Annotated in this window: 50 protein-coding genes (1 of these 50 running past the window's edge); 21 read left to right on the top strand and 29 right to left on the bottom strand. The window is 54.1% G+C overall.

Annotated elements, in window-relative coordinates:
• The 6 genes from C173_RS34465 to C173_RS11295 all read right to left on the bottom strand — a co-directional run.
• Nucleotides 1–883, bottom strand: the 5' portion of a protein-coding gene (locus tag C173_RS34465; RefSeq protein ID WP_081751118.1) for a BclA C-terminal domain-containing protein. Its footprint begins 98 nt before the window's first position; the window shows 883 of its 981 coding nt (coding positions 1–883); it begins with the start codon at nucleotides 881–883; its stop codon lies beyond the left edge, outside the window.
• Between the two features lie 225 nt (nucleotides 884–1,108).
• A complete protein-coding gene (locus tag C173_RS11315) occupies nucleotides 1,109–2,203 on the bottom strand; it encodes an NADH:flavin oxidoreductase (RefSeq protein WP_036724848.1) in 1,095 nt (364 codons plus the stop codon).
• Nucleotides 2,204–2,324: 121 nt separating this feature from the next.
• Nucleotides 2,325–3,170, bottom strand: coding sequence for a rhamnulose-1-phosphate aldolase (gene rhaD / locus C173_RS11310; protein WP_036724847.1), 846 nt, complete (start codon nucleotides 3,168–3,170; stop codon nucleotides 2,325–2,327).
• 87 nt (nucleotides 3,171–3,257) lie between these two features.
• Nucleotides 3,258–4,514, bottom strand: coding sequence for an L-rhamnose isomerase (rhaA, locus tag C173_RS11305; protein ID WP_036724846.1), 1,257 nt, complete (start codon nucleotides 4,512–4,514; stop codon nucleotides 3,258–3,260).
• A gap of 11 nt (nucleotides 4,515–4,525) precedes the next feature.
• A complete protein-coding gene (gene rhaB, locus C173_RS11300; protein WP_036724844.1) occupies nucleotides 4,526–6,001 on the bottom strand; it encodes a rhamnulokinase in 1,476 nt (491 codons plus the stop codon).
• A gap of 29 nt (nucleotides 6,002–6,030) precedes the next feature.
• Nucleotides 6,031–7,182 (bottom strand): iron-containing alcohol dehydrogenase, encoded by a 1,152-nt coding sequence (locus C173_RS11295; protein WP_036724842.1) that lies wholly within the window; start codon nucleotides 7,180–7,182, stop codon nucleotides 6,031–6,033.
• 264 nt (nucleotides 7,183–7,446) lie between these two features.
• Between C173_RS11295 and C173_RS11290 the strand changes: the two genes are divergently transcribed.
• Nucleotides 7,447–8,202: a DeoR/GlpR family DNA-binding transcription regulator gene (locus tag C173_RS11290; protein WP_036724867.1), complete on the top strand. Its 756-nt coding sequence runs from the start codon at nucleotides 7,447–7,449 to the stop codon at nucleotides 8,200–8,202.
• Between the two features lie 38 nt (nucleotides 8,203–8,240).
• Nucleotides 8,241–9,296, top strand: coding sequence for an ankyrin repeat domain-containing protein (locus tag C173_RS11285; RefSeq protein WP_036724841.1), 1,056 nt, complete (start codon nucleotides 8,241–8,243; stop codon nucleotides 9,294–9,296).
• Nucleotides 9,297–9,327: 31 nt separating this feature from the next.
• On the opposite strand, the gene C173_RS11280 is transcribed toward C173_RS11285, so the two are convergent.
• The 7 genes from C173_RS11280 to C173_RS11250 all read right to left on the bottom strand — a co-directional run bounded on the left by C173_RS11280 (nucleotide 9,328) and on the right by C173_RS11250 (nucleotide 16,788).
• Nucleotides 9,328–10,620: an L-cysteine desulfidase family protein gene (locus C173_RS11280; RefSeq protein ID WP_036724840.1), complete on the bottom strand. Its 1,293-nt coding sequence runs from the start codon at nucleotides 10,618–10,620 to the stop codon at nucleotides 9,328–9,330.
• A gap of 99 nt (nucleotides 10,621–10,719) precedes the next feature.
• Complete coding sequence (locus C173_RS11275; RefSeq protein WP_036724838.1) at nucleotides 10,720–10,914, bottom strand: hypothetical protein; 195 nt, start codon at nucleotides 10,912–10,914, stop codon at nucleotides 10,720–10,722.
• A gap of 216 nt (nucleotides 10,915–11,130) precedes the next feature.
• Nucleotides 11,131–12,024, bottom strand: coding sequence for a phosphogluconate dehydrogenase (NAD(+)-dependent, decarboxylating) (gene gnd, locus C173_RS11270; RefSeq protein ID WP_036724835.1), 894 nt, complete (start codon nucleotides 12,022–12,024; stop codon nucleotides 11,131–11,133).
• A 68-nt stretch (nucleotides 12,025–12,092) separates the two neighbouring features.
• A complete protein-coding gene (gene zwf / locus C173_RS11265; protein ID WP_051477972.1) occupies nucleotides 12,093–13,631 on the bottom strand; it encodes a glucose-6-phosphate dehydrogenase in 1,539 nt (512 codons plus the stop codon).
• A 186-nt stretch (nucleotides 13,632–13,817) separates the two neighbouring features.
• A complete protein-coding gene (locus tag C173_RS11260; RefSeq protein WP_235191856.1) occupies nucleotides 13,818–14,048 on the bottom strand; it encodes a hypothetical protein in 231 nt (76 codons plus the stop codon).
• Nucleotides 14,049–14,054: 6 nt separating this feature from the next.
• Nucleotides 14,055–15,278 carry a Ger(x)C family spore germination protein gene (locus tag C173_RS11255; RefSeq protein WP_036724833.1) on the bottom strand — a complete coding sequence of 408 codons (1,224 nt, stop codon included), beginning with the start codon at nucleotides 15,276–15,278 and terminating at the stop codon, nucleotides 14,055–14,057.
• Between the two features lies 1 nt (nucleotide 15,279).
• Nucleotides 15,280–16,788: a spore germination protein gene (locus C173_RS11250; RefSeq protein WP_036724831.1), complete on the bottom strand. Its 1,509-nt coding sequence runs from the start codon at nucleotides 16,786–16,788 to the stop codon at nucleotides 15,280–15,282.
• A 177-nt stretch (nucleotides 16,789–16,965) separates the two neighbouring features.
• On the opposite strand from C173_RS11250, the gene C173_RS11245 reads away from it, so the two are divergent.
• The 3 genes from C173_RS11245 (at nucleotide 16,966) to C173_RS11235 (ending at nucleotide 20,262) form a co-directional block, all read left to right on the top strand.
• Entirely contained in the window at nucleotides 16,966–18,066 is a 1,101-nt protein-coding gene (locus tag C173_RS11245) for a GerAB/ArcD/ProY family transporter (protein WP_036724830.1), read from the top strand.
• Between the two features lie 112 nt (nucleotides 18,067–18,178).
• A complete protein-coding gene (locus tag C173_RS11240) occupies nucleotides 18,179–19,036 on the top strand; it encodes an AraC family transcriptional regulator (RefSeq protein WP_036724829.1) in 858 nt (285 codons plus the stop codon).
• A gap of 119 nt (nucleotides 19,037–19,155) precedes the next feature.
• Nucleotides 19,156–20,262 (top strand): glycoside hydrolase family 88 protein, encoded by a 1,107-nt coding sequence (locus tag C173_RS11235; RefSeq protein ID WP_036724826.1) that lies wholly within the window; start codon nucleotides 19,156–19,158, stop codon nucleotides 20,260–20,262.
• A 256-nt stretch (nucleotides 20,263–20,518) separates the two neighbouring features.
• Here C173_RS11235 and C173_RS11230 read toward each other — a convergent pair whose 3' ends face one another.
• Complete coding sequence (locus C173_RS11230; RefSeq protein WP_036724824.1) at nucleotides 20,519–22,636, bottom strand: glycoside hydrolase family 52 protein; 2,118 nt, start codon at nucleotides 22,634–22,636, stop codon at nucleotides 20,519–20,521.
• Nucleotides 22,637–22,811: 175 nt separating this feature from the next.
• Between C173_RS11230 and C173_RS11225 the strand changes: the two genes are divergently transcribed.
• From C173_RS11225 to C173_RS11210, 4 genes are all read left to right on the top strand, one after another.
• The gene (locus tag C173_RS11225; RefSeq protein ID WP_051477971.1) at nucleotides 22,812–23,777 is read left to right on the top strand and encodes a helix-turn-helix domain-containing protein; all 966 of its coding nucleotides are present in this window, start codon (nucleotides 22,812–22,814) and stop codon (nucleotides 23,775–23,777) included.
• Nucleotides 23,778–23,790: 13 nt separating this feature from the next.
• Nucleotides 23,791–24,141, top strand: a complete 351-nt coding sequence (locus C173_RS11220) for a cupin (RefSeq protein WP_036724822.1) — start codon at nucleotides 23,791–23,793, stop codon at nucleotides 24,139–24,141.
• Nucleotides 24,142–24,536: 395 nt separating this feature from the next.
• Nucleotides 24,537–25,289 carry a YdcF family protein gene (locus tag C173_RS11215; protein WP_036724820.1) on the top strand — a complete coding sequence of 251 codons (753 nt, stop codon included), beginning with the start codon at nucleotides 24,537–24,539 and terminating at the stop codon, nucleotides 25,287–25,289.
• A gap of 51 nt (nucleotides 25,290–25,340) precedes the next feature.
• Complete coding sequence (locus C173_RS11210; RefSeq protein ID WP_036724819.1) at nucleotides 25,341–26,156, top strand: phosphotransferase; 816 nt, start codon at nucleotides 25,341–25,343, stop codon at nucleotides 26,154–26,156.
• Nucleotides 26,157–26,208: 52 nt separating this feature from the next.
• On the opposite strand, the gene ybaK is transcribed toward C173_RS11210, so the two are convergent.
• From ybaK to C173_RS11190, 4 genes are all read right to left on the bottom strand, one after another.
• The gene (gene ybaK, locus C173_RS11205) at nucleotides 26,209–26,679 is read right to left on the bottom strand and encodes a Cys-tRNA(Pro) deacylase (RefSeq protein ID WP_036724816.1); all 471 of its coding nucleotides are present in this window, start codon (nucleotides 26,677–26,679) and stop codon (nucleotides 26,209–26,211) included.
• A gap of 12 nt (nucleotides 26,680–26,691) precedes the next feature.
• Nucleotides 26,692–26,964 (bottom strand): YolD-like family protein, encoded by a 273-nt coding sequence (locus C173_RS11200; protein WP_268748447.1) that lies wholly within the window; start codon nucleotides 26,962–26,964, stop codon nucleotides 26,692–26,694.
• An 85-nt stretch (nucleotides 26,965–27,049) separates the two neighbouring features.
• A complete protein-coding gene (gene aspA / locus C173_RS11195; RefSeq protein WP_036724812.1) occupies nucleotides 27,050–28,474 on the bottom strand; it encodes an aspartate ammonia-lyase in 1,425 nt (474 codons plus the stop codon).
• 239 nt (nucleotides 28,475–28,713) lie between these two features.
• A complete protein-coding gene (locus C173_RS11190; RefSeq protein WP_051477970.1) occupies nucleotides 28,714–30,387 on the bottom strand; it encodes a hypothetical protein in 1,674 nt (557 codons plus the stop codon).
• Between the two features lie 225 nt (nucleotides 30,388–30,612).
• On the opposite strand from C173_RS11190, the gene kduI reads away from it, so the two are divergent.
• The 3 genes from kduI to kduD are packed head-to-tail and all read left to right on the top strand — an operon-like array spanning nucleotide 30,613 to nucleotide 33,030.
• Nucleotides 30,613–31,446 (top strand): 5-dehydro-4-deoxy-D-glucuronate isomerase, encoded by an 834-nt coding sequence (gene kduI / locus C173_RS11185; RefSeq protein WP_036724811.1) that lies wholly within the window; start codon nucleotides 30,613–30,615, stop codon nucleotides 31,444–31,446.
• A 34-nt stretch (nucleotides 31,447–31,480) separates the two neighbouring features.
• Nucleotides 31,481–32,236 carry a DeoR/GlpR family DNA-binding transcription regulator gene (locus C173_RS11180; RefSeq protein ID WP_036724810.1) on the top strand — a complete coding sequence of 252 codons (756 nt, stop codon included), beginning with the start codon at nucleotides 31,481–31,483 and terminating at the stop codon, nucleotides 32,234–32,236.
• Nucleotides 32,237–32,274: 38 nt separating this feature from the next.
• A complete protein-coding gene (gene kduD, locus C173_RS11175) occupies nucleotides 32,275–33,030 on the top strand; it encodes a 2-dehydro-3-deoxy-D-gluconate 5-dehydrogenase KduD (protein WP_036724808.1) in 756 nt (251 codons plus the stop codon).
• Nucleotides 33,031–33,196: 166 nt separating this feature from the next.
• Here kduD and C173_RS11170 read toward each other — a convergent pair whose 3' ends face one another.
• Together C173_RS11170 and C173_RS11165 are read right to left on the bottom strand one after the other, a co-directional pair.
• Nucleotides 33,197–34,399 (bottom strand): hypothetical protein, encoded by a 1,203-nt coding sequence (locus C173_RS11170; protein ID WP_155991390.1) that lies wholly within the window; start codon nucleotides 34,397–34,399, stop codon nucleotides 33,197–33,199.
• Nucleotides 34,400–34,617: 218 nt separating this feature from the next.
• On the bottom strand, nucleotides 34,618–35,367 hold the full coding sequence (locus C173_RS11165) for an ABC transporter ATP-binding protein (protein ID WP_036724805.1): 750 nt from the start codon (nucleotides 35,365–35,367) through the stop codon (nucleotides 34,618–34,620).
• Nucleotides 35,368–35,533: 166 nt separating this feature from the next.
• On the opposite strand from C173_RS11165, the gene C173_RS11160 reads away from it, so the two are divergent.
• From C173_RS11160 to C173_RS11150, 3 genes are read left to right on the top strand one after another with little or no spacing between them, the layout of a single operon-like run.
• Nucleotides 35,534–35,755 (top strand): helix-turn-helix transcriptional regulator, encoded by a 222-nt coding sequence (locus tag C173_RS11160; protein WP_036724803.1) that lies wholly within the window; start codon nucleotides 35,534–35,536, stop codon nucleotides 35,753–35,755.
• The gene (locus C173_RS11155) at nucleotides 35,742–36,194 is read left to right on the top strand and encodes a hypothetical protein (RefSeq protein WP_036724801.1); all 453 of its coding nucleotides are present in this window, start codon (nucleotides 35,742–35,744) and stop codon (nucleotides 36,192–36,194) included. The genes C173_RS11160 and C173_RS11155 overlap by 14 nt, the downstream gene beginning before the upstream one ends.
• Before the next feature lie 27 nt (nucleotides 36,195–36,221).
• Entirely contained in the window at nucleotides 36,222–36,857 is a 636-nt protein-coding gene (locus tag C173_RS11150) for an NUDIX hydrolase (RefSeq protein ID WP_036724800.1), read from the top strand.
• Nucleotides 36,858–36,963: 106 nt separating this feature from the next.
• Here C173_RS11150 and C173_RS11145 read toward each other — a convergent pair whose 3' ends face one another.
• On the bottom strand, nucleotides 36,964–39,042 hold the full coding sequence (locus C173_RS11145; protein ID WP_036724798.1) for a beta-galactosidase: 2,079 nt from the start codon (nucleotides 39,040–39,042) through the stop codon (nucleotides 36,964–36,966).
• A gap of 190 nt (nucleotides 39,043–39,232) precedes the next feature.
• On the opposite strand from C173_RS11145, the gene C173_RS11140 reads away from it, so the two are divergent.
• Complete coding sequence (locus C173_RS11140) at nucleotides 39,233–40,105, top strand: AraC family transcriptional regulator (protein WP_063830902.1); 873 nt, start codon at nucleotides 39,233–39,235, stop codon at nucleotides 40,103–40,105.
• Nucleotides 40,106–40,246: 141 nt separating this feature from the next.
• On the opposite strand, the gene C173_RS11135 is transcribed toward C173_RS11140, so the two are convergent.
• Together C173_RS11135 and C173_RS11130 are read right to left on the bottom strand one after the other, a co-directional pair.
• Entirely contained in the window at nucleotides 40,247–41,986 is a 1,740-nt protein-coding gene (locus tag C173_RS11135) for an ABC transporter ATP-binding protein (RefSeq protein ID WP_036724796.1), read from the bottom strand.
• Nucleotides 41,983–43,728 carry an ABC transporter ATP-binding protein gene (locus C173_RS11130; protein ID WP_442792637.1) on the bottom strand — a complete coding sequence of 582 codons (1,746 nt, stop codon included), beginning with the start codon at nucleotides 43,726–43,728 and terminating at the stop codon, nucleotides 41,983–41,985. The genes C173_RS11135 and C173_RS11130 overlap by 4 nt, the downstream gene beginning before the upstream one ends.
• Nucleotides 43,729–43,883: 155 nt before the next feature.
• Here C173_RS11130 and C173_RS11125 point away from each other — a divergent pair, with 155 nt between their 5' ends.
• Nucleotides 43,884–44,753, top strand: a complete 870-nt coding sequence (locus C173_RS11125; RefSeq protein WP_036724794.1) for a LysR family transcriptional regulator — start codon at nucleotides 43,884–43,886, stop codon at nucleotides 44,751–44,753.
• 165 nt (nucleotides 44,754–44,918) lie between these two features.
• Here the strand turns inward: C173_RS11125 and htpG are convergent, their stop codons facing one another.
• Nucleotides 44,919–46,802, bottom strand: a complete 1,884-nt coding sequence (gene htpG / locus C173_RS11120; protein ID WP_036724793.1) for a molecular chaperone HtpG — start codon at nucleotides 46,800–46,802, stop codon at nucleotides 44,919–44,921.
• A 229-nt stretch (nucleotides 46,803–47,031) separates the two neighbouring features.
• On the opposite strand from htpG, the gene C173_RS11115 reads away from it, so the two are divergent.
• Complete coding sequence (locus C173_RS11115) at nucleotides 47,032–47,508, top strand: AraC family transcriptional regulator (protein WP_327196444.1); 477 nt, start codon at nucleotides 47,032–47,034, stop codon at nucleotides 47,506–47,508.
• 905 nt (nucleotides 47,509–48,413) lie between these two features.
• On the opposite strand, the gene C173_RS11110 is transcribed toward C173_RS11115, so the two are convergent.
• The 4 genes from C173_RS11110 to C173_RS11095 are packed head-to-tail and all read right to left on the bottom strand — an operon-like array spanning nucleotide 48,414 to nucleotide 53,583.
• A complete protein-coding gene (locus tag C173_RS11110; RefSeq protein ID WP_036724790.1) occupies nucleotides 48,414–49,784 on the bottom strand; it encodes an MBL fold metallo-hydrolase in 1,371 nt (456 codons plus the stop codon).
• Complete coding sequence (locus C173_RS11105) at nucleotides 49,781–51,466, bottom strand: ABC transporter permease (RefSeq protein ID WP_036724788.1); 1,686 nt, start codon at nucleotides 51,464–51,466, stop codon at nucleotides 49,781–49,783. The genes C173_RS11110 and C173_RS11105 overlap by 4 nt, the downstream gene beginning before the upstream one ends.
• A gap of 24 nt (nucleotides 51,467–51,490) precedes the next feature.
• On the bottom strand, nucleotides 51,491–52,576 hold the full coding sequence (locus C173_RS11100; protein WP_036724787.1) for an ABC transporter substrate-binding protein: 1,086 nt from the start codon (nucleotides 52,574–52,576) through the stop codon (nucleotides 51,491–51,493).
• A gap of 2 nt (nucleotides 52,577–52,578) precedes the next feature.
• Nucleotides 52,579–53,583: an ABC transporter ATP-binding protein gene (locus C173_RS11095; RefSeq protein WP_036724785.1), complete on the bottom strand. Its 1,005-nt coding sequence runs from the start codon at nucleotides 53,581–53,583 to the stop codon at nucleotides 52,579–52,581.
• Nucleotides 53,584–53,752: 169 nt separating this feature from the next.
• On the opposite strand from C173_RS11095, the gene C173_RS11090 reads away from it, so the two are divergent.
• The gene (locus tag C173_RS11090; protein WP_036724784.1) at nucleotides 53,753–54,643 is read left to right on the top strand and encodes a LysR family transcriptional regulator; all 891 of its coding nucleotides are present in this window, start codon (nucleotides 53,753–53,755) and stop codon (nucleotides 54,641–54,643) included.
• 119 nt (nucleotides 54,644–54,762) lie between these two features.
• Nucleotides 54,763–55,632 carry a CYTH domain-containing protein gene (locus tag C173_RS11085; RefSeq protein WP_155991386.1) on the top strand — a complete coding sequence of 290 codons (870 nt, stop codon included), beginning with the start codon at nucleotides 54,763–54,765 and terminating at the stop codon, nucleotides 55,630–55,632.
• Between the two features lie 130 nt (nucleotides 55,633–55,762).
• Here C173_RS11085 and C173_RS11080 read toward each other — a convergent pair whose 3' ends face one another.
• Nucleotides 55,763–56,659, bottom strand: a complete 897-nt coding sequence (locus tag C173_RS11080; protein ID WP_036724783.1) for a LysR family transcriptional regulator — start codon at nucleotides 56,657–56,659, stop codon at nucleotides 55,763–55,765.
• Nucleotides 56,660–56,778: 119 nt separating this feature from the next.
• Between C173_RS11080 and dapA the strand changes: the two genes are divergently transcribed.
• Nucleotides 56,779–57,671: 4-hydroxy-tetrahydrodipicolinate synthase (gene dapA, locus C173_RS11075; protein WP_051477969.1), on the top strand; the 893-nt coding region annotated here is incomplete at its 3' end.

Below are 57,671 nucleotides of genomic sequence, written 5' to 3'. Positions count from 1 at the left end.
TCCTTAAAGTGATTACATCGCCGGGGACTACAGAGATAATCACCATCCCGGGGTTAGGCTGTGTTCCCGCTCCTGAACCATAGACGCTGCCACCTACAGGTGCACCGTTCAGATACAAAGTGAACTGATTCGGTTCCACTGCGGTGACAATGAAGATTACCGCATAATCTCCTGCATTCTCAACATTAATCTGAGCTGTATTAGGGGTATGCGAGAAGCCGACAAGACTCTCATTGCTGTCAAAAGTAACATCCGCTTCGGTAGCCACGGTCTGAGCCGCCGTATTGAAAATATAAGCATAAGATGACGCCAGTACGCCTGTGACTCCCGTTACACCAGTCACACCTGTTGCACCCGTTACTCCAGTGGCACCCGTTACCCCCGTTACCCCCGTCACACCCGTCACACCCATCGCACCCGTCGCACCCGTTACTCCCGTCACACCCGTTGCACCCGTCACACCTGTGGCTCCCGTTACTCCTGTGGCTCCCGTTACTCCTGTGGCTCCGGTGACTCCTGTTGGCTCTTCTCCCAGCAACTCCTGCGAGACCAGCCGGTGTGCTGTCACCAACTGCCCGCTGGCATTTTGGCCCCATAGGGATACCTGCGCTTCGGAGACTGCCGTTCCTGTCGTGTTGAACACGAATTCAAAAGCATCCAGGTCTGCATAGTAAATTTTGGTAACCACTTGGGAGGGGGCCACACTGATCTCCTCCTGCACATATAAGGTGCGTATGCCGTTCAGGGTATAACCCAAAATAAGAATATCGAAGAATCCGGTTATATTACGGCCGTCTATTTTGAGTGTTACCCTTTGAGTCGGCCGGGTCCCCGTATTGCTTGCAATATTATTCTCAATCGGTCCTGTAGATAAAATGGCCATTTTCCAGCTCCCCTCTCAAGCTAAATCCAGCTATATTAATAGCAGTATTCGAGAGGAAACAGAAGAGTGTTGGCATATTGGCATTATTATAAGAAACAGTAACAATCAGTACATCTTCAAAGATTCACCCGCAAAAAAACACCCCATGCAGGCAGCCATGAGCTGATAGACTTGAAGTCTAACCTAATGGCTTGGCACAGGGTGTTACAGATCAAGCTCTATTGATTAATACAATGTCTTGGTAGACTCCGAGGTGAACGGAATAATCTCGTTAATCTTGCCTGCCTGTACCTTGGCAGGCCAAGCCGGATCGCTGATCAAGGCTCTGCCTACCGCCACCAGATCGAACTCTCCCTTATCCAGCCGGAGCAGCAGCCGCTCAAGGTTGTTATCCTCATTCTTCTCCATAACCGCACTGGTGAATGCGCTGTCCAGGCCGACAGAGCCCACTGTAATCGCCGGTTTGCCCGTAATCTTCTTCGTCCAGCCCGCCAGATTCAGCTCAGAGCCTGCAAATTCAGGCTCCCAGAACCGCCGGGTGGAGCAATGGAAGATATCTACCCCGGCATTGCTGAGCGGGGTCAGGAAACGGGCCAGATCCTCCGGCGTCTCCGCCAGCTTAGCGTCATAGGCCCCGCTCTTCCACTGCGAGAAGCGGAGTACGATCGGGAAATCCGGTCCTACCGCACGGCGGCAGGCATCGATCACTTCCACCGCGAAGGTAGTGCGGGCTTCCAGATCGCCGCCGTATTCATCGGTGCGGCGGTTAGTCTTCTCCCAGAAGAACTGGTCGATCAGATAGCCGTGGGCGCCGTGCAGCTCTATGCCGTCGAAGCCGACGGCTTTGGCTGCCTTCGCTGCCTTGGCGAAGGCACTGACGATGGCCTGAATCTCGCTCTTAGTCATCGGCTCTGTGACTTGCTCTCCGGCCAGATTCAGCCCGGACGGACCGATCGGCAGCGCCGAAGCATTAGGCCCCTCACCGATCTTGCGGGCCATGCCGACATGCCAGAGCTGAGGCATAATCTTGCCTCCGGCAGCATGCACCTCACGCACGACCTGCGCCCATCCCGCAAGGGAGGCTTCGCCATGAAAGTTCGGGATATCCTGATCGCTGACTGCCGCCGGATGATCGATGGCCGTGCCTTCGGTAATGATCAGACCCACCCCGCCTTCCGCGCGGCGGCGGTAATACGCCGCCACCTCAGGGCCAGGTACGCCCTCAGGAGAATGCACCCGGGTCATCGGCGCCATCACCACACGGTTACTGAGGGACAAGCCTCCGTATTCAAAAGGTTCAAACAATGCAGCAGCATTCATAATTCACTAGCCTCCATTTCATACGATGATTACTTACTTGATGATTACTTTAAGTAAGCATAGTATGACGGTTCCCGGCGGCAAATGCAAATGACTGCTAGTACAAGAGATTTGGTAAGTCTTATAAGTCCAGCACTCCGGCTTTTGGAGTCACTCGGAAGGCTGCAGCCAGATCTGCCAGCTGCTGATCGGTGATCTTCTGCCGAATCTCTCTTCCGCCGATCAGGTTATAGACAATCGCGGCTTTTTCAATCGTTTCAACCAGTCCGAAGGTGGCATCCATCGTCGCACCAGTAACAAATATCCCATGCTGCGGCCAGATGACCACACGGTATTCCTTCATCCGGTCAGCGGTGGCCCGGCCGATCTCGCTGCTCCCCGGCACCATCCAGGGAATGACGCTGACGCCATCCGGGAAGACCACCAGACATTCTGTGCACATCTCCCACAGCGTCTTGGTGAATTTCAGCTCATCCAGATCATGGGTGAAGGTCATGGCAATTACATTTGTTGCATGGGTATGCAGCACAATCCGGTGCGCCGGATCTACCTTCAGCCGTTCGATATGGCTCATGAAGTGGGAAGCCAGCTCACTGGTCGGAACAGCGTCATTACGCAATCCCCATAACACCTCCACACTCTCGCCGCTGCTGCTGACACGCAGCACACCCAGATTGGCCTCCGGGTCCTTGATCACATTACGGAAATACTTGCCTGATCCGGTAACGATGAAGTATTTGCCCGCCAGCTCGGCTACAGGGAAGGTAAGGCTGATCGTGCGCAGCGGCTCGCGGATATTGATATACTTGGCTACCTCTTCTTCATCCAGGAGGTAACTGACGTTGCCCCCGTTCAGCTCATCCCAGCCCAGCGACCACATGTGATGGGTAATTTCGGACATTTCCTCGATAAAAGGCGCGGTGACGCCGGATATATACCCTTTGGATTCAATTACGGAAGTACTCATATGCTCTCTCCTTCTATATGCACCCTAAGCGTGCGGGTACTTGTTATTTATTATTTCAGCAGTCATTGTGATTTCAGCAGCCTGATCTTATCTTAAAGCCAATACATCCTGCTCATAGCTCTTCACTTCAGCCAGCCATTGCTCGCGGACTGGGGTTCCCTGCGAAGCGCAGTAGTAATCCCAGACTGCACCGAACGGGTAGGACTTGAATTCTTCCACCAGGGCCAGCCGTGAGGTGTAATCTCCGGCCCGCTCAATGGCCCGAAGCTCCTCTACCGGCTCCAGCATAGCGCGCAGCAGCGCCTTGATCGTATTGCGCGTGCCGATTACCCATGCTGCCAGGTGATTGATACTGCCGTCGAAGAAGTCGAGGCCGATATGCGTACGCGGCAGCAGATCCCCGCGAACCAGCTCGCGGGCAATCTCCAGCAGCTCATCGTCCATCGTGACCACATGATCGCTATCCCAGCGGACCGGTCTGCTGACATGCAGCAGCAGCTGCTCGCTGAACATCAGGATAGAGCTGAGCTTGTTCGAGATCACTTCCGTCGGATGGAAATGCCCGGCATCCAGGCAGATGGCCTTACCACGTGTTAGGCCGTAGCCCATGTAGAACTCATGCGAACCGACAACGTAGCTCTCCGAGCCGATACCGAACAGCTTGCTCTCCACGGCATCGATAGTGTACTGCGGATCCAGCTCCTCGCTGAAGATTTCGTCCAGCGATTCCTTCAGTCGCATGCGCGGTGCCAGCCGGTCTACCGGAGTATCCTTGTAGCCGTCAGGCACCCAGAAATTCGTCACACACGGCTGGCCCAGCTCGCGGCCGAAGTGCTCAGCAATGCTGCGGGAAGCCTTGCAATGCTTAATCCAGAAGCTGCGGATCTCTTCGTCCGCATGGCTCAGGGTGAACCCGTCTGCCGCCTTCGGATGCGAGAAGCAGGTCGGATTGAAATCAAGGCCTAAGCCCTGCTCCTTGGCCCATTCCACCCAATTCTTGAAATGGCGCGGCGCCAGCTCATCCAGATCCACCTGCTCCTTCGTATCGGCATAGATCGCATGCAGATTGACCTTATGCTTGCCGGGAATCAGCGAGAGGGCCTTCTCCAGATCCTGACGCAGCTCATCCGGTGTACCGGCCCGTCCGGGGTAGCTGCCGGTCACGGCAATGCCGCCGCTCAGCTCTTTATCCTTGAACAGAAAGCCCCTTACATCATCGCCCTGCCAGCAGTGCAGCGATACTTTGATCTGCGCCAGCTTCTCCAGTACCTCATCCGTTTGAATTCCATGGGCTGCATATAATTTTTTGGCTTCGTTGTAGCTGTTAATGATGCTCTGATCCATGCTGTTGCCTCCTAATACGTATTGTGAACATCCGCTCCCGGATGAAGCTGCTCCCAGCGGACCAGCAGCTCCGCCAGCTGAGGAACCGGCTGTGGAAGATAAGACTGAATCGCGAAGGACTGTGAGATGATCTGCCGGGCTTCATGGATATCTGCCATGCGCCCCGCCTCAATCATCTGCACAGCCAGATTACCCAGGGCTGTGGATTCGGTCGGTCCGGCCAGCACCTCCCTGCCGGTAACATCTGCCGTCAGCTGGCACAGCAGCCCATTGTTAGCGCCGCCGCCAACAATCTGCAGCACTTGGGTTAGCTCCCCGGTGAGTTCTTCCAGCTCAGCCAGATGACTGCGGTAGGATAACGCCAGACTGTCAAAGATACAGCGGGCCAGCTCGCCCGTAGTCTGCGGCACAGGCTGGCCGCTCTCCAGGCAGGCCTGGCGGATCTCCTGAATCATATCGTCCGGGTTCAAAAACCGCGGATGATTGCAGGGAATCAGGCTGCGGAAGCCTGGGCATTCACCGGCCTGCTCTGCGAGTTCCGCGAAGCTAAATCTTCCGCCGTCCAGTCTGCGCACTTCCTGAATCAGCCAGAGGCCCATAATATTCTTCAGGAACCGGTAAGTCCCGTAAGCGCCCCACTCGTTGGTATAATTAGCGGCCATCGCTCTGCTGTTATTGATCGGGTGATCCAGCTCTACTCCCATCAGAGACCAGGTTCCGCTGCTAAGATAGGCTGACGCACGGTCCTTCTGAGCAGGCACACCGAGTACCGCAGATGCTGTGTCATGCGTAGCCACGCAGATCAGGCGGCATTCCGGCAGATCATACTCCGCGCGCAGCTCCTGCGTAATGAAGCCGAGATCTTCCCCAGACTCGGTTAACGGAGCGAACTGTTCACGCCGCAGACCCAGGAATTCCAGCAGCTCGGCATCGAAATCACGGGCCGCAAGATTCAATAGCTGCGTCGTGGATGCGTTGGTAACCTCGTTCATCTTACGTCCGCCGAGCCGGTAGTAGAGATAATCCGGCACCAGCAGAATCTGATCGGCCGCCTTCAGTTCTTCCCGGTCATGCGCATATAGCTGATACAGCGTATTGAAGGGAAGCTGCTGAATGCCCGTTTTGGCGTAGACCTTCTCGGGCGGAAGGAGCCGCCCGACTTCTTCCATCACCCCATCGGTCCGGTGGTCACGGTAGGCGTAGACCTCGTTCATCCGCTTACCATCAGCATCCAGCAACACATAATCTACCGCCCAGGTATCAATACCTAGGGTGCATTCGTGAATTCCTGCGTGCTTCGCTTTACGAAGCCCGTTAATAATCTCATTTAATAAATAATCCATATCCCAGAAGCAGGAGCCTTCCTGCTCTGTGAAGCCATTGCTGAAACGGTGAATCTCCTCCAGTTGGAGGCTCCCGTCCACGAGCTGTCCGAGAACCAGCCGTCCGCTGGAGGCGCCGATATCGACGGCGATATGATAGGTCATAGGGAATCTCCTATTCTATGGGAGGTGATTTACTGAATTTTGCGGAATAACGCGATTACTTCATCTTTGGTAGGAATAAAAGGATTACCGGGCGCGCAGGCATCCTTCATGGCGTTCTCAGCCAGCAGATCGAGATCTACTTCCGCTACACCCAGCTCGGACAGCTTGGCAGGAATGCCAACCTCCTTGGACAAGGCCTTGATCGCCTCAATGACGTAATCCGCACATTCCTTGTCGCTGCGTCCTTCAGTCTGCATACCGGCCGCTCTGGCAATCGCTCTGAACTTCTCCGGCACATGCTTGGCATTCTCTTCTTCCACGTAAGGCAGCAGCATTGCATTGCACACGCCGTGCGGCAGATCATACACCCCGCCAAGCTGATGGGCCATGGCATGCACATAGCCTAAGCCTGCATTATTGAAGGCAAGGCCGCCGAGGAAGATCGCATAGACCATCTGCTCACGCGCTTCAATATCCTGTCCGTTCGTTACCGTCCGCGCCAGATTGCCGAAGATCAGCTCCACCGCAGCCAGTGCCGTAGCATCGGTTACCGGATATGCGCCTGGAGTGACCAGCGCTTCAATCGCATGCGTCAGTGCATCCATGCCCGTAGCCGCCGTCAGCGCAGCAGGCTTATCGACCATCAGCTCCGGATCATTCACCGAGATGGTGGCGATACTGTTCTTGTCTACCATGACCATCTTGATCTTGCGCTCTTCATCTGTAATCACGTAGTTGATCGTCACTTCACTTGAAGTCCCGGCCGTCGTGTTCACCGCGACAATCGGCAGAGATTTATTCTTGGATTTGTGAACGCCTTCATAATCGGCAATATGCCCCCCGTTGGTGGCAACAATGCCGATGGCCTTAGCCGTATCCTGCGGCGAGCCGCCGCCGATGGAGATCAGATAGTCACATTCGTGCTGCTTCAGGAAATCTACGCCGTCATGAACATTTTTGCAGGTAGGGTTCGGTTTCACTTCATCATATACCACATACTGAATCCCCGCCTCCTCCAGCACAGCCAGCAGCCTTCCGGCGATTCCGCTCTTCATCAGGAACTTGTCTGTGACCACAAGCGCCTTGTTCAGCTTCAGCTCTTGAATGTATGGGGCGATGTCCTTCAGACAGCCCTTCCCCATCATGTTAATCGACGGCACATAATAGACATGAGTACTCATTGCTTAACCAGCCTCCCGGGCACGTAAATAGTTAATGAACACTGTAAGCGCACATCTCCCTGTTGACCTTCTCATCGTATCGCCGTTAATCTGTGTTGTCAACACTTTAAACACTAAATAAGTTGTTTTTCTTTGTTTATTGTTTGTTTTACGGGAAATAAGCAATCATTATTGTGGGTTTCAGAGCAAATCAGGTGAATTGTGTTGTACAACACAGAAATAACAGGCTATATTAAGACTATCAACTCTGGAAAGGTGATACGTATGCTCGCTGCCGAAAGACGCAAAAAAATAATCGACCTTGTCCATCAGGACAAGCGTGTGCTGGTGTCCGATCTGAGCCGGATGTTCGAGGTGACAGAGGAGACGATTCGCAGAGATCTGGAGAAGCTGGAGAAGGATGGCATTGTAAGCCGGACCTACGGCGGAGCCATGCTGAACAGGCATACCAATGAGGACCTGCCTTTTCTGACCCGGGGAGCACTCAATACGGATATCAAACGCGCAATAGCGATCCAGGCGCTGGATCTGATTAATGACGGGGATACGCTGATGGTCGACCCCAGCTCGACTTCGTTTGAATTCCTGAAGCTGCTGGGTAATAAAAGTAATCTGACGATCATCACCAATTCGATCAACATTCTCCATGAGTTCGCAAGTTCGAGCCACAGCATTATTTCTACAGGCGGCTCACTCCGCCACCGTTCCCTGTCGCTTGTCGGCCCCGTAGCCCATGAGACCATTCAGCGCTACAATGTGGACACCGCCGTAATCAGCTGCAAGGCCCTCGATATGGACCGCGGGGTCACCGATTCCAATGAACCGGAATGTGAGCTGAAGAAATATATGCTGCGCCAGGCACACAAGGTTGTGCTGCTCGCGGACCATACCAAGTTCGACCAGACGGCCTTCGCGAGGCTCGCAGAGCTAAGCCGGATCGATGTGCTGATTACCGACCGCAAGCCTTCGGAGGCGTGGCTGAAGCTGTTGTCCGAGAAGAATGTGGAAGTGCTGTACTAATATCATGGGAAATCATTTTAGGGAGGAGAAATGGGCAAATGGGCAAAAAGAGAAAAACCTTACCCGCCGACTTCGGCGAGCTGGTTAAATCAGGGGATGTCGATGCACTAAAAGCTATTTTTGAAAAATGTGATTGGGATGCAACCTTGGGATATTACAAAGAACCCGCGCTCAGCATGCGGCAGATTCCGGATGAGCTGGTCCGCTGGCTGGTGGAGCAGGGTGCCGATATTAATGCGAGGGACAAATACCAGCGTACCCCGCTGTATTCCCAGGCTGGAACCTGGTCCGGCAATATTCCATTATTCCTGGAGCTTGGTGCAGAGCTGGAAGCCCTGGATTATCAGAACCAGACCCCGCTGCACGCTGCGGTTAACTATTACCGGACTCAGGCGGTACGGGATCTGGTGGCCCATGGCGCAAATGTCCATGCGGTAAATAAGTCGGGGAACACCCCGCTGTCCAAAGCCTTATTACAATGCCGGAATAGCGATATCGATAGCATGCTGGAAATCTCGCAGATCCTGCTTGATGCCGGAGCGGAGATCACACCGGAGATGCAAGAATCCGTGAGTAAGATCGGCAAAGCATTTGAATTCGCCAGATCCAATTTCAATAAAGAGCGCTTGAGTGAAACCGCAGATGCACTCGAATCCCTGTACAAGCTGTTCGATGTGGAGCCTGTAGCAGCGCGGGTGATGCATGACGGCGTTTCCAAGATCGAGGTAAACAGCACAAGATGGCAGGATCAGCACCAGGAGCTGTGGGAATTACTAATCCCGGCGTCAGGACATGCGCTCACCGTGCAGGGAGAGGTCATTCGCATCACCGGCCGGATCTCACATGAAATCATGAATAACGGCGGAGGCAACTGGGATGCCGATTTCCGTAAAATGCTGAATGCGCTGCTCCGGCACTTCGCCTCGGGCACACCTCTGGACCCTGCGCACCTGAAGGAAGCGGCGGAATTAGCCGGATACCTGCGCCATGGCAACGGCAATGATGAGCCGGCCAGATTATGCGAATTGGCCGTGAATTGGGTACTTGCCAATCCACAGCCCGTTTCGTTGCCGCAGCCGGATTACAAACGCTAAATGCTGAGACATCCAGCACTTGTCCTGCTCCCTATGAAGAAGCGGCTCCCTTGGAGAGCATGATATTCAGAATCGCCTGGTCTGTGGCGGCAAGCCCTTCCTGGACCAGGGTCTCCATATTCTTGATTGTATCCTCCACCTTCTCGAAGATGACACCGTCATTGAGACCCGCGGAGATATTGTTCATGGCGAGAGTGGCAGACTGAATGGCCGCGTTGGTGGCCGTTGAGATTTTGAGCGCACAGGTTGGCTTGGCACCATCGCAGATCATGCCGGAAGTAGAGGCAATCGTATTCTGGATGGAGTGCTTGATCTGCGCCAGCGTCCCGCCCATCAGATAGACAATGCCGCTGCCCGCCCCCACTCCACCGGCAATGCCTGAGCCGCAGAGCGGGGACAGACGGCCAATGTAATGTTTCACATGGATGGTAATCAGATTGCTGAGCGCCATCGCTCTTGCCAGGGTCTCCTCATCCTTGCCGAGTAGCTCGGCCAGGGCAATGACCGGCATGGTACAGGCAATCCCCTGATTGCCGCTGCCCGCCGTCGTCATTACCGGCATGGCACTGCCGTCCATCCGTGCATCGGATGCGGCTGCCGTTGCGGCAATGATCCGGTTCGCCACATCCGCGCCGAACAGATTGAGGGCGGATTGCTGGCTCATTTTCCGGCCCACCTGGAGACCATACTCCCCGCGCAGCCCTTCCTCCGAGATCGCCTTATTCATAACCGCTCCCTCCAGCAGGAAGCGAAGATCCCCGAATGGTGTATTCTGAACGAAGGCATAGATATCTTCGAGTGAGACCGAGTATACCTCGGGGTCCAGACTAAGCGGGTCTCCGCAGTCGGCCTTGTCCATTTTCGGCTCAAGCCGCTGGCCATCCTTCGCCAGATACTGCACATTCGTGTGCTCTTTTACCAGGATCGCTGTGGCGGTATGGTTCTTGCTGTGTACTCTCGCTTCTATATATAGCTTCTCCGGCGTATCCTTCAGCTCAACCTCCAGCAGCTTACGCTCCAGCAGTCCCTCTGCACTTGCCAGCTCCGCCGGGGTCAGCCCGGACAGAATCTCCAGCTTCCGCTCCGAGCGGCGCACCACCGCACCCAGGGCAGCCGCTATCGGCAAGCCCGTCTGGCCTGTACCAGGAATCCCCACACCCATCGCATTCTTGATGATATTGCCGCTGAGGAACAGCTCGATTCCTGTAATCTCTTCCTCAACCAGCTCAGCCGCCAACGAGACGGCATAAGCTACCGCAATCGGTTCAGTGCAGCCTTCTGCCGGCATAATTTCTTTGTGTAATACTTCCAGTAGGTTAACCATCTGTGCATCACCATTCCCTCTGTCTGTCTATCTATGTCTAATCTGTTTCTATATATAGTACATCAGATAGACAATCCGGGGAATCCCCGTTATTACCCATCACCCGCCCAGCTTCACCAGCCGCTTCAGCCCTTCCGTACAGGCCCAGCCGCCCGCCCCCGCCAGAATCGCATTATGACAAAGGTTCAAAGCCAGCTTATACGTCATACTGCCGATAATGATTTCAACCACGACAAACCGTAAAATATCTCTCTTCGTGACCAGATAGACTCTGAATTCCTGATTGCGGGACACCTGCCATCTCCCCCGTCCATTTTCATGTTTCTGTACTTATATGCTTCGGGCGGGTTGTCTGATTCTCTGTGCAGGCACAACAAAGAGCAGTACTTCTCCATTGGCGGGAAAAGCACTGCTCCGCCCAAAGCCGAAATAGTAGAGGCTGCCCAAACAGCCATTTCATGGCTTTGGGACAGCCCCCTGATATCACCGCTTCAGCCTAATTGCCGCTGCTTACTTCGACTCCACCGCATGGCCGCCGAATTCGTTACGCAAGGCGGCGACGACCTTGCCGGTGAAGGTGTCGGTCTCCAGCGACCGGTAGCGCATGAGCAGAGCCATGGCTATGACCGGAGTCGCTGCCTGGAGATCGAAGGCGGTCTCCAGTGTCCAGCGTCCCTCCCCGGAGGAATGCATGACGCCCTTGATGTCTTCCAGCTTGGCATCCTTGGAGAAGGCGCGCTCGATCAGCTCCATGAGCCAGGAGCGTACGACCGAGCCGTTGTTCCAGACGCGGGCCACCTGCTCGAAGTCGAAGTCATATCCGCTTTTCTCCAGCACCTCGAAGCCCTCACCGATCGCAGCCATCATCCCGTATTCAATGCCGTTATGCACCATCTTGAGGAAATGTCCGCTTCCGGATTTGCCGGCGTACAGGTATCCGTTCTCTACCGCAGTGTCACGGAACAGCGGCTCGACCACCGCCCACGCTTCCTCATCGCCTCCAACCATATAGCAGGCCCCATTGCGCGCGCCTTCCATTCCGCCGGAGGTTCCTGCATCCAGGAAGTGAATTCCGTGGGCACCCAGCTCCTCATGACGGCGGATCGACTCTTTATAATGAGAGTTCCCGGCTTCAATAATGATATCTCCCTTGGATAATAGCGGCGTCAGTTCAGCAATTACTGAATCCACAAAAGTATGGGGGACCATGATCCAGAGAACGCGCGGAGAATCAAGCTGGCCCGTAAGCTCCTCCAGGCTTGCTGCCCCGGACGCACCGCGTTCGGCCAGTTCCTGCACCGCAGCAGGATTCACATCATACGCTACCACTTCATGGGCATGCTCCAGCAGGTTCTGGCCCAGATTGAAGCCCATTTTGCCAAGTCCGATTAAACCGACTTTCATTACGAATCCCTCCGAATTGTGTAGTCATATATTAGCTAACTCTGTCCGCTTGCTGTTACCGCCGCCGCTTACGCTCCCGGCCGGATGACTTCCGGCTCTATCCCGGCTGTACGGTGAACGCGTGCAGGCTCTGCATTCTCCGGCTCATCCAGCCACCAGTGGAACTCGCCAAGGAGCTGATCTGCCGCCGCCGGGCCGTTAGATCCGGCAGGATACAGGTGCAGCGGCAGGCTGCCATCTGCTGTTGCTTCGATTATAGGCTGAACCCACTGCCAGGACAACTCTACTTCCTCCCAGTGGGCAAAGAACGTAGCGTCGCCGAGCATAGCATCATAGATCAGATTCTCATAAGCCTCCGGCACATCAGGATTGCCCGGCTCATGCTTAATGCTAACCGGCTCAAGCTTCCCGTGCTGAAGCGGATTCTTGGTATTCAGAGTCAGAGAGATGCCCTCATGCGGGCCAATATCAATCACCAGCAGATTAGGGTCAAGCGGCAGCTTGTTACGGTTCTTGTTATGCACATCATTAAACGGCTCTTTGAATTCTATAACAATCCGCGTGGATTTCTCCTTCATGCGCTTACCTGTACGAATGTAGAACGGCACATCGTTCCACAGCGGATCTTCAATCCATAGGCGTGCTGCAATATACGTCTCATTCTGTGAAGTGGCTGCGATGCCCGGTTCAGCGGTATACGCAGGCACTTGCTGTCCGCGCATCTCCCCCGCTGCATACTGGCCGCGCACTACATGTTGTGATACCTCTTCGGGCAGCAGCGGACGGACGGAACGGATGACATGCCGTTTTTTGCTGCGGACGTCCTCCGGTGTACTGCCCTTCGGAAGCTGCATCGCCATCATCATCAGCAATTGGAGCATATGGTTCTGGAACATGTCACGCAGCGCCCCAGCCTTATCATAGTAACCCGCCCGCTCTTCCACACCCACCGTCTCACTGGCGGTAATCTGGACATTCGCGATATACCGGTTCTGCCACAAGGCCCGCAGCACAGGGTTAGAGTATTTCAGCACCTCCAGGTTCTGTACCATCGGCTTGCCGAGGAAGTGATCAATCCGGAAGATTTCCTCCTCTGCAAAAGCTGCGCTCAAGCTCTCATTCAGCACACGCGCCGACTGCAGATCCCGTCCGAACGGCTTCTCGATGATCAGACGTTTCCAGCCCTTGGTATTCCCGAGTCCGCTGGCATTGATATTACCGGCAATCTCCCCGAAGAATTCGGGACCGACTGACAGGTAGAACATCCGGTTCTGCGGAAGCCCCAGCTCTTCCTCCCGGCGCTGTACATGCCCAAGCAGCTTCACATAATCCTCAGGACGCCCAACATCCAGCACACTATATTCAAAAGCCTGCAGGAAATTCTGCAGCGCCGCTGTATCCTCTACCGAACGGCGCGAGAAGGTGCGCAGGGAGTCCAGCACCTGACGCTGGAACGTCTCATTAGTGAGCTCCCTTCTGCCCAGTCCAATGACTGAGAGAGGACCGGAAAGCTTGCCATCAGTGAACAGGTTGTATAGAGCGGGGAAGATTTTCCGCTTCGCCAAGTCCCCGGTTGCGCCAAAAAGTACAAATGTAGATGATTCCACTTTCATTCCTCCCGTTGTTATTATTTTATTATATAGTTACTTATTAATACTCAGGAACTTTATAACACATCATACGACTATAAAATCAATTCGTCAATCTCAATTCGACATTTACGAAAAACTACCGGTGCATGACAAATAACAGGCCTTCAACGAGAAGGCCTGCCGGGATTTCCGAACTCATGATCAGAACCATGAAGATACCAAATCATTGATCGGCTTGTAGATGAATATAATCAGCAGCAGCGGGCTGGGAACCTGGATTTTGAGCAGCGTGCATATCGTGGCCGCCATTCCGCCGATCCAGAGCAGACCCCACACCACACGATCGCGCTGCTTCTGCCTGCCCTTCAGGGAGGACAGATCCATGGCTGCACAGCCTGCGGCAATCAGAGCAAACATCAACACCAGCAGCATACAGGCTCACTCCTTAATATCTTCATAAAATGAATTATCAATTGTACCGATCCGGTTGATCGTCACACTGGCCTCGTAATGGACAGGCAGGGTCTTAAGATAGCCTTCTCCCTTCCGTTCCTTCAGCCTCTCCCATGCCTTGGGGCTCTTGCGGTAAATGGATTGCCCGAAGCCGAAGATATCCACATTGAACTGCCTGCTGATTCCCTCTACAGCATCTTTCATCCGCTTTACAACCCGTTCCTCTGTCTCCTCTTCCAGTGATATGATTTTGGCCTCCGTATCCAGCTTATCCGCGCCTTCAACCTCCTGCACATTGCATAGTGTTTCGGCGCTCAAATATATATGTGGCTCGCCGTCTATGATTTTCACCTTCCGTTTGGTAACGGAAGTAAGCGCCTCTATAATGATCAGACCTCCGGCTTCGTCTTTGAAGTGTCCCGTATTTTTGGTGACATTATCAGTCACGTAATTGAAGCCAACCGTATAGTCATCATCTATCCAGCCAAGCAACTTGTCCCCTTTGAATACGGCAACACCCTCATAGCGAAGTTTCGTCCTGGGGTCTGTCCGTTCCACGTTGCTTTTCTCGCTGCCTGCCTCGGGATCACCCTCCACCTCCACTCCGGTTAACACCGGACTCTCCCCTTGGAGGAGCAGGTCCTCGATGAATTGATCCAATGTGACCGCGACGGTCTTGGATGAAATCCTGTAGGACTTGTCCAGGGAGCTGAATAATTTAGTGGCCGGCAGCCGGTCCAGCGGGGTCAGCACCTTCAGAACGTTCTCGGCGGTAGTCTTCCGTGCAACCATCACATAGAAGTCCATACGCGGCTCCCGGCTTCTTTTAATCACATCCAGCGTCTCGCCTACCCCTTCCCGTGCCAGCTCTTCTCCGATCACCAGCACACGAATATGGCCCAGATAGGGAGAACGGGAGCTGATCAGATTGAACTTGCGGAGGGATTCATAGACTGTTGGCACTGTGAAATTATAGACAACTACGGGAACCCCGCTCCCCCCTGTTCCTCCCGAATTCTGCGAAGAGATAGAAGAGGGGATGACCACCTGCATCGTTACGTTGTAGCCGTTCTCCGCTTTATCAAGGCCCAGCGCCAGCACAAAAGCCAGTTCATTCAGCTCCTTCCTCTCCCAGCACCCGCTAAGCAATAGCGAAAGCAGCAGCAGGGGAAGGCAAACAGCGACGGCTCTCTTTATACGGCTTGTCATATCAGGAACCTCCGCGTTTGGATCTGTTCTGGCGATACAGATTCTGGATTCTATTCTCTTGCGGTCTTGTTCTCAGGAACGGCCAGGGGAACCTGAAGAACGAATCCTTAAGGTCTGTTGGCCTGAAGGGCCCCAGCGGACTCATATAAGGAACGCCGAAGGAGCGCAGGCTGACGAGATGCAGCACCACTATGAATACTCCGCACAATATTCCGTACAGCCCCATGAACCCGGCCAGTGCAATCAGGAAAAACCGGATTATTCGTGCGGCGATGGACATCCCGGCTTCGGGAATCACAAAGCTTGAGATCGCTGTTATGGATACAATGATAACCATCGCCGAGGAGATGAACCCCGCCGCAACCGCCGCCTGCCCGATAACCAGCGTACCGACGATAGAAACAGCCTGGCCCACGTTCTTAGGAATACGTACGCCTGCTTCCCGCAGAATCTCATAGGTCAATTCCATCATCAGCGCTTCAACAAAAGTCGGAAACGGCACCGTCTCCCGCTGGGCCGCCAGGCTGATCACCAGATTGGTCGGGATCATCTCCTGATGATAGGTTGTGATAGCCACATAGAACGCAGGGGCAAACAAGGTGATAAAAAAAGATAGAAACCGGATGAACCGCAGCAGGGTAGAAATATCCGCCCGCTGATAATAATCCTCCGCCGACTGAAAGAAGGAGACAAATACGGTCGGGGCCAGCAGCACAAAAGGGGTTCCATCGACCAGGATTGCCACCTTCCCTTCCAGGATGCCTGCCGCAATGGTATCCGGCCGGTCACTGTTATAAATCGTGGGAAAGGGGGTCGCCACCTTGTCCTGAATAAATTCCTCGATATAGCCGCTCTCCAGAATACTGTCCGTATCGATGCTGTTCAGGCGCCGCTTCACCTCCTGCACCAGCTCTTTATTCGCAATATGGCTGAGATACATAATCGAGACACTGGTCTGGGTGACGCGGCCGATCTGCATCGTTTCCAGCCACAGCTGACTGTCTTTGATTTTGCGGCGGATTAGCGCGGTGTTGGTCCGCAGATTCTCACTGAACCCCTCCATCGGTCCGCGGACCACAGACTGCGAGCTCGGCTCACTTACACCCCGGTCTTCCCAGCCGGGCAGCCCGATCCGCAGCGCTGATGCCGTCCCCTCCACCATCAGCATCACGTTGCCGGATAACAGGTCGTGTACGAACTTGGCGTAATCCTGAACCACGGTAAGATCACCGGCCATTAGCACACGGCTGGTCAAGATTTCTATTTTCTTATCAGGGTCCTGTTCTTCCAGAAGAGCCGAGGTCCGTCCCTCCTGAAGCGAATACAGAATCGAATTATGCAGCAGCTGATTATCTATCAGGCCATCAATATAAAAAATAGCCAGCTCCGTATGCTCTCCCAGCTTCAGCTGTTTTCTCACCAGGTCAGTGCTCTCGCCCAGCACCTTGTACAGCTGTTCATTATTGACCTCCAGCCGGCTGGATAACTCTCCCTCCACCGTACTCTTCATCCGGGCCACTTCTCCTTCCCGTGAACATTCTATTCAGGTTAGTTTGGTAGCATTGCTTGATAATTATTCCTCAAATTCAGACCTGCACTTGATTCACATAATTCTGGAAGGGGATGCCATACTAAGAGGGTTCCGGGTTCATAGGCCCTGGAGGTCACATATAAAGGGGGGATAGAGATGAGTATTGAAAAAGAGCGGATCAGCACAGCGCAGTTGGTAATCCTCGGTCTTTTCACCTTTATCGGGGATATGGCCCTGGTCTATCCTGCAGCCATGACTTCCGAAGCCCATCAGGATGCCTGGATCGCCGCCTTGTTCAGTATTCCGCCGGGGATTGCACTAGTCTTCCTGTTTGTTGTAGTAGCAAATATCAGTCCGGACCAAAATATTATTGAGATCAGCCGGCAGGTGCTGGGGAAATGGCTAGGCAGCGCGGTAGGCGGGTACTATCTGTTCTTCTTCATCATCGCGGCCTCTACGTATGTCCGGGAAATAGAGGATTTCATGTGTACCCAGATCTACGAGGGAACTCCTGGCGGAGTAATCCGGTTCATGAGCATTGTTCTGCTGGTGTACGGTCTGCGTCTGGGGCTTGAGACGGTTGGCCGGGCAGCGCAGGTGTTCTTTCCGCTGTTTGCCTTATTCCTGGTGGCCCTGATGCTGCTCTTATTTCCGCAGGTCCGGCTGGAGCGTGTTTATCCCATGATGACTACACCCCTGCCGGATATGCTGCATTCGATCATGATCGGCGTGTTCTATCCCTTCGGAGAGATCTGCGTATTCTTCATGGTCTATCCTTACACCCTTAAGAACAGTAAGATTAACCGTGATATCTTCATCGCGCTCTGCATAGGCTCCGTAGGTCTGAACCTGATTCTGTTTCTCTCGCTGACCGTTCTTGGCGTCTATTTCTCGGAGCATAGTTTCTATGCCGCCTATATCCTGGCCCAAAAAATCAATATCGCCAACTTCCTGCAGCGGCTTGAAGCGCTGATGGCTACCGCCTGGATTATCACGACCTATTTCAAAACAGCACTCTACTTCTATGCCTTTGTGCTCGGAACGGCGCAAATATTCAAGCTGAAAAGCCACCGCCCTCTAATCTTCCCTGTCGCGTTCCTGATCTACGGACTTTCACAGCTCATCTCCAAGGACATCATCTTTTATGTCAAAGAAATCCCCCCTTACTGGGTAGACTGGAATTTAACCTATTCGCTCGCACTTCCACTGCTTATTCTCGTAGTACACAAAGTGAGGCAGCGCGCCGCTTCCTCCTAAGCTAATCCATAGAGTGAAGCTCCTGTTTTATTGTAGCGCCCTGGTAGGGTCAACGTTATAATAGAAACCATAAAATGTCTTTATTTTGTCATGACAGGAGCGTAAACCAAGGATGAAACAGCTATTCGAGCCTGTTCTGTTTGCGAACCGGCAGTCGCTGATCTGGGACTACCGCATCTATACCGACGATTATTACAAGGGATATTACCACTGGCATCAGTGCTGTGAGATCATGTTCGTACACGGCGGGCAGGGCAGCATTGTTGTGAATCAGCAGATGTATGATATCCGGCCGGGCATGCTTTTCTTTTTCCAGCCGTATCAGCTGCACCGGATTTCTTCGGACGTCTCACCCGAATGCCCGTTCATACGGACGATCTTCTATCTTGACCCCCTGACAGCAGAGCATCTGCTGCAGGGCTTCGCCAAACGTAAAGCGGTGTTCAATGCGTTATGGCAAGGCAGCAATCCCTATTGCGGCTTCGATCTTGGTGACCGCCTGGAGACTATGGAATGGATCTATGGGAATTACAATCAGTGCCGGAGCAAATCATCCGGGGAAGATACCGAGGATATCACGATGCTGCTTCTGCAGTTGTTAAGCTGCCTGGGAACAGGGGAGCAGTCACTGATTCATACCGGAGAACGGCGGAAGCTCCGCTATTCGGAGCAAATCATGAACTGGATTGAAGCGCATTATCAGGAAGAGGTGAATCTGGAGCAGCTTGCGGAGGAGACTCACCTCTCGAAATCCTATGTCTCGCGGATTTTTCATCAGGAAACAGGCGGCCGCCTGGTCGACTACCTTACCGCCCGTCGTCTCAAGCAGGCCTGCCGGCTGCTCGAGACGACGGACCTGACGGTGGAGCGAATCGGCAGCGCTGTCGGATTCCCGAATCCTTCCTACTTCAACCAGCTGTTCAAGCGGGTACTTGGCCTTTCTCCGCTGCAATACCGCAAGGGAACCTGAAAGCCTACTTGCGAGGAATAGGACAATATAACAACATTTCGTGATATCAAATGACAACTTCCGGTTCGCCAGAGGCGTTATACTGAGGCCATAATCTAATTCAAGTGGAGGCATCAGCGATGACTACAGCTTATTGGCAGGAAGTAATGAACCGTCTGGAACCGAAAGTAAACGGCATGATCAAGGCGCTCGGGAAGCGGAGTCCTCATGCTGCGGGAGCAGACGGCAGATTCGATAATCCCGGGACTGACTGGTGGACCTCCGGCTTCTGGCCGGGAATACTCTGGGTTATGTATGATATGACCGGCAAGGATGCTTATAAGGATACTGCCTGGCCCTGGGACGAAACGATTGGACAGTGGTTCGCGAAGCCGACCGAAGAGCTGCATCACGATGTCGGCTTTCAGTTCCTGGCTACTGCGGTGATCAAGCATACGCTTACAGGTGATGCAGAGGGCTTGCGCCGGGGACTTGAAGCGGCTAACTACCTGGCTGCACGTTATAATCCGGCTGGCCGGTTCATCCGCGCCTGGAACGGGGACAAGCACGGCTGGGTGATCATCGACTGCATGATGAACATCTCGCTGCTCTTCTGGGCCAGCCGGATCACCGGCGATCCGCGCTACAGCCATATTGCTACCCGCCATGCGGAGACAGCAATGACCTATGGTGTGCGCGAGGACGGGTCCACCAGGCATATTCTGTCCTTCGATGCAGAGTCCGGCGCTTATATTGAGAACTTCGGCGGACAGGGATATTCCCCTGAATCCTGCTGGAGCCGGGGTTCAGCCTGGGGGCTGTACGGCTTCACGAACACCTACCGTAACACCGGGGACGTGCGCTTCTTGAATACCGCCAAGCGCATCGCCCATTATTTCATCGCGGCTCTCCCGGAGGATCACGTGCCGCACTGGGACTTCCGGCTTGCAGATGACAAGCGCATGTTCAGAGATAGCTCGGCCGCAGCAATCGCCGCCTCTGGCCTGCTGGAACTGGCAGAGCTTGTACCGCCGGGCGAGAAACGCGTGTATGCGGATGCCGCAGAGCGCATACTGCGTTCACTTACAGAGAATTATGCCACCTGGGACCAGCCGGACCATGAAGCCATTCTGCTGCATGGAGCCGCCAGCGGCGATTCGCTCACAGATGTGTCGCTGATCTATGGCGACTACTACTATGTTGAAGCCGTAGCGAAGCTCAACGGCTGGAAGCACCGTATTTTCTAGTCTGGTAATGGCATAACATTAACAGCGAGTCTTCGTCCCCTTCAGGATCGAGCATAAAATAAACAGCGAACCCCCGCCATGGGAGATTCGCTGTTTGTTTTTTTAAACTTATGCTTCTTGAAAGCTCACCCTAGAATCCTGTGTATCCATATCTGCGCTTCAAAATCCTGCAAAGAATGCAACTTATAATGTTTAACACGTTCCTTCACTTGTGCAACGTTCGATTCTTCCCTTCGCTTATACGGCGTACGAATGCTTACCCCCGCTGCTCATCCAGCCACAGAATAGCCGTCACACCGCGCGGGTAATATTTGCTGCCGGTGATCTCGCCGGAAATAATCTGGTCACTCCAGCTCCAGATCGAGAGCTGCGGATGCGTAAGCCAGGCCGTATGGGCCTGATCTGCCGCGCGTCCCTGCTCATCCCATTTCAAGCCGAGAATTTCTCTGGCGATGAACTGGGAGAGATAGATTTTGCTCAGCCAGCTGTTATTGCTGGTGGAGGAGATTTTCCAGCCGCCGTCCTCGAACAGGCAGACTCCCTCTACAAGCACAGCCTTCAGATGAGTGTCCAGTGCCCCGAGATATTCACCGAACCGTCCTCCGCGTTCCAAGGCTTCCTTGCAGCCGGTGAAGTAAGGGAATACCAGACCCTCGATCGCCGGGATAATCTTCGAATCATTGCCTTCGCCGATGACCGCCGGAATGTAGCCGCCTTCGGTAACACTACCCACGATGGTTGCTGCGCAGAGCTCGGCCTGTCTGCCGGCAGTCTGGGACAGCTCCGTATTGCCGTTATCGCGGAAAATCTTCTCCATCGCCAAATATGCTGCCCAGCACTTACCCGCCAGGTAAATATTGTTGCGCGCCTGGCCCAGGGAGACATCCAGACTGTCATAGGTCGTGATCTCTGCACCGCCCATGGTCCGCGAGCTGTCGAGCGCCATCACGCCATTGCGCTTCGCCGGGTCCGGATGATCCCGGTTGAGCATGCTCTGCAGGCAGCTCTCCAGTACGGTCAGATTGCGCTCCATCCAGCTGCGGTCGCCCGTGTGCTCCACATAGGTTGCCGCAGTGAGAATCCAGTTGACCAATTGCTCGTGGGTCATATGCGAGAAGCAGCCGTCAATGCCGTACAGCTCATAGGAGGAGTACCCCGGACGCGACACGGCGTTGGCTACTCCCATATCATGCGTGAAGCTAAGTCCGCCCGGATACTCGGTGCTATCTCCCGGGAAACGGACAGTGTCCACATAACTGAACCGGTCCACGAACATATCCAGCTCATTGCGTACGGTCCACGGGTTCATCTTCAGCTCGTAGAACAGCTGGTCTACCGTAAGATCGAAGGTGTTCATCATCCGGTATTCGCCTTCGTTGACGACCCAGAACGGCTGGCCTCTGTACTCCAAGAGTTCGGTGGAGCCGTAATAGCTGCGGATGGCGTGAGCAAGCATGAAGGTCTGGTCGTCACTTAAGCCTGTTCCCTCCAGCATCCCGTTCGCCTCTTCGGCCTGCTTCTTCAGCGTGTCGAACCGGGATAACGCATATTCCGCAACAGCTTCAACATTGCTGTAATAACGGTTATAGTAATAGCTCGCATCCATTCCTGAAGTCACATAACCGGAGCGGTGGAAGCAGACCGCGAACTGGTACACCTTGCGTTCGCCGGCTGGCACATCCATAATAAGCGCGCCAACCTGACCCAGCCCGAACGTCCAGTTCTCCTCCAGCTCCGCTGCAAGAATATCCTCCATTGTAAAATGCATTGCCGCCTTAACACTTCCCTGCTTCGCGGCAATCGCCAGGAACCGGCCCTGGCCGACACCCGTCAGCTCCTCCTTGCCTCCATCGAATCTTCTCAGGGCGCTATACGGGTCATTCCCCTGGAAGCCGAAGAAAGCACGACGCGCAGAGCTGCCCGCTGTGTTATCGACTTCAAGCTCTACCAGCACGGCTGGCAACAGCACTTCCTTCATCTCTGCATCCGAAGCCGTCCCCGGGTCCGGAACGGGCCGGACTGGTGACAGAATGCGGAAGGTCAGATCGCCTGCCTGCCAGCTGTCGGTGGTCAGCCGGAAATCGCGCGTAATCTCGTCTTCCCCGAAGTGAAACAGAATCTGCGGCTTATCCGGGCTCGGGTCCGGGTTCTCGATGTCGTAGCGCTTGCTCTCATCGTCGCTGCCCTGCTCGTGGAAGGGCAACGTATCGTAACCGCGGCCATCCTTGCGTGCAAGGCCGATATATATGTTCTGTCTCGGCGGCCTGCCGAGTTCGAGGTCAAAGCCGCCGGACGCTCCTTGAAATCCGAGGGTGAAGCTTGAGAATGATCCTATCGGTGAATGATGGGCATTGAAGAATTTGTTCGTTGGCATACAGTATATACACTCCCTCCAGCTTGTGTCCCGGCCGTGCCGGGCTCTAGCTCTATGTTAGCGCTACCCTCCCCTCAGGCAACAGGCGCAAAGCCGCCAATTATTTGGACAAATCAATCGGACGCAGCGGCCTATGCTATAATAGATCCATCTTTTAACAAAGAAGAGGTTGAACATGAACGTATTAGATCCCGGCACACAGCATTCTATGGATGGACGCATGTCCCCGGATGTTCAAGCTGCCTTTCATCTCTTTGCCGCCCACTGGCGCAAGGTGAACAAGGAATGGCAATATCCGGCACACACTCACCCGATGTTCGAGATCAACATCGTTCTGCAGGGCTCGCAGCACATGGCCGTAGGCGGACAATCCTACATCCAGAAGAGCGGCGACATTCTGTTCATCCGCCCCGGTGTGCTGCATTCCAGTCTGGGCGCAGCCGCAGGGGATGAGATGTCTTATTATTGCCTGCACTTCGACATTGACGATCTGGTTCTGCGCCGCTCCTTGATGACGATGGACACCGTCAGTCTAAGCGGAGACACCCCGGAGCTGAAGGCAATCCGTTCCTCCCTGGATGACATCATCCGCTCGACCATTCTCCCGGAGGCCAGTGATGCACAGCGGGGCCGGCTCGTGATGCTGAACGCATCGCTCCAGTTCTTCGCCGCCCTTACCGGCTGGGTGCTGGCTGCCCTGCCTTCCCCTGCCCGGAGCACCCTGCCGGGAGTGACGGAGAAGACCGTTGCCCTGGCGAATGCCATTGAAGGGCTGCTGCAGGAATCCGTCTTCACGGCAGCGGCAACCGGCAGCAGAGCCGGAAGCATCGAGGAGATCGCAGCCAGGCTCGGCTATAGCCCCAACCACTGCAACCGCGCCTTCCGGCAGATCTATGGCCTCCCGCCAAGGCAGTATCTCTCCGATCTCATTATCCGCCATGCCAAGCTGCTGCTGCTGGATAACAGCCTGTCTGTGGAGAGCATCGCCTACCGGCTGGGCTACCGAGATGTGTCTCATTTCAGCAAGCAGTTCAAGCGCTGGACCGGCCTGCCCCCCATGGGCTACCGCCAGCTTACGGAGGAGCCGGGCAAGGCAGGCGACGGAGCGCCCCTCCCACACTCAGGGGGAGGTACATCTTAGGAGGAGTTACATAATGAAGATATACCATTTCAAACCAGAATCCGGCAAACCCATAGCAGCCTTTAATTCCGATTTCATCATATCCCGGATTATCCAGACTGAGGGGTTAACACATATCGGCTGCGTATATCTTGGACACCAGGGAGTAATCGGCTTTCATCAGGCGAGCTGTCCGCAGCTGCTGCTCATTATGAACGGTGAAGGGGTTGTGCGCGGAGAGGAAGCTGAATTTACAGCTGTGAGTGCAGGTCAAGCCGTCTTTTGGGAGCAAGGGGAATGGCATGAGACCCGTACGGATTCAGGACTGACTGCGATTATTGTTGAAGGTGATTCGCTGAATCCCGCCGCCTACATGACTCTCTAACTGAACATTAAGAGGACTGAGATTCCGCTATATGAGCAAATCAGGTGAAATTCCGGGCTAAGCGGACAGAGAATCCTTTATGCGTCCTAACATGTGTCCTTAGAGGCTCAAAAGTACAAGATAGCGGAATCTCAGTCCGTTTCGGCATTATCAACCTTAATTTTGGCAAAATAAAGGAATCTCAGTCCACTTCAGTTGTAAGCTCACCAAAAGCGCGCATGGAGGGCGTGTAAAGCGCGAAGCACAAAACAGCGCAGCGCCGGATCGCCAAAACAGCCGGGTGAAGCCGGGAACTCCAGCCGGACCCGTGGTACCCTGCAACTGGAATGGACCTGCTATGCAGGTGATTTTTTTGTTAAATGTCTTATATCCTATGTTTAAAAGTTGGTGACCGTATGATCTACCTCATTAAATTCGTATACAGCTTTGTCCTCCCGCCCGGGATATTCGTCCTGCTGCTCCTGGGGATGGTAGTCTGGCTGTGGAAAAATAGCCGCCGTCCCGCAATCGTGCTGCTGGCGGTCACACTCCTGCTCTATCTGTCGATGACCTCTGCTGTCGCCGACACGCTGATCGGGAGCTTGGAGCGGAAGTACCCTCAGCCTGCTTCCGCAGAGGGGGATGTGATCGTAATCCTCGGCGGCGGGGCCACCTCCGGCACCCCGGATCTGGACGGGCAGGGCAATATGTCCGGTCCGGCAGCGAACCGGCTGCTGGCAGCTGCGCGGCTGTACCGCGAGACCGGCCTGCCGATTATTTTCTCCGGGGGACAGGTATTCGCCGACAGCGGCAATGAAGCGGATATCGCCCGGCGGCAGCTCATCGGCCTCGGCATCCCCGCAGAGGATATCCTGCCGGAGAACCGCTCGCTCAATACAGAGCAGAATGCGGTCAACACCGCAAAGCTCATGCAGGAGCATGGCTTCAGCCGTCCCGTTCTGGTGACCTCGGGCTTCCATATGCCGCGCAGCATGGTCCAGTTCGGGCATGCCGGACTTACGCCGCAGGCTTTTCCGGTAGATTTCCAAGCCAGCCGTCCTATGTCACTCTATGTAAGCAAATTCACTCCGTCTGCCGGAGCCGTCTCCACAACCGGGCTGGCGCTGAAGGAGTATCTGGGGTTAATCGCTGCGAAGCTGCTGCCTTGACCCCTGCAGCTGGCTGCACGCTCATCAAAGAAAGCGAGGTACCTTTAACCAATGAACCCGTACGATGAAGAGAAATTAACCGGCGGAAATGTAAATGAGATCATCCGCAATGCAGACACCGTCCGCCGTCCCACAGGGAGCTGGAGCACAAGTATTCATGCACTTCTACAGCATTTGGAGCAGCAGAATTTCGCAGGAGCACCCAGATTCCTAGGTGTAGATGAAGCAGGGCGCGAGATTCTATCCTTTCTTCCCGGCGAGGTTCCAGGCAACGCTTATCCTGAGCTGGAGCCGTACATGTGGTCTGAAGAGACCCTTACGGGCCTGGCGCGCCTGTTACGCAGCTATCATGATGCAACAGAGGGCTTTGTACCGAATAGTATACATACGGAGTGGCAGCTTCCCTATGCCGATCCTGCCGCACATGAAGTGATCTGCCATAATGACGCGGCGCTGTACAACGTGGTGTTTCAGCATGGTGCGCCTGTGGCGCTGATTGATTTCGATATGGCTGGTCCAGGCCCGCGCCTATGGGACATTGCCTATAGCCTCTACACCTCAGTTCCGCTCGCCGGTTTTGCTCCTGACTATCTGACAGGCTCCACGGTACCTTACCAGGCAGACCTCCATGCAGCAGACCGGCAGCGGCGGATTCAGCTGTTTTTTGAAGCCTATGGACTCCCTGTCCCGGAAGATCTGCACGACTGGTTGACCCGGCGGCTCACGGCTATGTGCGATACGCTGAAGAAGGAGGCCGAGGCGGGCAATCCTGCTTTTGTCCAAATGGTGGAAGAAGGCCACCTGGCCCACTACGAGCGCGAGCTGCAATTCATAGCTGACCATTACAGCGAATGGACTACTGCTTGAAGCAAAAGCCGGAACCCTACACACATAGGAGTTCCGGCTTTATTCGTTACATTTACTCTTTAATCAACTCTGTAAAAACCGCAGACACCTCTTCAGCCAGCAGCTTCGGCTCAAGCTCCATCTGAACGCCGATCCGGCCTGCGCTGACCGCGATTGTCTCAAGCTCCGCCGCACTGCTGTGAATGAACGTAGGGTACAGCTTCTTCATCCCGACAGGGGAACAGCCCCCGCGGACATATCCCGTGTGCTTCAGCAGGTCCTTCAGCGGCAGCAGCTCAATCTTCTTCACTCCGGCGGCTCTGGCGGCTCTCTTCAGATCCAGTTCCTCAGCAACCGGGATCACATAGACATACGGCTGCGGTCCGCTGTGTGCGACCAGTGTCTTGAATACTACCTCAGGAGGCAGGCCAATCTTCTCAGCAACCGCTGTTCCGTGAATCAGCCCGTCCTCATTGTCGTAGCTATGAATGGTGTAGCTTATCTTCCTTGCATCCAGTATGCGCATGGCATTCGTTTTGTTCATCTGCCGCTCCCCCTAATCCCGGGGATAATTGATTTGCATAATGTCCATGAACGGCACTTTGATAATCTCTTCGTTATTTCTGACATGCACCCTGCCGGTACGCGAATCCATCTCTACAATCACCCCGCGCACCTCTTCTTCCTTCCCCCAGACTGTCAGCAGAATCTCGGAATCCTCCTGCTTCGCCTCTACCAGCTGGTTGCCCAGCTCCTCAAGCACGAATTCGTCGCGGGTGGGACGTTTTGCCACTTTTGCCTTCGCCACACTTTGCCTCCAGTAAGCCATTACAGAATATAGGATAATGCCCGGTGTAAATGCTCGTGTCTATTATACCATGAGAGGAAGCCTGATTTTACACAAATCACGATTATTATTCATGATTCAATAGCGCTGCCCCCGCGATGCCGGGATGGGTCATTTCATACGGGTCCAGAATCAGGTTCAGCTCTTCCTCGCTAAGCACATTGTACTTCAGACACAAGGCCCGCACCGATTCTCCGGTCAGAATAGCTTCCCTGGCAATCCTCGAGACGACCTCATACCCCAGATGCGGGTTCACGGCGGTAATGATACCGACGCTTCTCTCCACCTCACGCGCAAGCTTCTCCTTGTTGGCTTCAATCCCTGCCAGACAATAGTCGGTGAACACCCGAAAGGAATTGTTCATGATGCTGATCGACTGAATCAGATTGAACACCATCACCGGCTCCATAACGTTCAGCTCCAGTTGACCGGCCTGAGCGGCGAGGCAGATCGTGTGATCATTGCCAATCACCTGAAAAGCCACCTGGTTAATCACCTCGGCCATCACCGGATTCACCTTACCGGGCATGATGGACGATCCCGGCTGGCGGGCCGGCAGCGTAATTTCATTGAAGCCGGAACGCGGGCCCGAGGCCATCAGGCGCAGATCGTTGGCGATTTTGGACATATTCATCATGCAGACCTTCAGCGAGGCCGAGACTTCGGTATAGGCATCCGTATTCTGCGTAGCATCCACCAAATGCTCGGCGCTGACCAGCGGCAGCCCGCTGATCTCAGCCAGCAGCTCAACGACCCGCGTAATATACCGGGGATCGGCGTTCAGTCCGGTACCCACGGCGGTAGCTCCCATGTTCACCTCATAGAGATGGCCACGCGTATGCTCGATCCGCTGAATATCACGCTCCAGCACCCGGCTGTACGCCTCGAATTCCTGTCCCAGACGGATTGGCACCGCATCCTGCAGGTGGGTCCGCCCCATTTTAATGACGGAATCGAATTCAGCAGCCTTCTGCAAAAATACACCGTGCATCGTCCGCATCGTGATCAGCAGCTGCTCCAGCAGCGATAGCGTGGCAATATGAATTGCCGTCGGAAAAGCATCGTTCGTCGATTGCGCCATATTCACATGAGTGTTCGGACTGAGCTGCAGGTAATCCCCCTTGGCCTTGCCCAGCAGCTCCAGCGCACGGTTCGCAATCACTTCATTGGCATTCATATTCAGCGAGGTGCCTGCGCCGCCCTGAATCGGATCAACGATGAACTGCTCATCCCAGTTCCCCGCGATCACCTCGTCTGCTGCTTGGACAATCACCGCACCCAGGCCCTTATAGAGGCGGCCGATTTCCATGTTGGCGAGCGCAGCGGATTTTTTGACAATCCCCATCGCCTTGATTAATTCATGATGCACACGGTAGCCTGTAATCGGGAAATTCTCCACCGCCCGGAGGGTCTGTATCCCGTAATAGGCCTGATGCTCCACCTGCTTGCTGCCCAAAAAATCCTTCTCCAGCCGATATTCCGTCTCTGTCATCCTGCTCTCCCCCATGTCTTCAGTAGTAGATCCTCTGCTGCAAATTAGTCAACTTATTCTTTCCTTGCAGCGCCAAAGATATTACCTTCATTGCTGCGCCATGCTTAAGGCCTATGCGGGTAGCGCAAAGAACCCGGCAGCCATTGCTGACCCCCGGGCTCTATGTCATTGTAGCTTAAAATTTAAGATAGTTCCAATCCGAAAAAATCTTCATATCCCCAGGCAGCGAAGCATCCCGTTTAGACCTTATAATGTTCAAATGATACCGGTTTCCCGTTAATCAACGCCTGTATTCCCGTATGCTTATTGTCTATCCTGAGCTGTAGGCGCTCATTCCCGCTCCAAGCCGTATACGCTGCCGAGAGGATCTCTCCTTCCGTAAATTCCGGTGCCCGCTGTATAGCGGCTGCGGTAAATTCCTCAAGACAGTGTATCCCCAGCTCCGCCGCCTGATCTGTGCTTAGCGCTTCAACCACGACGGCTCCGGGCATGTTCTTGGACGTTACCTCCAGATAGGATGGCCGCTCCAGCAGTTCATATTCCTGTGATACATAGACGGCAAAATACACATTGCCCGCATAGCCAAGCAGTGCCTTGGGCTGCCTGATCCATTCGCCTAACGGGAGCACCCCGACGATGGCTGTATCCTTTCCTTCGGGCACCGGGAACAGCGACAGGATCGTGTTCTGATGATACAGCACCTCCATATAAGGACTCTGGTGCCGGGGATCTCCTGGCTGATAGCCTTGACCCGGATGGAAAAAATAAAGCCGGTTCACGCCCGCCGCCGCCGGAACCGGGAGCGAGAAGGCCCAGCGCAGCTGCTCATTGTCGAATTCCTCCACCCGCTCCCACATCCCGCCTGCCGCGTAATCCTTCGTCAGATAGGCGTAGGAATGCAGCGCCGGCTGGCGCTCCGGGGAACCGGCAACCACCTTCTCGGTCTTCTTGCAGACCTCTACCGGTATCTGGCGGTTCAGGGCAGCGGAACGCGCCTCCTCCGGCGCTTCATAATAGAGGAACCCTGCATATTCGGTGCGCGGCATCTCCTCCGGCAGCGCGAAATCGCCGAACTGGACATAATCATGCAGCAGATTGCCGTCTGCCGGAACATCATGCGGCCAGCCCCGGGAATGGGCGCCTGCCCAGGCGCCTTTAAGGTACCACAGGCTCCGTTCGCTCCAGAGGTAGTCCAGCATTTCCCCAAGTGTAGACTTCAGGCTGCTGTCCTCTTCCAGCTCCCAGGCGCAGGTGAACGCCTGAATCCAGTGCCAGAACCACGGCAGGCTGCCATATTCCGGCATTCCCTTCGCCCGGATATGTGCCAGCGTCAGCTCCAGACTGTGCCGCCCGTCCTCCCTCAGCAGATCATCCTCGAACAGCCTGCCGAAGATCAGCTTCGCGGCCGTATATTTGGCTTCATGATGGCCGAAGGTCGCTACCTGCTTACGGAAGAAAGCGCTGCGGTAGATATGGCCGATAGCCGTATGGAACGCCACCCGCAGTCCCGCGCTGAACCGGTCGCAATATTGCCGGTTGAACCAGACCATCAGGCTGCCCATAATCTCAACCGGCAGCTCATGCGGTGCAGCCTCTCCCGGAGTGGGATGCAGCCCCAGCGGCCAATGTCCATACAGGGGGGTCCCCGGCATCCGGTTCTGAAGCCTAACGGTTTCTAATAGTACAGACTCGGCTTTCCGCTTGGCATCCTCCTTGCCAAACGGCAGCTCCAGGGTGTCATCCACCGCAGCGGCAAACAGATAAGACGCATAATAGAAGTTGTTCCGCACATCATCATGGAACCAGAGTCCGCTGTACAGCAGCGGGCGGCGCTCCGCCTCCACCGCGATAGCGGATATAATCTGCCGCTGGCGTATTTTAGAAGTCGTCTGTTGCTGAGGCATATCTGCCATCTCGTTCACCCTCCGTAGGTATGAATTCCATATTTTCAATCCTGAATAATTCCCCTGTACTCCAGCTCTATTGTGCACGCTTTCAGTTCAGATGGCAATCTTATTCCCGAACAAATAAACTAAAATAAACGTACTAAAAAAGATTATGCTTGATATATGAACTTAAATGGATTAAGTTGTACCTATACGAACGAAAATATATTTTCTAAGGAGACTGAATATTCGATGGAAAGACGTTTTGCATCACATCCGAATGAAGTGAAGCAGTTTGACACTGAGCGCCTGCGTAAGGAGTTCCATATCCCGGTTATCTTTGCACCAGACGAGCTGAAGCTTGTCCTGACCCATGAAGACCGCATGATCGTTGGAGGAGCGAATCCGGTGAACGGAGAGGTAACTCTGACTACGGACCTCAAGGAGCTTGGCGTAACTTACTTCCTGGAACGCCGCGAGCTGGGAATCATCAATGTCGGCGGCCCGGGTTCGGTTGTTGTGGACGGTACTGAATATGAGGTTGATTTCAAGGAATGCCTGTATGTGGGCCAAGGCTCGAAGGATGTTATTTTCAAGAGTGCGGACAGCGCTAAGCCGGCAAAATTCTATCTGAATTCCGCTCCGGCACACCAGTCTTACCCGACTACGAAGACTACGCTGGCTGAATCCGAATCCGGAGCCATGGGCGGTCTGGAGAATTCCAACGAACGGACGATTCACCGCTTCATCCACACGAACGGCGTGCAGAGCGCACAGCTTGTAATGGGGATGACTCAGCTGAAGCCGGGCAGCATGTGGAACACCATGCCATCCCACACGCATCCGCGCCGGATGGAAGCCTACTTCTATTTCGATCTGCCGGATGATTCCATCGTCTTCCACCTGATGGGCGAGCCGACCGAGACCCGCCACATCGTAATGCACAATGAACAGGCTGTCATCTCGCCAAGCTGGTCCATTCACAGCGGTGTCGGTACACATAACTATACCTTCATCTGGAGCATGGCCGGAGACAACAAGCGGTATGATGATATGGACCCCGTAGGGATGAAAGAATTACAATAGTAGCAAATCAACTACGGAAAGATGAGGCAGGCGGATGAACCCGATACGGCGGCACGAGATGATTATGGAAGTTATGCTGAACCAGAAGGATGTAACCGTGAATGAATTGAGCGACAAGCTCCAGGTCACCGGCAAAACGATCCGCGAGGACTTAAGCAAGCTGGAGGAGCAGGGACTGATTATGCGCGTCCACGGCGGTGCCGTGCTGGCACAGAGCGATCAGTTCGGCATTCTGCCCTTGCGCAATCCGCTGGATAAATACGCCGAGGAGAAGACGGAGATTGCCCGGCGTGCCCTGGTGCATATCGCTCCGGATGACATCATTGCCCTGGACGGCGGAAGCACAACGCTTGAGATTGCCCGGCGGCTTACGAATATGCCTCTTACGGTCATTACCAATGATGTCTACATCATCAGTGAGCTGGTCCAGAGAGATAACATCCGTCTGGTCGTACCCGGCGGCTACCGTGTCCGCAATATGCTGGCCGGTCCCGAAGCCGTGTCCTATGTACAGAAGCTTAATATTCAAAAAGCCTTTCTCTCGGCCACAGCCGTTCATATTGAACACGGCCTGTCCATCTATACCGGCGATCTTATAGATTTCAAACAGGCGTTAGTCTCCACAGCCCGTCAGGTGTTCGCCGCTTGCGATCATCACAAGTTCGGACAGACCGCGCTGCGCACCTTCGCCTCCCTGCAGGAGGTCGATGTGCTGCTGACAGACAGCGGGCTTGCCCCGGAGACCGCAGAGCTGTTCCGCAAGGCCGGCGTCAACATTGAATGCGGCTAATTTCACAATTCAAATCGTTCAAAGGAGAGAATAATCATATGTCATCTTTATTCAGCTTGGCAGGTAAGACAGCAATCGTAACAGGCGCAGCGCAAGGTCTTGGACAAGGCATTGCCATCGCCTTCGCAGAAGCCGGTGCAGACGTAGTCTCCGTATCTCTTAATTCCAGTGACGAGACCGTAGCAGCCTGTGAAGCTTTTGGCGTCAAAGCACTGAGTATCGCCACAGACCTCAGCGACCATTCCAAGCTTCAAGGCATGTTCGACGAAGCCGTTGCCTTCACCGGCAAAGTGGATATCCTCGTCAACTGTGCAGGCATGATCCGCCGTACTCCGGCCAAGGATCACAGTGAGAAAGACTGGTTCGATGTCATTAACCTCAATCAGAACACTGTCTTCCTGCTGTCGCAGATTGCCGGACGTCACTTCCTGGAACGGGGGAGCGGTAAAATCATCAACATCGCCTCCATGCTCTCCTACCAGGGCGGCATCAACGTGCCGGGCTACACCGCAAGCAAGCATGCCGTAGCCGGTCTGACCAAAGCCTTTGCCAATGAATGGGCAGGCTCGGGCCTTAACATCAACGCGATTGCTCCGGGCTACATGGCTACCGAGAACACCGCTCCGATCCGTGCGGACCAGAGCCGCTCCGACTCTATCCTTGAGCGTATTCCAGCCGGACGCTGGGGAACTGCCGATGATGTGAAGGGCCCTGCCGTATTCCTGGCCTCCGCAGCATCCGACTACCTGAACGGCCACATTCTGAATGTGGATGGCGGCTGGTTGGCTAGATAAGGAACCCAACAAGTGGAAACGGCTTTGCCGTCCTCTTAAAGGACGGTACCGTTTCAGCGAGAAATAGAAGGATAAGTTATCGCGTGTAACATATAAATTCTTATATTTGTACAACGAACCCCCGGTTGCTTCTTAATGAAGCTTGACCGGGGGTTTTGTATATTCCTTATAGTCTGCTCATGAGCTGAGGACGGGTTATGTTGTCCGAAATTTTTTTTAGACAGATTAGATTGCCAATTCCAAGAACCGCGAGATAGATTATGGACCCCATCAGCATGTTCGGAGCCAAGTAGATGATCGCTAATACCGGGAACACAAACAGAACCGACAGAAGGCTTGTCACATACAGGCCCTGACGCGGAGTTCTGAGCCGCAAAGCAAGAATAGCTGCTATGAACATCATGGCTATGGATGAGAGCAGACTAACGGGAAACAGCAGGATAAGCTGTGCAGCCGTATAGCCTTGGGGGGAGACAAGATCAGGCATGATCAGTGCTGCAATATATACACCCGCCAGCGTCAGCACAGATGAGAGGGTCAGCATGACCGCCGTTACAAGCACTGGAATCATACATTTGGCCAGAAAGACCGGCCGGATCTGCAGAGGTGTAGACAATAAGGCTTCCCCTGTCTTATATACTTTCTCCCCGCCTACGGAGTACGCTATTAAGTTGGTTGGCACTCTCGGTATCATTAGCACGGTTAGCAGGACGGCATAACTCAGGTCAAGTGTTCCCGTAAAATACAGCAGCAGACACACCATAGCAACCGGCGAGAAGCACAGAAATCCAAAGCTCAGGAGCATCCTTTTCAAGGTCATTAGCATCTTCCATTCCAATCGTAACACTATGCCAAACTGAGATCTCGGCAGAGCTAATGATATATGCTGCTGATGCGCTCTCTCCGTCTTATGGATGGTGATGGGCTGGAAGAAATCCGGCTGCTTCATCCTTCTGATCTTCGCTGCGAACATCGAAATAACCCAAAGGTAAATCAATGCACAGATACAACTTATGATCAGCGCCGATAACAAGTCCACAGTTCCTATAACCGACAGACAGATGACAAACAGAAAGCTCAGAGGATAAGCCATTAGCGACACCCGCTGGTTGGCAGCCCGCAAATCCCCTGATGTAGAGGAAGCATACACCCCGCCCATGCATATTGCACTATAATTCAATGCAGCCACTACCATGATGCACATCCATTGCCAAGGAATCAACGCTGCTCCGCCGCCGGCAAGATAGCTCGTGAACACAGAGCAGAGGACGGTTATAGTGAAGTAGCCCAGCGCAAATAAGAAGCAGAATTCAAACTTCCTCCAGAGCATGCTTTTTCCATGGATGGGACTGGACAGGAGTGTCTCCAAAGTGCGGTGCTCCCGTTCTCCCGCGATGCTATCAGATAACATGGGCCTCAGTAAGATTGCCGTAAGTAGTGCTGCGGTGGTTAAGGAGACTTTCACCCCGGGCACGAATAGTGGAACGATTATACCCGTAATGCCGATAGATAGTCCATAAAAGAAGAGCATCCCTTTGTCACTTGTAAACTCAGCACACTGAATACGAAAAACGGGATAGGATCTGTTCATCGGCCTCCCCCTTGCTCTATATCCATGTACAGCTTCTCAAGACTGAATTGCCCGTTGTCCATGTAATGCTTGCTGTCTTGGAGCGCTGAGATGGAATCGGTAAAAATATTTCGCCCGTGCCGCAGAATCGTGATTCGATCGCATAGCTTCTGGACCTCTTCCAGATGATGCGTGGTCATAATGACGGTGGTCCCCTCCTCCTTCGCCAGCCGCGATAACATCTTCCTTAGATCGGTTGTGCTGACAGGATCAAGCCCATTCGTAGGCTCATCCAGGATCAAAAGGCGCGGTCTATGAAGCATGGCCCGGATCAGGGCAACCTTTTTGCTCATGCCGGTAGACAAGCCCTTAATCATCGTTCGTTTCTTGTCATGCAGTTCAAATGTCCGCAGCAGTTCGTCAATACGGCTACTCGATTCTACACGGCTCATACCATAAATGTCAGCGTAATACATCAGGTTATCCCAGACGGTCAAAGACTCGTACAGCCCTGTATCTTCGGATAAAACGCCGCATAGCCCGCGCACGCTATCCCCCTCCTGTATAGGATTCCGCCCAAAAACAATGACCTCTCCCCCGTCCGGCTCCAGCAGACCAAGCAGCAGGCGAAGCGTTGTAGTCTTTCCCGCCCCATTATGCCCAAGCAGTGCGTAGACCTCACCCTCCGCAATACTCAGATCCAGGCCGTTTACAGCAGCCACATCGCCAAAGAACTTTCTGACCCCTTCGAACCGTATATTCTCCATGCTCCACGCCCCATCCTTTAGATCGTCTTATGTATAGCTTACTGCACATTTTTTGTATAGTCAACTGTACATAAATTGTGTAGTGAACTTGACTAAGACCGTATCCGTGCAACATAATAACAGAGTTGAGGTGCAGAAGTATTGCTTCAGGGGAGGTGGCAGGTTAGTGAAGACAAGAATACGCGAACTGCGAAAAGAGCGGCGGATTTCCCAAGAGGAATTGGCTAAGGCACTGCGTGTCACACGCCACACCATCACTTCAATTGAGAACGAAAAATATATCGCCTCCCTTCCGCTTGCCTATAAAATTTCAAAATTTTTCGGTTTGCCGATCGAGGAAATTTTTGATTTTTCAGATGTGGAGGATATCGACTATGAAGTCTTTTGAAAAGGAGCTGCGGCGGCGAATCGTTATCAATTCATTCTACGCGGCAGGTATGGGGATAACCGTTATTGTGGCGTTTATACTCAAAGCGTTCGTATGGGGCAGGCTCGACACGCTGGACAGCTGGGATATAGGGATTCTCGCCGGTTTATTGTTCGGTTCGTGGATTACTGCCGCTCTCCGTATTGCCCGGCTCCGCAAGGTTCTCAAAGACCCTGAAACATTAGAAGCGTCACATATTGCAGCACATGATGAACGGAACCGGATGATCGCCTTAAAAACTGGCAGGGCTGCTATACGTCTTTTCCTTCTTCTATTGTCTCTTTCTGCTGTCGTCGCCTCTTTGATTAACCAAACCGTGTTCTTAACGATTGCTATGACTTTGGTTACCCTTCTGTTGTTGTACCTTCTGTTATCGGCATACTACTCCCGGAAAATTTAATTTACTGGGGCAATGGAGGCAAATTGCATGAACGAGGAATTATTAGCTACGTTTGATGAACAAGGGAACCGGACGGGGACGGCTCCCCGGGACGAGGTTCACCGCCAAGGTCTCTGGCATGAGACCTTCCACTGCTGGTTTGTCCGCAAAGCTGACAGCGGGCTGAGGATCTGCCTCCAGCTGCGCAGTGAGCAGAAGCGAGATTATGCCGGGCTGCTCGACATCACTGCTGCCGGACATCTGCTGGCTGACGAGACTGTTATGGACGGTATCCGCGAGGTGCAGGAGGAGCTGGGGCTTGAAATTGCTTTTGACGAGTTGCAACCGCTGGGGGTCATCCCCTACCAGATGGACTCCGCCGGATTCATGGACCGTGAACGGGCGCATGTATATGTCTATGAGAACCGCTATGCACTAAGTGAATTCACCCCGCAGCTGGAAGAAGTGGCTGGAATCGTAGAGGCCCGCTTCGCTGATTTCCGCAGCTTCATCTCGGGAGCAGACAGCACGCTTCATGTGCAGGGCTTCCAGGTCACCGGGAACGGTGAACGAATCAGCATCGACGAGCTGGTGGACTTCACGCACTTTGTCCCGCATGAGCGTGAATATTTTAGGCGGGTAATTGAGGGGATTGAGCGGTTGTACGGTCCAGCCACAACCTAAAGCATACTCAAAAGGCAGAACCCGTCGATGGGGTTCTGCCTTCTTTTGTAACTCACTCTATCTGTGCTGATACTTCTAACTATATTACGCGATTTAGCTGCTTCACTTATGCTGTAGCCGCTGCGCGCTTCAGAATTGCCAGTCCATTCACTACCAGCTTCAGCTCGGCCGGAGCCGCTGCGCCGGATTCTACATCAGTATAGGCTTGTCCGTCCAGCGTCACTACTTGCTCGGAGCCGCTGAAATTCTGCACGAATACATACTCATGCTCGCCATCGGAACGCAGCTGGGCGGTTACTCCGGTCGGAAGCTCGGTGTTCAGAGTGCGGCTGATCCGCTCTTTTCCGGTAATCGCGGCGTACAGGTCCACATAGAACTGCGCATCCTTCACGCGTGTTGCCAGATGATAAGCCTTACCTGCTCCCAGCTTGTTCACTGTGAGTGCAGGACGTCCGGCGTAGAAGTCGCTGCGGTAATGGCCCAGCGCCTCAGCGCCTTCCAGATGAATCAGCTCGGCGATCTCATGTGCATCGTATTCCCCGCTCAGCTTCAAGCTGTTGCCTGGGTCCATTACTAAACCGTTCAGATCGCGGCTATGCAGTCCTTCCGTCTCTTCGGCCCAAATGCCCAGCGTTCTGCGCAGCGGTCCAGGGAAGCCGCCCAGGTGACACAGATCGGTCTCGCCGACTACTCCCGACCAATAGGTGGCCAGGAAGGTTCCGCCCTGCTCAACATACTTCTCAATCCGCTTCCCGTTCTCTTCGCTGATCAAGTACAGCATCGGAGCAATCACCAGCTTATAGCCGGACAGGTCATCGCCTGAGCCTACCACATCCACCGGAATTCCCAGCTCCCACAGTCCCCGGTAATGCTGAAGCACAGTCTCTTCATATTTCAGGCCGGAATTGCGGATACCTTGGGCATCCTTCACCGCCCAGCGGTTATCCCAGTCGAACAGAATGGCTGTCTCAGCAGGAGTTGTAGTACCTACAACTTCCTCCAGTCCCGCCAGGGTACGGCCTACCTCAGCTACATCCTTAAAGACACGGGTCTCTGTATGTCCGCTATGGTCGATCACCGCGCCGTGGAATTTCTCGCTGGAGCCGCGGCTCTTACGCCACTGGAAGTACTGTACAGAATCAGAACCATGCGCAACTGCCTGGAGTGAAGACAGCTTGTGCATCCCCGGGCGCTTCAGCTTGCTGACAATCTGCCAGTTCGTGAGGGAAGGCGTGCTTTCCATGAGCAGGAAAGGCTTCTTTTTGAAGCTGCGGTACATATCATGGTGCATCGCTGTCCAAGCGGCCAGACGGGCGTCATCATCGTCCTCGGTATATCCCCAGTCCGGGTAAGCATCCCATGATACCACATCAAGAATCTTAGCCATGTTACGGTAGTCTACGCCGTCAATCATATGCATGTTGGTGGTCACCGGCAGGTCAGGGTTAAAGCCCCGCACCGCGTCAATCTCATGCTGGCAGAAGTTAATCGTCTGATCGCTTACGAACCGGCGCCAGTCCAGGTTAAGACCGTGAACCTGAGTCTCACCATGCGGAGCAGGGGACTCGATCTGTTCCCAGGAAGTATACGTATGGCTCCAGAATGTAGCCCACCAAGCGTGGTTCACCTCATCCAGATCATTATTGTACTTCACCTTGAGCCAGTCCCTGAAGGCATCCTGACAGTAATTACAATGACATTCACCGCCGAATTCATTAGAGATATGCCAGCCGATCACTGCCGGGTGATGCGCATAACGCTCAGCAAGCTTGGAGTTGATCAGCGCTGTCTTTTCACGGTAGACCGGAGAAGTGAAGCAGTGATTATGACGGACGCCATGCAGGTTGCGCACCCGGTTCCGTTCCACCCGCAGCACTTCAGGATACTTCTCGGACATCCATGCCGGACGCGCACCGCTCGGAGTAGCCAGGAACGCATAAATACCATTCTCCGCAAAACGGTCCAGCAGCTGGTCCATCCACTCAAAGTTAAATACCCCTTCTTCGCGCTCCAGGGAGACCCAGGAGAAAATCCCGACAGACATGACATTACAGCCTGCCAGCTTCATCATACGGATATCTTCTTCCAGCACCCCCGGATATTTCAGCCATTGCTCGGGATTATAGTCGGCGCCATGAAGCATTACAGGAGCCTTGCTGCTGATTGCAGGAACTTTGCTGCTCATATGATTTCATCCTCTCGTTTAGGTGTGATGGTAGATGTCAGGATGGGACTTTTCACTGATACAATTTCTTCTGTGGCTCTGTCCCTCTTGCTTATAACGATTTACACTATTTATAATAAAGGATAATCCGTGATCAATGGTAGGATAATAATAGCGTTTGCATAGCACAAAATGAATATGAGGTGTTCGTATGCTCCCCTTCTCTCTGATTGAAATGCCGCGTGACCTGAATGCTTTCCCTCTCTATCCGTACTCTGTCGGCCGTCATATCCAGTATCACCATGTGCGTCCTGCCGGATTCCCGGTGCATCAGATTTTCCTGATCCGCAGCGGCAGCGGGCGGTTCCGTGACCTGGAGGACGGCACTGAAACGGTGCTGCAGCCTGGGATGGCCTATGCATTTCCGCCTGACCGCGGGCATGAATATTATCCGTTATCCCACGAGCCGTGGCATGTCGGCTTCATCGGGTTCCACGGCAGCCAGTCTGCCTCCGTTCTGGAGGGTCTTAGCCTGCTGCCGCCAGCCCCGTTCCGCCTCGAACGGTTCGAGGAGTGCTGGGAGATGCTCGGCGGGATCTGGCACACGGTGAATGGGAACAGCTCGGCGCGTCAGGAGGAACAGTCGATGCAGGACTTGTCGGTGACGCTGTACCGGCTGCTGCTGATGCTGCGCAGAAGTGAAGTCTCCACAGGTGCAGTGACCCGGCTGGAGAACGAAAACGTCCGCAACGAGGCACTGAACAAAGCAGTCAGCCTGATCAACGAGCATTTCACCGAGCCGCTGCTGATCACCAATCTGGCGGCGGCTGTCGGTTATTCCGTCCAGCATTTTCAGCGTCTGTTCCTGCAGGAATACGGGGTCACTCCGCATAAGTATCTGCAGAACCTGCGGCTGCAGCGCGCCATGCAGATGCTGACCGAGGACCCTGAGCGTCCCGTGCAGGATATCGCCCTCAACCTTGGCATGGAGACCAATTACTTCATCCGGGTCTTCCGCAAAGCCCATGGAGTGACTCCAGGGGTTATGCGCAGCCGGCTGCATCCGGGTAAGGATCATACCTAAGCTGCGCAGGGCAGCCGATAATCCCGGCCATAGCCACAGAGCTGTGCCAGCCCAATGTGTTCGGTTTTTCGCATACAATAAAAATAGCTGCGGCCCACTTCCAGAGAAGTGCTGCCGCAGCTATTTAAATTAACCGTATTCCTACACCGCCGTAAACTGGCTGTTGTACAAGCGGGCGTAGTAGCCTCCGCTCTCCAGCAGCCCGTCATGCGTTCCGCTCTCCACGATATCTCCATCCTTCATGAACAGGATGAGGTCCGCCTCGCGGATCGTGGACAGCCGGTGGGCAATGACGAAGCTGGTCCGCCCGGTGATCATCGCCAGGAAGGCCTTCTGTATCCGCGCCTCTGTCAGCGTATCAATGCTGCTGGTCGCCTCATCCAGAATGAGCATCGGCGGATCAACCAGCATGACGCGGGCAATGGTGAGGAGCTGCTTCTGACCCTGGGAGAGATTATCTCCCGAGGTGCTGATCCTGGTGTCATAGCCTTCAGGCAGGCGCTTGATGAAGCTGTGCGCATTCGCGGCCTTGGCGGCCGCAATCACCTCTGCTTCGGAGGCCTCCGGCTTGCCGTAAGCAATGTTGTCGCGGATGGAAGCCCCGTACAGCCAGGTCTCCTGCAGCACCATGCCGAAATTGCGCCGCAGACTGTCGCGGGTGATGGCGGTAATATCTACTCCGTCAATCCGGATCGTTCCGCTGTCCACTTCATAGAAGCGCATCAGAAGGTTGACCAGCGTGGTCTTGCCCGCCCCGGTCTGGCCGACAATCGCCACGCGTGTGCCCGGCTTCACCTCCAGGCTGAAGTCCTTAATCAGCGGGCGCTCCGGTGTATAAGCGAAGCTTACCTTGTCGAAGGTGATCGTCCCCCGGCTGTTCTCCATCACATACGCATCCGGCTGGTCCGGCGCTTCCTGCGGGAGATCCAGAATGGTGAAGATCCGCTGCGCCGAAGCTGTGGCGGACTGCAGCTGTGTGATCACGCCGGTTATCTCATTGAACGGCTTCGCGAACAGACTGGAATAGATCAGGAAGCTGGACAGATCCCCTACGGAGAACAGGTCTCCGATAACAAGCACACTTCCGATCATCGCAATCAGCGAGAAGGTGATATTATTAACCAGCCGCGTAGTCGGGTTCGAGAGCGAGCCATAGAACTGCGATTTCGTCCCTGTCTTGTACAGCTCATTATTCCGCTCCGCAAAGCCTGCAAAGGAGCGGTCCTCGTAATGATAAGCCTGCACCACCTTCTGCCCGCCAACGATTTCCTCGACATAGCCGTTTAGCCCCCCGAGAATCTTGGCCTGCTCACGGAACAGCTGCTGGGAACGCATCGTAATGAAGCGGGCAACGAAGAAGGTTGCCGGAGCAGACAGCAGCACCACCAGCGTCATTACAGGGCTGATATAGAGCATCAGCCCGATGGCCCCGGCAATGGTTACGATCCCCGTCAATAGCGTGGAGAAGCCCTGGAGCAGCCCGTCAGAGACGGCATCCATGTCGTTCACGAACCGGCTGATGCTGTCGCCCTGGGGATGGTTATCATGGAATTTCAGCGGCAGGGCGTCCAGCTTGTCAAACAGCTCGCGGCGCAAGTCATAGACCGTGCGGAACGCCAGCTTATTCGTATAATAAGTGAGCAGCCAGCCGAAGAAGCTGCCGACCAGATATACACTGCCCAGAATCAGCAGCAGGCGCAGAATTTCCGGGAACTCCACACGGTCCGGTCCGATCATATGGTCGATGGCGCGGCCAATCAGGAGCGGCCCGATCAGGCTGGCAACCACGCTCAGGATGGCGCAAAAGATAGCTCCATACGTTATTTTCCGGTACTCACGGGTATATTGAAACAGACGTTTCCAGGTCATTGTACTGGTCATTGTAAAGCCTCCTCGCTTGAGAGCTGTGACATGCAGATTTCCTGATAGACTGCGCAGCTCTCCAGCAGTTCCTCATGCGTACCGATTCCGGCAATCCGGCCTTCATCGAAGACGATAATCTGATCAGCCTGCCTTACTGTGCTCACCCGCTGGGATACAAGCAGTACGGTCATATCTGTACTGTTCTTGCTTAGTGCGCGGCGCAGTGCCGCATCCGTAGCGAAGTCCAGCGCACTGGAGGAATCATCCAGGATGAGAATCGGCGGACGTCCGACGACAGCGCGGGCAATGGTCAGGCGCTGCTTTTGGCCACCGGACAGGTTATGCCCGCCGCGTGCCACCAGCGTATCCAGCCCTTCCGGCAGCCGGGTGATGAACTCCTCTGCCTGGGCAACCGCCGCTGCAGCCATGATCTCGTCCCGGGTAGCAGACGCCTTCCCCCAGCGGATATTCTCGGCAATCGTGCCGGTGAACAGCACCGCCTTCTGCGGCACGATGCCTATTCTGCTGCGCAGCTGCTCCAGGCGGTAGTCCCGTACGTTTACACCCTCGACCCTAACCTCCCCTTCCACAGCGTCGTAGAAGCGCGGAATCAGATTCACGAAGGTGCTCTTGCCCGAGCCGGTACTGCCGATTAATCCTACCGTCTGCCCCTTGAGGATATCTACAGAGATATTTTCCAGGGCCAGCTCACCGGTCGTGTTATAGCCAAAAGAGACATTGCGGAAGGAAATCACCGGCGCTGCTCCGTCCCGCTTCGCAGCAGGTGCATGAGCAGGCACTTCAACAACCGAAGCTGTCATCGCCAGCACCTCATTAATGCGATTCGCAGACGACGAGGCCTTGGTGAACAGAATGACCAGATTGGAGACTACGATCAGGGCCAGCAGGATCTGGGTTACATAATTAATGAATGCAATAATCTCACCCTGCGACAGACTCCCGGCTTCAATATGAATTCCGCCTGCCCATAGAATGGCAATAATCGCCGCGTTCACTACCAGTGTCGTCATCGGTCCCAGCCAAGCGGAGATCCGTCCGACACGGATGGCCGTCTGCGTCAGATCCTCAGAGGCTTCATTGAAGCGCTGCTTCTCGCGGCGGCTCTCGGCGAAGGCCCGGATCACCCGGATGCCTGAGAGATTCTCGCTGAGCACCAGCGCCAGCCGGTCCAGCTTCGCCTGATATTTGCGGTACATCGGCGAGCTGCGCGTAATAATGAAGTACAGAATGACTCCGAATACCGGAGTAGCGGCAATCAGGATCAGCGACAGGCGGAAATCCAGAATCATCGCCATAATAATAGCCCCGATACAGATGAATGGCGCACGGATGACCAGCCGGATGAGCATAGCTACTGCCACCTGCAGCTGGTTAACGTCGTTAGTGATCCGGTTGATCAGCGAAGGCGTGCCGATGACATCCAGCTCGGCATACGACAGCGAAGAGATGTGCTTGAACATTTTGTTGCGCAGCGTGGTGCCGAACCCCTGTGAGGCCCGCGCCGCATAATATTGACATACCATGGAGCAGCCGAAGCCCAGAATAGCCATCAGCACCATCAGGGACCCCATCCGGTAGACGTAGCTGCTATCTTGCTTGCCAATTCCGTTGTTGATGATCAGAGCTACGATCGTTGGCAGCAGCAGCTCGAGAATCGCCTCCAGCAGCTTGAAAATCGGCCCAATTGTCACTTCTTTCTTGTACGGTTTTAAGAATACTGCAATTTTGCGCACATTCATCCTCACCTAACGTAACGTAGTATGTAATCCTTCTTGAAAAAAATAAAAGACCCGTTATGATTATGTCATACCCGCTAACATATTCATAATATTGGTTTCGTATCTATCCCATATGGATAACGTATGTCATAACCCTTACAAATGGAGGCTAAACCATGGATATCCGCCAATTAAAGTATTTCCTGGCGATTGCCGAGGAAGGACAAATTACATCCGCAGCCAGGAAGCTGCAAATGGCCCAGCCCCCACTCAGCCAGCAGCTCAAGCTGCTGGAGGAGGAGCTCGGAGTCAAGCTGGTGGAGCGCGGACCGCGCAGCATCCAGCTGACGGATGCCGGAATCATTCTGCGTAACCGGGCCCAGCAGATTCTGGAGTTAACGGACTCCACCGCCCGGGAGATCAGCGACTATGCCAAAGGACTGAAGGGGAGCCTTACCATTGGAACGGTCTCTTCATCAGGCGCTACCCTGCTGCACGAGCCGCTGACAGCGTTTCATAAGCGCTATTCGGGCGTAACCTTTGAGATTCATGAAGGCAATACGTTCATGATTATCGACTTGTTGAACAAGGGCATTGTTGAGGTGGGCATTATCCGCACCCCGTTCAACACCAGCAATATGGAATGCCTGTATTTCCATTCGGAGCCGATGATCGCGGTGATGGCCGCTGATTATGACTGGGCCCCTAGCCAGAGTGCTGCTCAGCTTGGCGAGCTGCAGGACAAACCGCTGATTATCTACCGCCGCTTCGAGCAGCTCATCCGCGAGACCTGCCTGGAGCACGGCTTCGAGCCACAGATCTTCTGTATGAATGATGATGCGCGGACCACGCTGCTCTGGGCCAATGCGGGACTCGGGATCGGAATTGTACCCAAGTCGGCGTTTGAGCTGGCCAATCACAGCAACCTCATCTACAAAGAGATCCTTTGCGAGACCCTGCGCACCCGCGTAGCCGCCGTATGGATGAAGGATAAATATTTGTCGTCCCTGGCTACCAAGTTCATCGAGACCTTCAAGTCACTCTAATGGCCTGCTTGTCTTCTGGAGGATGTCCAATTTCGACTCCCTTCATCCTGAGGATGAACGGCCCGCAGCTTGGCTTCATGCGCACGCCAAAACCCCCGCACCGGTCAAGCGTCAGCGCGGGGGTTCTTTTGAATTACGGGTCTTAAGGCTGGCAGTAGCGCCTGCTTAGACCATGATTTTACAAATATCGTTCGTGAACTGCACCGGATCATTAACCTGCAGTCCTTCGATCAGGAGCGCCTGATTGTACAAGAGGTTGGTGTACAGACCCAGCTTCTCCTTGTCGCCTTCGGCCGCCGCCTTCAGGGACTTGAAGACATCATGGTGAATGTTGATTTCAAGCACCTTGTCCGCTTGCACATCCTGGCCGCCGTTAGGCATGGCCTTGAGGATTTTCTCCATCTCGATTGTCAGCTCGCCTTCGGTGGACAGGCAGACCGGATGGGATTTCAGCCGCTTGGAGGCTTTGACTGCCTTCACTTTGCCGGACAGAATGCCCTGCATAGCTTCGAACAATCCCTTGTTCTCATTCTCTTCCTCTTCAGATGGCTTATCCTCGGCACTCTCTTCAATTCCCAAGTCGCCGCTGGAGACATTTCTGAACTCCTTCTCCTTATAAGCCATGATCATCTTGATTGCGAATTCATCGATATCATCGGTGAAGTAGAGAATCTCATAGCCCTTGTCCAGCACCATTTCGGTCTGCGGCAGCTTCTCAATGCGCTCTACCGATTCACCCGAAGCGTAGTAGATATATTTCTGGTCTTCCGGCATTCTCTCAACATATTCAGCCAGCGTCACCAGCTTCTTCTCCTTGGAGGAGTGGAACATCAGGAGATCCTGCAGCGTTTCTTTTTCCATACCGTAGTCGTTATAGACCCCGAACTTCAGCTGTCTGCCAAAAGACTTGTAGAACGTCTCATACTGCTCGCGCTCATCCTTCAGCAGGCTCAGGAGCTGGCTCTTGATCTTGCTCTTAATATTCTTGGCAATCATCGTCAGCTGGCGGTCATGCTGCAGCATCTCACGGGAGATATTGAGCGACAGATCCTCGGAATCAACCATCCCCTTGACGAAGCTGAAGTAATCCGGCAGCAGATCGGCGCATTTGTTCATAATCAGCACGCCGTTGGAGTAGAGCTCCAGGCCTTTTTCATATTCCTTGGTATAGTAGTCAAACGGAGTATTCTCCGGAATGAACAGAATCGCGTTGTAGACCACTGCGCCGTCCGCACTGATGTGGATGTGCTTCAGCGGCTTGTCGAACCCGTAACGCTTCTCTGCATAGAAGTTGTTGTAATCTTCTTCGGTCAGCTCTTTCTTGTTCTTGCGCCAGATCGGCACCATGCTATTGACCGTCTGCTCTTCCGTCACATCGATGAATTCATTCTCAGCATCTTCCTTAGGCTGTTTGCTGGTAATGTCCATCTTGATCGGGAAGCGGATAAAGTCCGAATACTTCTTGATGATTGATTTCAGACGGTATTCTTCCAGGAATTCATCGTAGTTATCGTCCTCGGTGTTCTCTTTGATCTTCAGCGTAATTTCGGTACCGACCGTATCCTTCTCACAAGGCTCAATCGTGTAGCCGTCCGCACCCTGGGATTCCCATTTGAACGCCTGCTCGCTGCCCAGCGCCTTACTGATTACGGTCACATCGTCCGCCACCATGAATGCGGAATAGAATCCGACCCCGAATTGTCCGATGATGTTGTGTCCATCCTTAGCTTCATTATCCTTCTTAAAAGCAAACGAGCCGCTGTTCGCGATAATCCCCAGATTGTTCTCCAGCTCTTCCTGCGTCATCCCGATGCCGGTGTCGGCAATGGTTAACGTGCGGCTATCCTTGTTGGCGCTTACTTTAATGTAGTAGTCCTCTTTATTGAACACCAGACTATCATCGGCCAGTGCCTTGTAATAGATTTTATCGATGGCATCACTTGCATTGGAGATCAGCTCCCGCAGAAAAATCTCGCGCTGCGTATAAATGGAGTTAATCATCATTTCCAGCAGTCTTTTGGATTCAGCTTTAAACTCTTTTTTAGCCATGAATAAATAAATCTCCTTTCAAAAGTAACCTTCGGATTGCGGAGCATCGTTTAGCACTCCACTCACTTGAGTGCTAACACTCCCTTTTATATACCATATTCTAGTTTTTGATGTCAACATCTTGCCGCCTAGGAAGCCCACAAAAAAAGAAATGCATTCTATTTTAGTCCATGTTAGCATTCGGGTTGTACTTCATTTGACCACTTAACCACAGAAAGGATAATGATTAATGATGAACATTCAACTCGAAAGCATTCCGGCAACACGTATAGCTTATGTACGGCAGACAGGCCCCTACGGCCCCGGCAACGCTCAGGCGATGGAACAATTGAAGCAGTGGGCGCGGGAACAAGGCTTGCTTCAAGGCTCGGCGGTGCTGTTCGGCATTCCGCAGGACAACCCTGCAACTACAAGGCCGGAGCTTTGCCGATATGATGCCTGCATCAGCCTGACTGAGAATCCTCCCGCCGGGGTCTCAGTACCTTACGGCGAGCTTCCCGGCGGAGCCTACGCAGTGGTAACCCTCCAGCATACGGCTGAAGCTGTCGGTCAGGCATGGGCAGAGATTTCCCGGCGTTGTCACGCAGCGGCCATAAGCTTGATCCCGGGCGGCCGGTTATGGAGAGATACACGGAAGACATGGTCAGCAGGCATCTTTGTGAGCTTTGTTTTCCTGTATTTGAATAAGGACAGGAAGGCGCTTTGAAAAGCGGAAGTCCCGAAATCCATGATATAGCTACTTGGGACAGCCTTTATTTTGGAGCAGGATCAGTGTGAGCGCTTGGGTGGACGCTCTGCACACGGAACATTGTTGCAATCGCTGTTGTGTCCAGATTTTTTCATTCCCCCTAGCGGTGAAAATCCTGACACAAAGGCGAACGCTCCGCTTGTCCACAATCATTCTGCCCGCTCCGCTGTTTATGCGGAAACGGACAAAATCACCCTAACGGGCGAAGTATACTGGTGCCTCATCGCCTTCTGGTGGTATACTTCCAGCCCACTTTCCTTTTACACACCTCGTAGTCGATTTTCGCATACGTCCTAAAATCTTTCTTCCTTTTCTGGCGGTGTTCCGCCCATCTCTCACCAATTCTGAGCGTTTTCTCTCACCAACCGCTTGTATGAAGCAGCATTGTTGCACATTTTGCAGGACTTCACTAAAAAAGTTACTGGTTGTGGTACATTGTTGCATCATTTGCAGAAATTCCGGTGTTCAGAGCAAGTTAACACTAGCTTTGTTGCATTTCCTGCAGGAATTTAGCATCAGTCGTTTCTATTCGGCCGTATTGCTGCACTTCTTGCAGGATTTTTCTAACAATGTTACAGGCTGCGGAGCATGGGGTGCATTCCTTCTCGCAGCAGCAACGATTGTATTCGAATTTCCGCATACATTGGGTCCACGCGCCTCCGCACTGCCCAATGTGTTCGGTTTTCCGCCTACATTTGGCCCACGCGCCGCCCCCCAACAAATTGTATTCGGTTTTTCATATACATTCCATCTGCTCCTCTTTACACATCAGAAGAAATTCATAATCTCCTAAAAAATAAGTAAAGAGGCCCCTCTATAAGCAAAATTCCGCTTACGAGACAACCTCTTTCATCTTTTCATAGTTAATCCAAATCCAGCGTTTCCCCCGCCGCCATAGAATGCAGCGTGCAGCCCGTCAGCTGCCCGCCCTCGATCAAGGCTTCACGGAGCTTGTCGGTCTCCGGCTTCGCAGCATGAACCAGTACGGCGTGCCGGACCGGAAGAGACTTCAGCATACGCTGCACATCTTCCCGGCCCTGATGCACCTTGTAGCGCAGCTTGAGCACCTCGCATACTCCATGCTGTCCCGGTTCATGCAGCAGCTTGTATCCGAAGGTACCGGCCGCTACATGACCGGTGATCAGCACGGAATAGGTTGAATGGGACGCCCACCTCGCATAGTACCAGCGGGACAAGGACGATTGCATCATGCCATCCGGCACGAACCACAGGGAAGGGCCGGAGCCTGACAGCAGCTCCTCCCGTTCCACTTCGCTCTGCGGCATCGTCCAGCGGCGGGCGGCAAAAAAGTCTGCTATGTGATCCGCTGCGGAATACCCTCCTGTTCGCTCAGCACTCCTAAGCCAGAACGGCGAGGCTGCCAGCCGCCTCATCCCCTCTATCAGCTTCGCTTCCACTACCATCGGCAGATCCGCGAACAGCTTGGCAGCCCATAGCATCATCTCCTGGCTCCGTCCGCCTGCCGGAACCGGGAGCAGCACCTTGCCCCCCCGTGCCGCAGTCCTACGGATGGCCTGCTCCAGCTGCCTTAGCTTATCGGACTGGGTCTCCTCGTCCATTCCGTACGCCGCATCGGCCACCGCCAGATCAAGACGCTGCCCGCACGACCATACCCTCAGCCTCTGGTCCGCATCCGGGATGCCTCCGGCTGCTTGTATCGCCTCAGCTGGTGAATCAGCCGCAAGTAACAGGGATTCCGCCGTATAGTCGCCGGAATAGAAGATTGAGCGCCCTTCCGCAGCGATCAGGAACCATACAGATCCCGCCAGATGCCCGCTTCGTCCCCACATGACCTGAACCCCGGGAATCAGTCTGAACCAGGACAGGCAGTTGCCCTCTTCCTCCAGATAACGGTAACGGATCGCTTGTTCATCTGCTTCAGTGTATGGCAGCTCATGGCCCTCACGGCTAATACTCGAACGCCAGGAGCGGAAGTAGCCATCCAGTTGCGCCCTTGTTTCCCGCGTTGTCCATACCTCACCCTTGTAACCCTGCGCATACAGCAGCGGCAGCGCTACCGAATGATCCTCATGGGCATGGGAGAGCAGTACCATGTCCAGCATTGCCGCCTGCCCGGGTTCGATGAGGGGATATTGTCCGGCTCCGCCTTTTTTGACGCCGCAATCAAGCAGCAGACGGTAGCCCCTTCCACTCAGGAGGTAAGCGGAACGCCCGTGTTCACCGGCTCCGCCCCATATGGTCAGCTTCGTCATAATCCGGTCCACTTTGTTCTGGAATTCAGCAGTTCAATGCCGAGCAGCAGCAGCACCGTCAAGCCAACCGATACCACCGCCATGGCCATGCCAAGCGATACCTGCCCCTGTTCGAACTGGGCAAAAATATACGTAGCCGAGGTCTGCATCGAAGGCGGCAGAATCAGCAGCGATCCAACCAGCTCCCGTACAGATATGGTGAAGGTCATCATCCAGCCTGCCAGCATGCCGGGCATAATGAGCGGAAGCAGAATCCGCCGCAAGATATAGAACGGGCCCGCTCCGCTGACCTGGGCCGCTTGAAACAGCATACCGTTAATTTGCGAGAAGCTGGCCTTCACATACTGCACGGTATAAGGAAGAAACAGCACCACATAGGTAAGCACTACCATGCCGTAGGTGTTGTAGAGCGTGAAGGGCATCCATGGCGCATTCCAGAGCAGAATCAGCCCTACCACCATTACAATGCCCGGAACCGTATTAGGCAAAAGACTCAGCAGATCAATGATCCGCTGCAGCCGAGCCACAGACCTGCCGATAGCCAAGGCAAGGCCGGCTCCAAGCACGACAGCCACCGACGCTGCGGCCAGCGACAGCCCCAGACTGTTCCCGATCGCCTTCAGGCTCACTGATCCCCAGGAGAGCAGCTCCCTGTAATGCTCCAGCGTCAGATTGTCCAGTGACAGCCCGGCACCGCGCAGCTTCATCAGCGAGGCGGCGATAATCGAGAAGTATGGGATGCCTATGGATAATAGCAGCAGGGCAGCCAAATACATACCGGCGAGCCAGCCTGCGCCTCCGCGTAACGAATACGTCTTGAAGCGCTGTCCTTTGCCCCCCACCAGACGGTAAGTGAACCGGCGGCTGACCGCCGACTGCATGTACCAGATGACCAGACAGACCGACAGCAAAACGGATGCAAGCGACGTAGCCTTGCCGAAGTCAATCGGCCAGCTGGAAATGTATTTATGAATTTCCGAGGTCATGACATAATAGCCGATCTTGCGGCCGAAGGTAGCCGGTGTTCCGAACTCCGCAATCGTCTTGACGAAGACGAGCATCACCCCCATGCCATAGGCCGACAGCAGCAGCGGCATGATGATCCGCTGGAAGCGGTAGCCTGCCTTTGCCCCGTGCACCGCTCCCGCCTCTTCCAGATTGCCGCCTATGCGGATAAGCGCATCCCGAAGCAGCAGATACAGGAACGGGAACAGATGCATGCTCATAATGAAGACCATTCCCCAGAAGCTGAAGAAAGAATCACTTAACGCACCCGCACCCGGAAGCCACTGCTGAAGATATCCGCCTTTTTGCATGAACAGAATCCAGCCCATGGAGCCGATATACGGCGGGGTCATGAACGGAATCAGCAGAATAACATCAATCCAGCGGTGCAGCCCCATGCGGGTCTTGGCCATCATCCAGGCCAGCGGCATCGCAAGCAGCGTAGTTCCTGCCACTACGCATATACCAAGCCATACCGAGTTCAGCAGCACCCCGGACAGACTCTGTCCGGTGATCGTACGGAGGGGGGCCATCCAGTCCAGCCGCTGATCCGGGGTAACGCTTTGCCAGAAGATGAGCAGAAGCGGAATGCCGATGCTGACCGCCAGCAAAAAGAAGGAGAGCAGCAAGCCCGCTCTCCGAAGTATCCGGTTACTGTCCATGGAGACTGGACTCATTGCTTTTCACCTCAACCTTAAGCCTTATTTGTAAATTTCCGCGAATTTCGAAGCCGTCTCATTCCCATGCTCACTCATCCAGGCCCAGTCCACCTTAAGCTGCGGGATGTCCTTCAGATTGGTCCGGTTCGAAGCTTCAATATCCTCGCGGCCCGGGATGAGATACGCATCCGCTACCAGCTGCTGGGCTTCGTCAGACAACAGATAATCAATGAATGCTTTGGCATTGTCCACGTTCGGACTCGTTTTCAGAATGGCTGCCGGTCTCGGACTTATCACCGTACCCTCCTCAGGATAGACAATATCCAGCGGCTCTCCTTTTGCTTTGGCCTTATAGGCCATATAATCTACTCCTGCTGCCACAATACTCTTAGCTCCTGTAACAACCGGATCAAGCGCCTCCTGGTTCGCTCCAGCCATAGCGACTCCGTTGGCCTTATAATTCTTGAACAGATCCCAGCCCTGCTCGCCGTTCACGCTGAGATAGCCTGTAATGAAATCCAGCGCCGAGCCTGACAGCGTCGGATCTGGAATGTTGACGGCGTCATTCCACTCCGCATCTGCCAGCTCTGCCCAGGTCTTGGGCGGATTCGCTACCAGCTTCGTATTATAGACAATCCCCAGCGCAGAAGCACTTGAACTGAAATAATTGCCTTCGGCATCCGACCAGTCCTGATTCAGCTTCTCTTTATTGGCCGCTTCCGGGTAGGGCAGCGTCAGACCGTCCGCCTTAAGCGCCTGTGCGGAAGGCAGGGAAGCCAGAATCACCACATCGGCCACCGGATTTGCTTTCTCGGCTTCCATCCGGGCCAGAATTTTGCCGGTCGTTCCCTGGAACATCTCCACCGTGAGGCCTGTCTTGGCCTTGAAGCCATTCACAATATCGTCTGCCAAGCCCTGAGGGCCGGCGGAATACAGCACCAGCTTGCCGCTTAACGCAGCTGCTGTAGCTTCAGGAGTTGACGCAGCTGCATCCGTTGCCTCAGGTGTACTCGTGCTGGCCCCGCCTGCACTGGTGCTGTTGCCCGTACCGCAGCCTGCCAGACTCATACTCATCACAGCAGATAACAGCAGCATTGCGCCTTGTTTACGCGGATTGTTCCATTTCATGGTTATGATTCGCTCCTTTTAGGTTCTTCTTCATTTGAATTCGAATTCATCCGGCATATCCGCCGCGGTGAGACATAGAGCTGAACCCTTTCTCCTACAGGAATCCGGTTGTTCAGATAGGCTGTCCATATTCCGGCCCCCTCCACCTCCGCACGGATCTCATAACGCTCTCCTACATAACTGATACTCCGTACAACAGCGGAATAACACAGATCATCGCCCGCCGTGCGGCTCCATCCGATATGCTCAGGCCGCACCATCTCCTGCTCCGGCGTAAGCCAGTTCGACTTGCCGATGAATGAAGCCACGAACGGTTCTGACGGTGCCTCATATACCGCTTCAGGAGTTCCAGTCTGCAATATCCGCCCGCTTTTCATAACGACAATCTCGTCGGACATCGACATCGCTTCGATCTGATCGTGGGTCACGTAGAGTGCAGTGAGACCCATGTCCCGCACCAGCGACATCATCTCCACTCTCATCTCTTCCCGGAGTACGGCATCCAGCGCGCTTAACGGCTCATCGAAGAGCACCACACCCGGACGGACAACTACCGCTCTGGCAAAAGCAACCCTCTGCTGCTGACCGCCCGACAGCTGATGCGGATACCGGTTCTCCATCCCCTGCAGCCGGACCATCTCCAGTGTCTCCAGTACCTTGCTCCGCAGCTGCGCACGCTGCCCTGAGGCCTTCAGCCCGAAAGCCACATTCTCATACACCGTCATATGCGGCCAGAGTGCAAAATCCTGAAATACCATCCCGAAATTCCGCTTGTGCACCGGAACATCGATCCGCTGCGCAGCGGAGAAATAACATTTCCCGTCAGCGTATAATTCCCCGCCATCCGGGCGCTCAAGGCCCGCTAACATCCGCAGCAGCGTGGTTTTGCCGCAGCCGGAAGGCCCCAGTAAGGTAGTGAACTTACCGTGCTTCAATTCAAGCCCGGCAGGCAGCAGCGCCGGTTGTCCGCCAAAGCTTTTATGAATCCCCTTCATCTGAATATTCATTTCGATCCCTGCCTGTCTTCTTGAGCTGTCCTCAGTCTAACGTCTGTATTCGCAGGTTGTTTATTTTTCATGTAAACACGTAATTAACTTTATATATGAATTCTGTTAACGTTCATAGATAAAATCTATGGTGGGGGATATCCCACTAACGATTGGAAGAGGTAACTCCATGAATCTGATGAAACTGCAAATTATTGAACTGATCGACCAGCTGCATCATATGACCAGCGTAGCTGAGGTGCTCGGGATCAAGCAGCCGACCGTAACCTTTCATATGAAGTCGCTTGAAGAAGAGCTCGGGGTCCGGCTGTTCGAGGCCCGCAGCGGCAAAACCTTTCTCACCGAGGCCGGAGCAGCCCTCCTTCATTATTCCGTGAAGATTAATGCGCTTGCCCGTGAAGCCCGACGGGTAGCCGGAGAATTCGACACCCTCTACCGGGGAACGCTGCTGATTGGGGCCAGTTATGTACCTGCAACCTATTTGCTGCCGTCCATATTACATGCGTTCTCCCGGGAGTTCCCCGGCATCCGCATGGCTCTGTCTGTGAAGCCCTCCCCGGTCATCCGGGAGATGCTGATCCGCCACGAAATCGACTTGGGTGTGATCTCCTCAGAGCCTTTCACGGAGCCTGCTCTGCAGGCTGAATCGCTGATTACAGATGACCTCGTCCTGATCTGTTCTCCTAAGCATCCGCTCGCCCGCAAGACTCAGCTTAATATGGAGGAGATCAGTAAGACTCCCTTTGCGCTGCACGGAAGCGAATCCAGTACCCGCCGCCTGACGGAGCGCTGGTTCGGACAGCAAGGGCTGCAGCTGCGCAATACGATTGAGGTCGATTCACTGGAGGCCATCAAGCAGCTCGTGCAGCTGGGCGGCCACATCTCCGTGATGTCCCGGATGGCGGTACAGTGGGAGCAGCAGCAAGGTCTAATTCAGGTGCTGCCTATTCAAGGGGAAATGGCGCCGCGTTATATCTATGCCGTGCACAACAAGGACCGGCATCCTTCGGTGCAGATGGAGAGCTTCCGGAGCAGCCTGCTGGCCACCAAAAACTGTTAGCCGTCATTGAGTAAGTCTATGCAGGATTAACGCAATTCCCCTTTCACTTTAACCGCTCCCATATACTCAACCCGTAAAGTGGATCATGTACCCAAACCTGATCATAGGAGTGATGATGCTTGAGAAAATGGAAAAAGCTTACCCTGTCCTTCATGCTGAGTATTGTGGCAGCAGGCGGTGGATTAGCCGGACAGGGCTTCCTGCTGCCGGAGCGCGTCTCAGCCGCAGCTAACGCCGTTCCAGCCTATGAGGTGAAGTTTCTGGCGGACCCTGACCTTGTACTGGACAGCAGCGGATCGCCGCGCAGCGAGGTCATGGATACATTCGACCTGAATTCTACTCCACAGGCTATTCGAGTCGAGTATTTCGATACCGACACGCTTGAGCTGAACAGCAAGGGATGGGATGTGCGGCTGCGCAAAAAAGAGAACAAATCCGATTATGAATTGACCTACAAGAAACGTTATCCTGTCGTGAACGGAAATATCCAGGCAGCGCTCACCCTGGCGAATCAGGAGGGCTTCGACGCTTCAGATGACAACTACGAAGCAGAGGTGGATTGGGGGTATGGCAAGCAGACCCTTAGCTTCTCTAATACCAAGAAGGTCAGCACCAAAGCTGCCGGAGCCGTGCTCCCTGCTGAGGAAGAGGCCCTGAAGCTGCTGCTGGACAAGCTGCCAGGCAAATTGAAGAACTGGTATGCATCGAACTGGGGGAAGCAGAAGCTGGCAGCCTCCCGGGCGCATGGCCCGTTGACCTTCGAGCGGTATACAGGCACCTGGAACAATCAGGAGATCACTCTTGAGGTATGGCCAGTGCGTGATGAGGCGGGAAGCGGCATCCAGAATATCGTGGAAATTTCGTTCAAAACCACCGATAGCACTGGCGTAAGTGGATTGCGTACAGAGCTGATGAACCTGCTGAACGCCGAGGGCTGGCTTCTTCCTGCTGATGGCCTCAAGACCCAGCTGATTCTGGAAAGGTATTAAAGTAATCATCAATATTAGCTTATAACTCAAAAAGAGCACTGCCGCACCCTTCATGAGGGCGATACGGCAGTGCTCTTCTGCTGATATAAATTTGTTACGAGACGGCTCCCCACTGCTCCATACGTTACTTTCACAGCGCAACAGTCTTCGCCTTGGCATCCTCAAGCAGCATCTGAATCAGCGACTGGAGCGGCAGGGACTTCCACTTCTTCGGATGCAGCAGCAGTTGCAGATCGAAATGAATCTCCGGGTGGGCAAAAGACAGCTCGGACAGGTTCCCCCGCTCGATCTCCTCCTCCGCCACAATCCGCGGCAGCAGCGCTATGCCCAGGCCATTGCGTACACAACGCTTAATCGCTTCCAGATTCGACAGCTCAAAACCAATCCGAAACACGATCCCGTGGTCCCGGAGCAGGTTCTCGAACAGGCTGCGGTAAATGCAGCTCTCCTCGGAGACAATCAGCTCGCAGTTGTTCAGATCCTGGAGGGTCACCTGCTCCAGCCGGGCTAGCGGATGGCTGGCTGGTGCCACGAGCACAAGCGGCTCATCGCGGATAATCGTCCGCGTAAGCGCGCTATCCACCGTGCTCCGGTCCAGCAAAAGACCGATATCGACCTCTCCGTCCCTGATTTTGGATATCAGATTGGCCTCCTGCTCGGTCTGCAGATGAATATTCAGACCAGGGAACATCGTCCGCAGCTGCTGCAGGAACGGCGGCAAATAGAAGGCTGCGAGCGAATCAATCGTTCCAATCGTAAGCGTTCCGCCGATCTGCTGGGCGATTGTTTCCTTAGAGCGGTCATAGAGATCCAGAATCTCCACGAACAGCTTAAGCAGCTCTTCCCCCGGCGGAGTTAAACGCAAGGCGCGGCCATGACGTTCAATGAGCGGCACTCCATATTCCTTCTCAATCTTCTGTATCTGCATCGTGACACTGGACTGGGCATAGCCCAGCTCTTCAGCCGCACGCGTAAAGCTCTGCCGCTTGGCCACTTCGCGGAAGGTCCGCATATACGTTAAGTCCATCGTCTCACCCTAACATCAATATTATTGATAACCTACATCATTTATTATAGCTAACAACGATGCAATAATCCATGGTACAGTAGAACAAACGGATTTTACATTTTTGGAGGACGATATTCATGTTAACAGAAGAACAGATTTATGGAATTTATGTTCCCGTGGTCACCCCGTTCTATGCTGCTGGTGAGCTTGATCTGGAATCGTATCAGCGTTATGTGAACAACATCATCAAGAACAATATTCATGGTCTGGTCGTCAATGGAACCACTGGAGAATCGCCGACAGTCAATATACAGGAATTACAGTCGCTCGTGGATACCTCACGGGAACTTCTGAAGTCCAGCTCTATCCCGCTCGTGGTGGGCACAGGTACAAATGATACCTACTCTACCGTGGCCCGTACTGAGCTGGCGGCGAACGCAGGTGCCGATGCCGCACTGGTGGTTGTCCCTTATTACAGCCGTCCGTCCCAGGAAGGCATCATCGCCCATTTCCGCAAGGCGGCAGAGGTCGGTCTGCCCATTATGGCTTACGATATCCCGGGCCGCACTGGAGTCGGCATGACGCTGGACACCGCCCGTACGATCCTGGAGATGAATAATGTCGTAGGGTTAAAAGACTGCTCCGGCTCCCCCCTGCTCGTCTCCGAGCTGTCCAAGAGCGGCAGCAAGCCCGTGCTCTGCGGCGACGATCTGCATTTCTTCGACATGCTGGGCTACGGGGCCGCCGGAGGCATGCTGGCCTCAGCCAATGTACATACAGGCCGCTTCCTAAGCATCTACGAGCAGTACAGAGCCGGTCAGATTGAGGCTGCACAGGCTGCGTATGATCAGCTAGTGCCGCTGATGAAGCTGCTGTTCAAGGAGTCCAACCCGGCCCCGATCAAATGGCTGCTCAGCGAACTCGGAGAGCTCTCCTCAGACACGCTCCGCTTGCCAATGACTTCCATTAGCACCGCGCTGCGCGAGGAGCTGGGCGCCTACCTTGCAGAGGAAGCTGTCAGCGGCAGACA

It is taken from the genome of Paenibacillus sp. FSL R7-277 (assembly GCF_000517965.1).
In the GTDB taxonomy this organism is placed as follows: Bacteria; Bacillota; Bacilli; order Paenibacillales; family Paenibacillaceae; genus Paenibacillus_AQ; species Paenibacillus_AQ silagei.
This window is presented reverse-complemented; position numbering and strand designations above follow the sequence as displayed.

Coding starts and splice junctions, on each gene's coding strand:
- C173_RS11280 (WP_036724840.1), bottom strand. CDS start 10,620: ATGGTTAACCTACTGGAAGTATTACACAAAGAAATTATGCCGGCAGAA.
- C173_RS11190 (WP_051477970.1), bottom strand. CDS start 30,387: ATGGCAGATATGCCTCAGCAACAGACGACTTCTAAAATACGCCAGCGG.
- C173_RS11080 (WP_036724783.1), bottom strand. CDS start 56,659: ATGGACTTAACGTATATGCGGACCTTCCGCGAAGTGGCCAAGCGGCAG.
- C173_RS11260 (WP_235191856.1), bottom strand. CDS start 14,048: ATGCTGCTGGTGTTGATGTTTGCTCTGATTGCCGCAGGCTGTGCAGCC.
- C173_RS11180 (WP_036724810.1), top strand. CDS start 31,481: ATGAACCCGATACGGCGGCACGAGATGATTATGGAAGTTATGCTGAAC.
- C173_RS11125 (WP_036724794.1), top strand. CDS start 43,884: ATGGATATCCGCCAATTAAAGTATTTCCTGGCGATTGCCGAGGAAGGA.
- C173_RS11240 (WP_036724829.1), top strand. CDS start 18,179: ATGAAACAGCTATTCGAGCCTGTTCTGTTTGCGAACCGGCAGTCGCTG.
- ybaK (WP_036724816.1), bottom strand. CDS start 26,679: ATGAACAAAACGAATGCCATGCGCATACTGGATGCAAGGAAGATAAGC.
- C173_RS11250 (WP_036724831.1), bottom strand. CDS start 16,788: ATGAAGAGTACGGTGGAGGGAGAGTTATCCAGCCGGCTGGAGGTCAAT.
- C173_RS11255 (WP_036724833.1), bottom strand. CDS start 15,278: ATGACAAGCCGTATAAAGAGAGCCGTCGCTGTTTGCCTTCCCCTGCTG.
- C173_RS11115 (WP_327196444.1), top strand. CDS start 47,032: ATGATGAACATTCAACTCGAAAGCATTCCGGCAACACGTATAGCTTAT.
- C173_RS11165 (WP_036724805.1), bottom strand. CDS start 35,367: ATGGAGAATATACGGTTCGAAGGGGTCAGAAAGTTCTTTGGCGATGTG.
- kduD (WP_036724808.1), top strand. CDS start 32,275: ATGTCATCTTTATTCAGCTTGGCAGGTAAGACAGCAATCGTAACAGGC.
- C173_RS11315 (WP_036724848.1), bottom strand. CDS start 2,203: ATGAATGCTGCTGCATTGTTTGAACCTTTTGAATACGGAGGCTTGTCC.
- C173_RS11130 (WP_442792637.1), bottom strand. CDS start 43,728: ATGAATGTGCGCAAAATTGCAGTATTCTTAAAACCGTACAAGAAAGAA.
- C173_RS11155 (WP_036724801.1), top strand. CDS start 35,742: ATGAAGTCTTTTGAAAAGGAGCTGCGGCGGCGAATCGTTATCAATTCA.
- C173_RS11210 (WP_036724819.1), top strand. CDS start 25,341: ATGAACCCGTACGATGAAGAGAAATTAACCGGCGGAAATGTAAATGAG.
- C173_RS11230 (WP_036724824.1), bottom strand. CDS start 22,636: ATGCCAACGAACAAATTCTTCAATGCCCATCATTCACCGATAGGATCA.
- rhaA (WP_036724846.1), bottom strand. CDS start 4,514: ATGGATCAGAGCATCATTAACAGCTACAACGAAGCCAAAAAATTATAT.
- C173_RS11215 (WP_036724820.1), top strand. CDS start 24,537: ATGATCTACCTCATTAAATTCGTATACAGCTTTGTCCTCCCGCCCGGG.
- C173_RS11235 (WP_036724826.1), top strand. CDS start 19,156: ATGACTACAGCTTATTGGCAGGAAGTAATGAACCGTCTGGAACCGAAA.
- gnd (WP_036724835.1), bottom strand. CDS start 12,024: ATGAAAGTCGGTTTAATCGGACTTGGCAAAATGGGCTTCAATCTGGGC.
- kduI (WP_036724811.1), top strand. CDS start 30,613: ATGGAAAGACGTTTTGCATCACATCCGAATGAAGTGAAGCAGTTTGAC.
- htpG (WP_036724793.1), bottom strand. CDS start 46,802: ATGGCTAAAAAAGAGTTTAAAGCTGAATCCAAAAGACTGCTGGAAATG.
- C173_RS11225 (WP_051477971.1), top strand. CDS start 22,812: ATGAACGTATTAGATCCCGGCACACAGCATTCTATGGATGGACGCATG.
- rhaB (WP_036724844.1), bottom strand. CDS start 6,001: ATGACCTATCATATCGCCGTCGATATCGGCGCCTCCAGCGGACGGCTG.
- C173_RS11090 (WP_036724784.1), top strand. CDS start 53,753: ATGAATCTGATGAAACTGCAAATTATTGAACTGATCGACCAGCTGCAT.
- C173_RS11220 (WP_036724822.1), top strand. CDS start 23,791: ATGAAGATATACCATTTCAAACCAGAATCCGGCAAACCCATAGCAGCC.
- C173_RS11245 (WP_036724830.1), top strand. CDS start 16,966: ATGAGTATTGAAAAAGAGCGGATCAGCACAGCGCAGTTGGTAATCCTC.
- C173_RS11285 (WP_036724841.1), top strand. CDS start 8,241: ATGGGCAAAAAGAGAAAAACCTTACCCGCCGACTTCGGCGAGCTGGTT.
- C173_RS11150 (WP_036724800.1), top strand. CDS start 36,222: ATGAACGAGGAATTATTAGCTACGTTTGATGAACAAGGGAACCGGACG.
- C173_RS11105 (WP_036724788.1), bottom strand. CDS start 51,466: ATGAGTCCAGTCTCCATGGACAGTAACCGGATACTTCGGAGAGCGGGC.
- C173_RS11295 (WP_036724842.1), bottom strand. CDS start 7,182: ATGAGTACTCATGTCTATTATGTGCCGTCGATTAACATGATGGGGAAG.
- C173_RS11095 (WP_036724785.1), bottom strand. CDS start 53,583: ATGAATATTCAGATGAAGGGGATTCATAAAAGCTTTGGCGGACAACCG.
- C173_RS11100 (WP_036724787.1), bottom strand. CDS start 52,576: ATGAAATGGAACAATCCGCGTAAACAAGGCGCAATGCTGCTGTTATCT.
- C173_RS11145 (WP_036724798.1), bottom strand. CDS start 39,042: ATGAGCAGCAAAGTTCCTGCAATCAGCAGCAAGGCTCCTGTAATGCTT.
- rhaD (WP_036724847.1), bottom strand. CDS start 3,170: ATGAGTACTTCCGTAATTGAATCCAAAGGGTATATATCCGGCGTCACC.
- C173_RS11110 (WP_036724790.1), bottom strand. CDS start 49,784: ATGACGAAGCTGACCATATGGGGCGGAGCCGGTGAACACGGGCGTTCC.
- C173_RS11135 (WP_036724796.1), bottom strand. CDS start 41,986: ATGACCAGTACAATGACCTGGAAACGTCTGTTTCAATATACCCGTGAG.
- C173_RS11200 (WP_268748447.1), bottom strand. CDS start 26,964: ATGGCTTACTGGAGGCAAAGTGTGGCGAAGGCAAAAGTGGCAAAACGT.
- C173_RS11140 (WP_063830902.1), top strand. CDS start 39,233: ATGCTCCCCTTCTCTCTGATTGAAATGCCGCGTGACCTGAATGCTTTC.
- aspA (WP_036724812.1), bottom strand. CDS start 28,474: ATGACAGAGACGGAATATCGGCTGGAGAAGGATTTTTTGGGCAGCAAG.
- C173_RS11290 (WP_036724867.1), top strand. CDS start 7,447: ATGCTCGCTGCCGAAAGACGCAAAAAAATAATCGACCTTGTCCATCAG.